Here is a 55,046-nt window from a genome sequence, read left to right as displayed (position 1 = left end):
GGTGCCGTCGACGCGGCAGGTCGCCCAAGAATTTCGTGTGGCGCTTGCCACAGCAGCGAAGGCGTTGGACGTGCTGCGCGCGGAGGGCCTGGTGATCACGCGGCCGCGCTCGGGCACGGTGGTCGCGCCGCGGCGCGGGGGCAGGGCCGGGGAGCCGGCCGCGGAACTCACCCGGGAGCGGGTCCTGGCCGAGGCGATCGCGATGGCCGATGCCGAAGGGCTGGAGTCGGTCTCGATGCGGGCGGTGGCGGGCCGGTGCGGGGTCGCGCCGATGTCGCTGTACCGGCACGTCGAGGACAAGCAGTCGCTGCTGCTGCTCATGGCCGACGGCGTCTACGGCTCAGCCGAGTTCGAAGTGGACGGCGCCGCGCCGTGGCGGTCGCAGGTGGAGTCGATCGCGCGGCGGCTGTGGCGGCTGCACCGCGCGCATCCGTGGCTCGGCGCGATCAGCCCGCTCACCCGGCCGCTGCCGCTGCGGAACCTGGTCGCCATGGGCGACAAGCTCCTCGGGGCGCTCGAAGCGCTGGCACTGCCGCCGCTGCTGCACTTCAATGTGCACGTGCTCATCTACAGCCACGTGGTGAGCCTGGCCTCGACCATCGACCACGAGGACGCGGCGGTCTCGGAGACCGGGCTGAGCGCCGACGAGTGGACCGACCTCCAGTGGATCCAGCACAGGGTGGACGAGCGGTTCATGGCCGAACTCCCGCATTTCGCGCGGCTCTTCGGGCGGCTCGGCGCGATGGCCGACGGCTACGACATGGACCTCGACGACCTCTTCGAGCTCGGCCTGGGGCTCATCCTCGACGGGGTCGAAGCCCTCGCGCAACGCACGGCGGGCAGTCCGGAGTTATATAGGGAGACCACACCCGAGACACCTCCAGGAGCACCCGTGTCAGACCTGCACGTCGTCCTCGGCGCCACCGGCGCCATCGGCAAGGCCGTCACCGCCGAGCTCATCGCGCGCGGCCGCGAGGTGCGCGCCGTGAGCCGGAGCGCCGAAGGCCCGCAAGGCTTCCGCGCGGACATCACCACCGCCGAGGGCGCCATCGCGGCCTGCGCGGGCGCGGCGGTCGTGTACCAGTGCGCGCAGCCGCCGTACGCCGAGTGGGCCCAGGAGTTCGTGGGCCTCACCGACACCGTCCTCACCGGGGTCGAGAAGGCCGAGGCGCGGCTCGTCATGGCAGACAACCTGTACATGTACGGCCCGGTCGACGCGCCCCTGACCGAAGACCTGCCGTACGCGGCCGACTTCCCGAAAGGCCGCGCCCGCGCGCGGGTCGCCGAGATGATCCTCAACGCCCACAAGGAGGGCCGCGTCCGCGCCAGCCTCGGCCGCGCCTCCGACTACTTCGGACCCGGCGGTGTCAGCACCGTCCTGGGGCCCCAGATCTTCGCCGCCGCCGCGGCCGGGAAGACCGCCCGCTGGGTCGGCGAGCCCGACGAGCCGCACACCGTCGCCTACCTCCCCGACCTCGCCGCCGGGCTCGTCGCCCTGGGCGAGCACCCTAAGGCCGACGGGTACGCGTGGCACCTGCCCGCCGGCCCGCCCGTGACCGGCGACGAGTTCCTCGCGCTCGTGTGGAAAGCCGCCGGCGGCAGACCCAGGAGCGCCTCGATCGGGCGCGGCGCGCAGCGGCTCATCGGCCTGTTCAACCCGGTCGTCAAGGAGCTGGGCGAGACCTGGTACCAGCGCGACCGCCCCTGGGTCGCCGATGACACCGCGTTCCGCGCCGCCTTCCCCGACCACGTCAAGGTCACGCCGCACGAGGAGGCCGTCGCCGCGACCCTCGCCTGGTTCAAGCAGCGGGTCTGATAACGCAGAAACGCCCCAGACCGCCCGAAACCCTCCGTAGACTGCGCAGACTCACCGTCTGCATTGGAGGCGTCATGACGCAGGACTACGGGCCGGGCGCGCCGGTCAGCGTGCCCCGCGAGATGAACGGCCTGGCGATCGCGTCCTTCGTGCTCGCGATCGTCGGGTTCTGCTCGCCCCTGGGCGTGCTCGCGCTGATCCTCGGGTACGTCGCGAAGAGCCAGATCAAGTCGCGCAACAACTCCGGCAGCGGCCTCGCCACCGCCGCGATCGTGCTCGGCTGGATCACGCTGCTCGCGCTCGCCGCCTTCGTCATCGCCCTCGTGCTCGGCGGTTGGGACACCTGGATGGACCGCTGGGACGAGTACAAGCGGGACAACGGCTACTAGAGCGCGACACGCGGGGAACCGGAGCTTCCACCTTGCAGACCACTGCCACCATCGCACTGACCACCACCGCACTGCTCACCACCGCGCTCGCCTGGGCGCCGCCCGCGGCCGCCGCCGAGACGCCGTCATACCGGTCCGACCAGATCGCCCAGCGCGAGACCGCCGACCTCGACCTCGCGCCCGGGCAGGCGCAGACGATCACGCACACCGAGGCGGCCTTCATCAAGATCCGCTTCGACGAAGTCGCGCTCGGGCCGCGCGACACGCTCACCGTCGCGAGCGCCGACGGCGGCGAATCCCATGTGTACGGCGCCGCCGACGTGACGGACGGCGGCCTGTGGTCGCTCTCGGTCGAAGGCGACAGCGCCGCCGTGGAGCTGCACGACGCCGCGGACGGCACGACCGCGACCGCGCACGTCGCCGAGTACTCCCGGGGCCTCACCGGACCGGAGCTCGCGAGCCGCCCGAGCGCGGTCCCCACCGAGAGCATCTGCGGACGGGACGACACCCGGAACGCCGTGTGCTACAGAGACTCCGACCCGGTCGCATACGGCGCGAGCCGGTCGGTCGCGCGCATCATCATCGAGGGCGAGTCGTTCTGCACCGCCTGGATCGCCGGCCCGGACCGGCTGCTCACCAACAACCACTGCTTCGAAACGAGCGCCGACGCGCGTGACACCGAGGTCCAGTTCGGGTACGAATGCGTCAGGTGCGCCGGCGGCCGGACCCGCGCGCCGCTCAAGGTGAGCGGCGCGAGGGTTTTGGCCACCGACTACAAGCTCGACTTCACGCTGTTCACCGTCGCCGACCCGGCCCTGATCGCGCACCTGCCGGCGCTGCCGCTCAGCGCCGAACCCGTCGAACTGCACGAGAAGATCTTCATACCGGAGCACCCGGGCGGACTGCCGCTGCGGATCGCCTCGGAGAGCTCCGCCGAACCCGGCGGGTACGGCTCGCGGTGCCTCGTCGGCGACGAGCGGCGGCGCGGGCGCGGCGTCGGCACCGACTTCGCGTACCTGTGCGACACCGAGGGCGGCTCGTCGGGATCGCCGGTGGTCAGCCGCGACACCGGCCGCGTGGTGGGCCTCCACCACTTCGGAGGGTGCCCCAACCAGGCCGTGCGGATGGACCTGGTGTACCCGCGGATCGCACCGTACCTGGACTGACGGGAGCGTCGCGTGAGCGAGACGGCGACTGAGGAGAGCGCGGAGCCGACCGCGCCGGAACGGGACCGCGGCGGCGCGCCGCGCGCGGTCCGCGCAGTCGCGGCGCTGCTCATGCGCCGCAAGCGATCGGAGACGTAGCGGCCGTCCCCCTCGCGTCGCAGGACGAGGAGGACGGCCGGGAGCGCGGAAGTGCTACGGGGCGGGGCTGCACTTCGGGGTGATGCCGAAGTTGTAGCCCTTCTCGATCAGCTGCGGCAGCGCGATCTCCAGCGCCGCGACGGTCTGCGAGCGGTCGCCGCCGCCGTCGTGCATCAGGACCACGTCACCCGGGGTGGCCCCGAGCAGGACGTTCACGATCGCGTCGACGCCGGGGCGGGCCCAGTCGCGGGTGTCCTCGTTCCACATCTGCCGCTTGAGGCCCGCGGCGGTGGTCGCCGCGTCGACGGTGCTGTTGTAGGCGCCGTACGGCGGGCGGAAGCAGTTGACTTCTGCGCCGTGGCTTTCGAGCAGGGCCTGGGAGCGGCCGATCTGCGAGTCCATCTGCGCGCGGGTCAGCGTGGTCATGTCCGGGTGGTCCCAGGTGTGGTTGCCGAGCGCGTGGCCGGCCTCCAGGACGGCCTCGACCCGCGCGGGGTCGCGCTGGGCGTTCTGGCCGATCATGAAGAACGTGGCCTTGGCGTTGTTGGCGGCCAGGACCTCGAGGATCCGGTCGGTGTTGGTGCCGCCGGGGCCGTCGTCGAAGGTGAGGAAGATGGTGCCGTTCCAGGGGTCGTCCGCCTGAACCGTCCCCTGGACGGTTTCCTGGGCGTTCGCCGGGGTGACGACGAGGAGGGAGCCGATGATCGCAGCAGCGACGGTCAGCATGAGACGAATATGTTTCACCCGGCCATGGTGGCCCGAGATCCCTTGTGGCGCAACGAGGGAGTTATCACCTCAATCCCGGGCAACCAGAGGGCGGCCCCAGGGCGTATCAGCCCCCGGGGAGCTCCCCGCCCCGCTCGGCCGCGGCGGCCACTGCCGCGCGGATCGCCTCGTCCACATTCGACCCGTCGAGCGATTCGAGCGCGGCCTCCGTGGTGCCGCCGGGCGTGGCGATCCGCTCCAGGAGTGCGGCGGGCGGCTCGTCCGAGTCCTGCAGGTGCAGGCACGCGCCGAGGAGCATCTGGTCGACCAGGACGCGGGCGGCGTCGGCCTCCATGCCGCCGTCGACGGCCGCGCCCGTCATCGCGTCCGCGAGGTAGTACAGGAACGCCGGACCCGAACCGGCGACGGCAGAGATGATATCCATCATGGACTCGTCGGCGGTCACGGTGACGCCGATGCGGTCGAACAGGTCCTCGATCTCGGTCAGGTCGGCGCCCTCGGTCGCGGCCAGCGCGGTGGCGGCGCGGCGGGCGCGGGCGGCGATGTTGGTCATGGCGCGGACGGCGGTGATGCCCTTGGGAAGTCGCTCGGCGAGCCTGGCGAGGGGGACGCCGGCGGCGAGGGAGACGACGATCGCGTCCGGTTCGAGGTGGGGCCCGATCGCGGCGAGGAGCGGCCCGACGGCGACGGGCGGGACGGCGACGATGACGACGTCGGCTTCGGCGACGGCGCTCTGGTTGTCGGTGCCGACCTCGACGCCGTAGGTCTCGGCGAGCTGGGCGGCCCGCTCGGCGGGCAGCGCGGTGGCCCAGATCTGGGCGGGGGGCAGGCCGGAGTCGATGAGTCCGGCGAGGACGGCCTCGCCGAGCTGGCCGACGCCGAGCAGCGCGATGTCCATGTCCTCACCTCCGTGTCAGCGCCCCACAGCCCGAAATCTACGGGCCGGGCCTTCAGGGTTCCGGCTTTCGGGGGAAATGCCGGTTATGTACGTACTGTGGTCAGGGGCGCGCGCAGGCGTCGCGCATGGCGTTCGCGAACCGGTCGGTAGCACGCGACTGCAAGAACCGGGCGACGGGCGCGCCGAGCCGCGCGGCGGCGGTGCCCGGCTCGGAGAAGGACCGCAGGGTGAAGCGGACGCGGCCGTCGACGGCTTCGAGCATGAACGCGGCCTCGCCGCGCTCGGGGTGGCCGGGCATGGTGCCGTAGCCGAAGCCGGCGAACTCGGGGCTCTCCTCGGCCCACACCACTTGGCAGGGTATGCGGAGGAGTCCGGCGAAGCGGAGCCGCACCTCGACGCCGGGGGCGGCGCGGTCGGCGGTGGCCTCGGGGTGCAGGCCGCAGCGCTCGTGCAGACGCCAGGTCATGAGAAAGTCGGCGGCTTCGGCGAGGGGCGCGTCGAGGTCGACGGTGCGCGTGAGGTGGCGGTACCCCGACGGGAGCGGGCCGGTGCGGGTGGCGCCGATTTCGGGGTAGTTGACCTTGGACGCCATGTCAGCCCCTCTCCGGGTTGAGGACCTGGAAGAGCAGGTGGTCCTGCCATCTCCCGGCGATCTTGAGGTAGCCGGGGGCCACGCCGATCGGCTCGAAGCCGTTGCGCTCCAGCACTTTCTGGGAGGCCTTGTTGTCGATGAGGGTCTCGGCCTGGATGCGGGAGAGGCCGAGTCCGCCGAAGGCGATGTCCTTCACGAGGCGCACGGCCTCGGTCGCGACGCCGCGCCCGGCCGCGGACTCGGCGACCCAGTAGCCGGTGCTGCATGAGCGGAAGTAGGGGCCGCGCACGATCGAGTTGAGGAAGATCTGGCCCACGAGCCGGCCGCCGTCCTCGATCGCGTAGGTGAGGCCGGTGCCGGCCTCGGCGCGGGCGAACGCGGCCTCGATCTCCCCGCGCACGCCCTCGGCGGTGAACGCGGCCTCGCCCCGGTCGGGCTCCCAGGGCGCGAGGTAGTCGCGGCCTTCGCGGCGCAGGGCGGCGATGGCCCCGGCGTCGTCGAGCGCGATGGGGCGGATGGTGATCATGCCTTGATTCTGCACGTTCGCGGTTCGGACGGGGGTACGGGTGCGGACATCGACCGCCCCCGATGGGAGCGTGGTTGCGGCATACTGTTCAGCATCCTTCCCGGACCGCCCTCCGACGACACTCCACAGCGACACGGCAACGGAGCCACCAGTGGCCGCACCAGCACCCGACCGGAACGACACGACCGAGGCAACTGAAGACGAGGCGTCCGCGCCGCCCGCAGGGGGGCCGGACCCGAAGGCCGTGCCTGCGCAGGCGGTGTACCTCGGCGGGGCGGCGATGACCATCGGCGGCCTGCTCGGGGCGCTGATCCAGCTGCTCATCGGCGCGGTGCCGCAGCCGTGGAGCACCGTGCTGATCGCCGTCGGGATCGTCATCATCATCGTCCAGCTCCTGTGGAGCCTCGTACCGGTCAAGGACGGCAGGCGCACCGCGAGGTCGACCGGCTTCGTCGTGATCGCCGTCGCGGTCGCCTGCGCCTTTCTCCTCGGCTTCATCCTGCACCCCATGGTGCTGCGCTTCTACCAGCAGTTCGGCTCCTGCGGCGATCCGGTGGAGCTCACCGTCCTCGTCCCCGAGGACGGGGCCGCCTGGTTCCAGGAGTCGATCACCGAGTTCAACCGCGAGTACGGCGAAGGCGAGTGCCGCGCGGCGAACGTGACCGCCTACAGCGCGCCGTGGCCCGAGGCCGAGAAGGCGATGGCCCAGGGCTGGCAGCCGCCGCCGGACGGCGAGGAGGACCGGCCCTTCGAGGCGCTGCGCGATGTCGGGCCGCGGCCCCACTTCTGGATCGCCGAGTCCCAGACCCAGGTCGAGCTCGCGGACGAGCTGCTGGGCGACCCGGCCTCGGGGGTCAACTACGAGGTCTTCGAGCCCAAGGACGCCGAGCCGATCGGCCGCACGCCGCTGGTCCTGGCCGTGCCGGAGGCCGTCTTCGACACGCAGGGGTTCAACGGCGGGTCCCCGACGACCGACCGGCCGCTGCACGAGCTCATCAACGAGCTCGACGACGCGTACGGCACCCCGGTGCTCAGGTCCGACCCGGCCGTGTCCACCACCGGGCTGCTGTTCTTCCGCGCCCTCTACGACCACGGCTCGGCCGCCCTCGCCGAGAGCCGGCTCGCCGACGCCGCCGCGTCGACCGGGATCGCCTTGTCCCCCAGCGACACCGGTCTGCTGTGCGAGGTCGCGCGCTCCCAAGGCGCGATCCCGTACGCGGCGGTGCTCACCACCGAGATGGCGCTGGCGCACTACAACACCGGCAAGGCCCTCGGCGACGACTGCCCGGGAGCCGACGACACGCGGTCGGGACTCGTGCCGGTGTACAGCACCGGCCTGGGCTCGCTCGACTACCGGGGCGTCCGCCTCGACTGGACCGGCGACCCCTGGGACGAGCGGCGGACGCGGGTGGCCGACGACCTGCAGTCCTGGCTCGCGGGCGAGAGCGGCGGGGCGAACCCGGAGTCCCTGGGCATGCGCAGCGAGGACTACGAACGCGACGCGCTGGCCGGCGACTACCGCTTCGACACGGCCTTCGACGCCGAGTCCGATCCGCTCAGCGCCGCCGAGTTCCACGCGTTGCAGGCGGACTACGGCCGCAGCCGCCTGGCGACGACCGTGCTGCTCGCCGTGGACCGCTCGGGGTCGATGAACGAGGAGGTGGGCGGCGGCCGGACCCGCTTCGAACTCGCGACCGACGGCGTGGTCACCGCCCTGGACTATCTCGGCGTGAACCCGCAGGACCAGGCGGCCCTGTGGACGTTCCCGGTCTCGGGGTCCGGCTCGCACGAACCGGTGTTCGACATGACCGCCGACCCACCCGAGGATGTGGCCGAGCGCTTGCGGGCCACGCCGACGAGCGAGGGCGTCGACCTCCACCAGACCGTGGTCGACGGCATCGCCGAGCTCGACGCCGCCGGTCTGGACGACGGCTCGAACGCGATGGTGGTCATCACCGACGGCGCCGACACCGACGGCTCCGGGACCACCGCGGGCGAAGTGCGGCAGCGGCTCGCCGAGTCCCAGGCGACGCTGTACCTGATCGCGGTCGGCGACGCCGCCTGCCGGTCGGCGACCTTCGCCGCGCTCGACGAGGACCCCCGGGTCACCTGCCTCGAAGCCGAGGAGGAGCAGATCTCGGCGACCTTCGACGGCCTGTTCAACCAGTTGTGGAGCGGACGATGACCAGGCGGTTCTGGCCGAAGCTCTCCCGGCGGACGCTCCTCGAAGCGGTCGGAGGCGCAGCGGCCGCGGGCGCGGTCGGCGGCGCCTACTGGCTCGGCCGCCGAGAGCCCGACCGGGACTGGGAAGACCTCGACGGGAGGCCGCTGCAGCTGCTCGCCTCCCGCGACGAGACCGCGAACGGCCAGCGCCGGCTCCTCATCGAGCAGTGGAACGAATGGCACCCCTCGCATCAAGTCGAGATGGTGGAGCTGCCGCCGATCGCCGACCTCCAGTACACCGCGATCCACGCGGCGCTGCAGTCCGAGGACCCGGGCGTCGACGTGGTGGAGCTCGACGTCCCCTGGGTGGCCGAGTTCGCGGCGGCGAAGCGCCTCGAACCGCTCGACGGGATCGACACCGGCGCTTTCCTGGAGCGGCCCGTGGAGGCCGGGCGGTTCGAGGACGAGCTGTACGCGCTGCCGTTCAACACGAACGTGGGCATGCTCTACTACCGCAAGCACATCGACACCAAGTCGAGTCCGGACTACCGCAGCGGCGTCTTGACTGAAAAGGAGGCGCAGGGGATCCGGACCTGGGGGGACCTGCGGCAGACCATCGGCTGGATCCTGGAGCAGGGCAACACGTTCACCGGCGGCATCGCGATGCAGCTCGCCCCGTACGAGGGGTTCACGGTGAACGTCTGGGAGTACCTGCTGGCCAACGGGGTCGACGTCGCCGAGGACAACGGCATGATCGACTTCGGCCCGCGGTCCGAGGCGGTCGGCCTGCTCGGGCACTTCTGGGACGACCTGTGGGAGCCGGTGGCGCCGGGCAAGTACACGGTGCTCCAGGCCGCGGTGCAGCACAACGAGGACGAGTCGCTGGCCGCGTTCCAGGCGGGCCTGACCCCGTTCCTGCGGCACTGGCCGCAGGCGATCCGGACGCTGGAGCAGTGCGAGGCGTTCGCGGCCGCCCCCGCCGTCGACGTGCCGTTCGAGGTCGGCGTGGTGCCGATGCCGGGCGGGGTGCTGGGCGGCGGGAGCCTCGCGGTGAGCGCGTACTCGAAGCGCAAGCACGTCTCCCGCGCGCTGATCGAGTTCCTCGCCGGCCCGACCAGCCAGCAGCTGCTGTTCGAGCGCGGCGGGTTCGCCGCGGCGCGGCCCGAACCGTACTTCGACGCGATGGCGCAGGTGGCGAACGAGGTGAAGGACGGCGGCTGCGAAGCGGTCGGCGGCCCGCGGCGCGAGGCCGAGGCGATGCACGAGGCGCTGACCGGCGAGGGGACGGGCCAGCGGCCCGAAGTGGAGCGGTACACGCAGTTCAGCTACGCGTTCCGCGACGAGCTGCACGGGAAGCTCGCGGACGGCGACGCCCCCGATTTCAGCGGCCTCGCCGAGCGGCTCGAGCGGGCCATCGAGGGGAAGTGAGTCAGGCCCGCAGGTCCAGGACGTGCCAGTCGAGGACCCGGCCGTCGGGTTCGCTGCGGCGCTGGAGGAACGTGAAACCGGCGCGGGCGGCGACCGCAGCTGAGCGGGTGTTCTCGGGTTCGCAGCGGATGACCGCCTCCGTGCAGCCGATCGTGGCCGCGTAGCCGCAGGCGAGGCGCACCGCGCGGGTGGCGAGGCCCCGGCCGCGCCAGGGCGGGTAGAGGCCGTAGGCGAGGTTGGCCTGGCGGTCGCGCAGGTAGTAGAGGCCGGTCTGGACGTCGAGGGTGCCGGCGAGGGGCAGGTCGGGGAGGACGCGGATGCCGAAGTTGTGGAAGGGCCCGCCCGCGCGCCACCAGCGGGCGCAGCAGTCGAGGTAGTCGCGCAGGCCCTCGGGGGTGGCGGGGTCGCCGCTGAGCCAGCGCACCATCTCCTCGTCCTCCCCCGCGTAGTGCGCCTCGAAGTCGGCGGGCCCGAGCGGGAGGAGCGTGACCGTGCCGTCGGTGAGCTCCGTGTCCATGCACCCAGCGTCGCGCAGTCTGCGCCCTCCCGCAACGGATTCAGCGGGTGCGGCGCAGCGCCCACCAGCCGAGGATGACGACGAGGAGCACGGCGGCGGTGTTGTGCCCGTACTTCGCGACCGGGTCCACGTCGCCGAGCGGCACCGCCAGGAAGCCGGTGACGGCCTGCGAGAGCAGCGCGCCGACCGCGAGCGCGGCGACCTGGCGGCGGCCCCACGCGGTCGAGCGCGCGAAGTACGCGATGCCGAAGCCTGAGGCGCACAGCAGGGCCAGGGAGAGGGCGACCCAGGTCCAGGTCTCGTACATGCCGAACGCGAACACCACGAGAGCCGACCCGGCGATGAGCGACCACAAGGGAGGGATGCGGCGCTCGACGCGATCGGCCTTCCTGCGCCCGAACAGGAACGCGCCCGCGATGAGGGCCAGCGCCACCGCGCCGGCGCCGATGAGCTGCCCGGCGGAGGCGTGGTCGGTCTCGGTCTCGTAGTGCCAGTCGAGGACCGTCCAGGCCCCGGCAAGGTAGAGCAGGGCCATGACGGCGAGGCCGAAGGGCCGCAGCCACGGCCGGTCAGCGGATCGCGCGCCAATGCCCTCGACGAGCGCGATCGGCGCGGCGAAGCTCATCACCATGTGCCCGAAGACGAATGTGAGGGTGGAGGACGCGGCGATGCCGAGCGCGGGGATCCAGGTCGGCCCGACCAGGTCCTGCCAGTAGTCGATGCCCCGGTAGTCAGTGGAGAACATCGACTGGTCGATGATCCCGGCCTGGACGACCCCGAGCGCGGCGGCGATCGCGAGGACGCCGCCCCAGCCGAGGCCGAAGCGGCGGGCGGCCTCGCGCAGGAGCACCGCGGGGGCGCCGTACAGCGGGACGAAGACGAGCAGGCCGGCGAGGAGCGCCAGGACGTTCCCGGTGGTGTCGTCGTAGCCGACCAGGCTTTCGGCCGCGATCGGCGAGAACACGAGGAGGGCGGCCGCGAGCGCGAGCCGGACCCGGCCGACGCGCGGCGGGGCCGCGAGGGAGGTGGTGGTTGCCATGCCTTCGACGCTATGGGCGCGGGCGGCGGCGGCGCATCGGTGCTCGGTCGCGATCGGCCCGCCGAAGGCATCGCGTCGCGGGCGCGCGGCGCGACCGAGGGAGCGCACGGGCCGACGAAAGTATCGGATCGGGCGGGGAGGCTCGCCGCGCGGGCGGGGGGGCGGATAGGTTCGGGCCCATGAGCGGCGGACGAGAGCGGCGCGGGGCGCGCGGCCTGGCGGTGGACCTGGGCGTGCTCGCGGTCGGCGTGTTCTTCTGGATGTACCTCGCCGGGGAACGCATGAACGCCGAGATGCCCTCGCCCCCTTGGCTGTTCGACGTGGACATGCTCACAGGGCTGCTCGCGCTGCCGCTGCTGTGGCTGCGGAGGCGCTGGCCGACGCAGGCGGCCGTGGCGCTCGTCGTCGCCTCCACGTACGCGGAGACGATCGCGTTCCCGCTGCTCGTGATGCTGTTCTCGGTGGTCGTGCGGCGGCCGCTGCGCACCGCGGCGTGCGTGTACGCGGGCGCGCTCGCCGCCGCGGTCGTGTACAGCCTCCTGCGGCCCGAGGAGCTGGGACTGCTCGGCGGCCTCGCGTTCGCGTTCGTCGTCTACGCGGCCGCCGCGGGCTGGGGCTTGTTCGTGCGGTACCGGCGCCAACTGGAGGCCCGTGCGGCCCAAGCGGAGCGGGACGAGCGGGAGCGGGCTCGGCAGCGGGCGCGCGACGAGCTCGCCAGGGAGCTGCACGACATGCTCGGGCACCGGCTGTCGCTGCTGAGCCTGCACGCGGGCGGCATGGAGTACCGGCCCGACGCGCCCGCCGAGGAGCTGACGCGCGCGGCGGGGGTCGTGCGGGAGCAGTCCCAGCTGGCGATGCGGGATCTGCGCGAGATCATCGCGATCCTGCGCGCCCCGATCGGCGAGCTGCCGCAGCCGACGATGGCGGACCTGCAGGCCCTCGTCGACGAGGCCCGCCCGGGGATGCGGATCGAGCTGACCGCCGACGTCGAGGGCGAGGTGCCCGAGCGGACCGGGCGCACGGCGTACCGGATCGTGCAGGAGGCGTTGACGAACGCGCGCAAGCACGCCGAGGACGCACCGGTCGAGGTCACTGTGGAGGGTCGGGCCGACGAGGGCCTGGCGGTGACCGTGCGCAGCGGACCGGGCCGGGACACCGGTCCCGGTTCGGGGCACGGCCTCATCGGGCTCGAGGAGCGGGCCGCGCTCGCGGGCGGGCGGCTGGAGTACGGGCCGGCGGCCGACGGCGGCTGGCGGGTGCACGCGTGGCTACCCTGGACCGCATGAGCGAGCCCGTGAAGATCCTGGTCGTGGACGACGATCCGCTGGTGCGCGCCGGACTGCGCCTGATCCTCGGCGGGGCCGGGGACCTCGACGTGGTCGGCGAGGCCGGCAGCGGCACGGACGTGCCCGGGCTCGTGGCGCGGCTGCGCCCCGACGTGGTGCTCATGGACCTGCACATGCCCGGGATCGACGGGCTGACCGCGACCGAGCGGCTGCGCGCGGCCCCGAACGCGCCGGAAGTCCTGGTGCTCACCGCGTTCGAGGCCGACGGGCACGTGCGGCGGGCGCTGCGCGCCGGGGCGGGCGGGTTCCTGCTCAAGGACACGCCGCCCGCCGGCATCGTCGCGGCCGTGCGCCGGGTCGCGGCGGGCGAGCCGGTGCTCTCGCCCGAGGTGACGCGGCGGCTCATCGGCATCGTCGCGGGCGGCGCGCCCGCGGACAAGCGCGGCGAGGCCAGGGAGCGCTTGGGCGCGTTGAACAACCGCGAGACCGAGGTCGCCGTCGAGGTGGGCCGCGGCAGCTCGAACGCGGAGATCGCGGCGGCCCTGCACCTCAGCGTGCCCACGGTGAAGACGCACGTCTCGGCCGCGCTGAGCAAGCTGGGGCTGAACAACCGCGTGCAGCTCGCGCTCCTCGTCCACGACGCCGGGCTCGCCGACTAAGGTCGGCGCAGCGCCACGGCGAGGAACGACGGCCGGGCGTTGAGCTTCGCGAACGCCTCCGCGTCGACGGCCTCCAGGGCGGGGACCGGGCGCGGTTCGGTCAGTCGCTCGAGGACGAAACCCGCTTCGAGCAGTTCGCCGATGAAGCCTTCGACCGTGTTGCGCTGGAAGTGGATCGGCGGCAGACCGGCACCGACGTGCAGGTCGACCCAGTCGTCGGCGAAGTAGGAGCCGCCGAAGTGCTTCCAGTCGGCGGCCGGGTGCGTGGTCGATACGAGGAAGCGCCCGCCCGGCCTGAGGACGCGGAAGACCTCGCCGAGCAGACCGGGGCGGTCTCGCAGGTGGTGGACGACGAGTGCGCTCAGCGCGAGGTCGAACGAGGCGTCGGGCGCGAAGTCGAGCGGCCGCTCCAGGTCGTGCAGCCGCAGCTCGGCCCGGTCGCCGACCTGCTCTTTCGCGGCGGCGAGGAGTTCGGCGCTGCCGTCGATCCCCACGACCTCGGCCCCGCGTTCGAGGAGCGCGGCGGCGTAATGGCCGGCGCCGCAGCCGACGTCGAGGAGCCGCTGCCCCGCGACGTCCCCGGCGAGCTCGAGCATCGCGGGCCGGTCGATGTAGGCGTTGTACGCCCCGGTCGCGGAGTGGGCGGCGAAAGCGACGCCGAGCGCGCCGTGATAGGCGGTGTCCTGAGGCATCGGGACAGTATCCGCGGACCGGGCGCGGCGGCGCCAGCGCTTTAGCACTGCGCCGCGGGCGCGCCCGGCACATCGTCCAAGGGGCGAAAAAAGGGTTTGGGAGCGGCATGGGCGGCCGGTAGCGTTCTTCGGCGCAGCCCCCATAGCGAAGGAACCTGCAGATGGCACGTTTCACTCCCCCGCGCGACCCCGGCGGGCCGCTCGCACACCCCCGACCCGCCGTCGCCGTCATCGGCTGGCTCTTCCGCTCGCAGTGGCGGATGCTCGCGATGAGCACGCTCGTCTCGTTCGCGTTCCTCGGCGGCCAGCAGTTCGTGCCCTATGTGGTCGGACGCGCGGTCGACGAAGGCCTCGTCGCGGGCGACCGCACCGCGCTCTACTGGTGGTCGGCAGGGCTCATGGCCTGCATCGCCGTCGCCACCGTGACGGGCGTGGCGAGCTTCTACCACATGATGTACACGGCCATGGACACCGACTTCCGGGTCCAGCGGCGGCTCGTTGACACGGTCGTCGCGGTCGGCTCCCGCATCAGGTCGCGGGCCGACGCGGGCGAGCTCGTGGCGATCTCCGCCGCCGACGCGCACGCGCTCAGCTCGGTCTCGATGATGTTCGGCCGCTTGGCCTCCGCGCTCCTCGCGTTCATCCTCGCCCTCTCGATCCTCGCGACGCTCTCGTGGTGGTTCGTGCTCGCCGCCGGGATCGGCGTCCCGGCCATGTTCATGCTCCTGCGGCCGCTGTTCCTGCGGCTCGAGGAGCGCGGCCGCGAGTTCCGCGCCCGCATCGGCGAGCAGACCGGCATCGGCACCGACGCGGTCGCGGGCCTGCGCGTGCTGCGCGGCATCGGCGGCGAGGCGCACTTCACCGACCGGTACAAGACCGCTTCGCAGGCGTCCCGCCGCGCCGGGGTGCGGGTGCGGCGCACCGCGGCCGGGCTCGAGTTCGCGCGCCTCGCGCTGCCGGGGACGCTGCTCGTGCTCGTCCTGTGGATGGGCGCGGAGATGACCTTGAACGGCACCATCACGGCCGGCGAGTTCGTGGCGCTCTTCGGGTACCTCGTGGCCCTCACGCGCCCGCTCGGGTACACGATCCAGGGCGTCGACGCCTTGACCCGGGCCATCGTCGCCTCGGGCCGGTTCCAGAAGCTCCAAGCCGAGCACCCCGAGCCCGAACCGGAGGACGGGACCCCTTGGCCCGCAGGCGAGGCCCTGCACGACCCGGCCAGCGGCGTCACCCTCGAACCGGGCCTCATCACCGGGATCGTCACCGGGGACGGCAAGGGCGCGACCGAACTCCTCGACCGGCTCAGCGGCTACAGCGAGACCGGCGAGAGCGCCCGCATCGGCTCGATCCCCTTGGACGCCTTCGGTACCGCGACCGTGCGGCGGCACCTCCACCTCCTCGAGGCCCGCGCGCAGCTCTTCAGCGGGCCGCTGCGCGAGCAGCTCGACGTGGACGGGACCCGCTCGGACGCCGAGATCATGCGGGCGCTGCACACCGCCTCGGCGGTCGACATCGTCGGCGTCGACCCCTCGCTCCTCGAGAGCGAGGAGGTGCCGACCTCCGGGTTCGACCTCGGCACCGTCGCGGGCGAACGGGGCCGGAACTTCTCCGGCGGCGAGCGCCAGCGCCTCATCCTCGCCCGCGCGCTCCTCGCCGACCCCGAGATCCTCGTCCTCGACGACCCGGCCAGCGCGTGCGACGCCCAGACCGAGGCCCGCATCGCCGCGCGCCTCGCCCGGCACCGGGCGGGCCGGACCACCGCGATCCTCACCAACTCACCGCAGCTGCTGGCGGTGTGCGACCGGGTCCAGTTCCTCGGGGGCGGACTCGTCTCCGGCACGCACGCGGACCTGCTGCTCCAAGCCGAGTACCGAGAGGCGGTCACCCGATGAGCCGCGCGACGCTCCCCATCGCGACCCCTGCCGAGACGCGCCGGTACCTGCGCGAGCTGATCGGCCGCCACCGCGCGCGGTTCGGCCTCATCGTGGCCCTGACGATCGGCGCGGCCCTCGCGGGCATGTCGACGCCGTACATCGTGGGCCTGATGACCGACGCGTTCGCGGCCTGGGCGCGCGGCGGCGCGGGCGACCCGGGCTCGGACCTGCGGTGGCAGCTGCCGCTGATCCTCGCCGCCGTGCTCGCGCAGGCGGGCCTGACGTGGGCCTCCTACCGGAACCTGGCGGTGCTCTCGGAGCAGATCGTGGCCGACGTGCGCGAGGAGTTCATGGAGCGCACGCTGGCCCTCCCGCCGGGCCAGGTCGAGGCGGCCGGGACCGGCGAGCTCTTGTCCCGCACCAGCCTCGACGTGAGCCAGGTGCAGCATTCCCTGGTGCAGGCCGCGCCGCAGTTCTTCACCGGGATGATCACGGTGCTCGTGTACGTGGCGGGCGCGTTCTGGGTCTCGCCGGTGCTCGGCGCGGCGATCCTGATCGCGGTGCCGCCGATGATCCTGGTGCTGCGCTGGTACTTCAAGCGGGCGTTCAACGTCTTCCACGACGTGCAGGCCGCGAAGGCCGAGCTGACCTCGGCGGTGGCCGAGACCATCGACGGCGTGAAGACGGTCGAGGCGCTCGGCTGGCAGTCGCGCCGCGTCGCGCACACCGACCGCGCGATCGACCGCCTGTTCGGCGCGCAGGTGCGGTCGATGCGGCTGCGCGGCACGCTGTTCCCGGTGCTGGACTTCTCGGCGTTCCTGCCGTGCTTCACCGCGCTGCTGCTCGGCGGCGTGCTCACTGCGAACGGGTACTTGACGATCGCGCAGACGACCACGGTCGTGCTCATCATGCAACTCGCGGTGGCCCCGGCGATCGAGATGATCCTCTCGCTCGAATGGGTGCAGAGCGGCATGGTGTCGCTGTCGCGGCTCATCGGCGTGCGCGGCGTCGAGTCCGCTGGCGGGGACGCGCGACCGCGCCGCGAGGCGGACGAGATCATCGAGCTCAAGGGCGCGACCTTCGGCTACACGCCCGGGAAGCCGGTCCTCAAGGACGTCGACTTCGCGCTGCGCCGCGGCGAGCGGCTGGCCCTGGTCGGCCCGACGGGCGCCGGGAAGTCCACATTGGCGCGTCTGATGGCGGGCGTCCACCAGCCCGACGAGGGCGCCGTCCGGGTCGGCGGCGCGGAGACGCGCGAGATCGACGAGACCCTGCTGCGGCGCTTCGTGATCCTGGCGACCCAGGAGTACCACCTCTTCAACGACACGCTGGGCTCGAACCTGCGCCTGGGCGCGCCCGGGGCGACCGACGACCAGTTGCGGGAGGCCCTCTCGGTGGTCGGCGCCGGGGACCTCGCGGACCGCCTCGACGACGGCCTGGACACCGTGGTCGGCGGCCGGGACCACGCCCTGACGCCGGCCGAGGTGCAGCAGGTCGCGCTCGCCCGCGTCATCCTCGCCGCGCCCGAGGTGATCGTCCTCGACGAGGCCACCTCGATGCTGAGCCCCAACGCCGCCAGCGACATCGAGCAGGGCCTCAACCGCATCCTCCAGGGCCGCACGGTCGTCAGCATCGCCCACCGCCTCAACACCGCCCACGACGCCGACCGCGTCGCCGTCGTCGAGCAGGGCCGCATCACCGAACTCGGCTCCCACGACGAACTCCTCGAGCAGGGCGGGGCCTACGCGGCCCTGTGGCGGCGCTGGCACGGCTGACGCTTCGGATGGTCGAACGAGGCGGGCCGGCCCATCCCCGGGGATGGGCCGGCCCTGGTGCACGTCACGCCGGCCAGTGCGGGCCGGCGCGGCGTAGTCTGCTCAGGATTCGCTGCTGTACCAGTCGGTGCAGTCCCATCCGTTGGCGGAGTCCCAGCAGAGGGACCACCTGAAGGTGTGGTTCTCGGGGAAGTCCTTGTTGCAGTAGGTCCAGGCCTTGGCCTGGCCGAGGTTGTCGATGCACTGGCCGGAGCGGGTGCCGTCCTGGTCGTACCAGCGGAGTTTGACGCTGTAGTTGTTGGCCACGTTGTCCTTGACCCACAGGTCGTCGCCGTTGGACTGGAAGCAGCCGTCGACGTTCGGGGTGGAGCGGCGGTCCGTGCAGGAACCGGTCCAGTCGGCGTCCACGGCGTAGTTGATCTCGTCGGCGGCCGCGGCCGGGGAGGCGATCCCCAGGACGGTCAGCAGGGAAAGGGAGAAGGCCGCCAGGACGGCGGCGATTCGCTTTCGCATCGTTGCGTTCCTTTCATTGGCTCAGGCTCCCACTCCAGTCGACTACGGAGCGGGTTGCCGCAGACACGCTGCGCGGCAGGGGGATCCGCGTCAAACGACGTTGCCGAACTGTGAACGCGCGAGGGCATGGGAGCGGTTGCATCGATCACCGATGTTTTTGGTATCGATCCCAAGATTGTCGGCCTGCGATGCGGCCCGGGGCCGCCGGACCCGGGGATCCGGCGGCCCCGGGGGGCATGGGCTACGTCGCCGAGGGCACCTCAGTGCCGTTGACGATCACGTCGAACTCCTCGATGGTGCCGAACGGCTCGTCCGATCCGTCGACCTCGAAGAGCTGCACCGGTTCCCGCAGCCGGTACATCTGGTCGACCGGCGGGAAGGCCTCGGCGCCCGGGTCCTGGATCTCGGTGAATTCGAGCGGCGCGGTCCGGAGCGTCACCGAGCCCTCCTCCTGGGCGCCGGGCAGGTGCTCGAACTCGAATTCGAGCACGCAGCCTTCGCCGTCCTTCTCGGCGACCGGGTCGGCCGAGCCGTCGGCCGAGTGGTGCCCGTTGACGCGGACCTCGCCGAAATCGCCTTCGAGGCCGACCTCGTTGTACATGGCTCCACCGGCGATCATCGCGTTGGCGGCGTTCGCGTCCACCAGGGCGTTGAGGCGGCCCTCGAGGGGACCGGTGCTGTAGGTCTCGCCGGCCTCCGTCGGGCTCGCCAGCGCGATGTGCGCGCCGTCGGAGTCGATCGGCACGCTCACCGGCGTCAGGCCCGCCGCGGGGTCCGGCAGTCCGGCGGGGGCGTCCGGAGCGCCGTCGGGAAGGGCCTGCGCGGGCGCCGCCGCCAGGACGGCGAGCATCCCGAGCGGCACCGCGGCCGCGATCGCGCTGCGGGACAGCGAGCGGCGGGTCTTGTGGAACCGGTTGTCGTGCTTGTCGTTCACGTTCATGTCGCTCCTTTGCCGGTCGTGGCGCAGCCACCGGTCAGCGGCCGCGAGCCGTGATTCCGCAAAGGACTATATGGGGACGCCGCGTCTGACGTGCCGGTTCGCCCGAATCGGGGTCAGTTCACCGAGCCGCGGCTGCCTTCCCCGATCGACCCGACCTTGCCTGAGGAACCGGCGCCCGCGGCGCCGGTCTGGAGCTTGCCGTAGTTGATGACGCCGTTGTTGACGATGGTGTTGGCGCGCTCGTCGAGTTCGCTCACATCGACGTTGTTCGCGCGCAGGTAGTCCAGGAGGGCGTCGAGGATCTGGCGTTCCAGGATCTCGATGTACTTGACCGAGTCGCGGTACTGGAAGTAGTTGTGCCCGATGCCGTCGGTGCCGAACTCGCGGACGCCCGCGATCGCGCCGTGGTCCCCCGCGCCGACCTTCGAGTCGCCTCGCGTCGCCGCGGAGGCGCGGCGCGCGAGCTCGCGGACGGTGTCGAACGGGCTGCGCAGCAGTTCGTACGGGAGCGCGGCGATGCCGCGCACGACGCCCAGGAAGACCGCGTGCTCCTTGGAGACGCCGTTGCCGAACACGTGGTACCGCTCCGGCGTCGGCGGGAGCACGCAACTGGTGAACTCGACGTACAGGGTCTCGCCCTGCAGGGCGCAGTGGAGGAACACGGTGGTGATGAGCTCGCCGCCCCACGAGTCGATCGTGCAGCGCAGGTAGTGCCGCACGGGGGTCGTGGGGTCGGACTGGACCTCCTCGACGGTCTCGAAGGGATAGCCGGACCGGCGCAGTTCGTTGGGGTAGGACACCAGTGTGGCGGTGTCCCGGCCGGAGACGTAGACGTGATCGGTCAGGGCGAGGCCGGGCAGGCGCTTCGTGATCGGGGAGTCCGCGCCCAGCTGCTCGATCCGGGATTTGACGCTGCGGTTGAGGCCGACCGGGTCGACGGTCATCGCCGTCCCGCCTTCGGCTGCGGCGTCCGCCGGGTGCAGGGTCATCGCGAGCTGCCAGGTGGCGAGCGGGAAGCCGGAGCCGACGAACGGCACCCGGCTGGAGTGGTAGGTGACCACGGGCGAATGCTGCGCCATACCGATGAACAGGGTCCTGGCGTCCACCGTCCCGGCCGGTTCGAGCTCCTCCGGAATGGACATGAGGCGGTGGGCGCGCATCCCGCCGCAGACGGCGGGAACGGAGGCGAGGGCGAGCAGGAAGAAGATGAGCACGCCGACCGGGGCGGTGCTCCTTGCGGTCGCGGCGACCGACGCGCTGCCCGCCTGGCCGGTCTCCTGGACGGCGAGGCCGCCGAACTGCTCGCCGACGAGCATGCCCGCCAGGATCATCGGCAAAAGCGCGGTGACGAGGAACAGGACGGCCAGGACCGCCACGGCGACGAGGGCGACGCGCACCCAGTTGAACGTGGTCACCACCGACGCCGCGATGGTGCCGGTGGGCATGGTCGACCGGGCCTCGGCGAGGAGCACGGGGAGTCCGATCAGCGCCCAGACGCACAACGTGGCGGCCAGGAAGAACGAGGCCGCGAAGAACAGGCAGAGCAGGAGCAGGAAGAGCACCGCGAGGATGCCCTGCTGGGCGAGGTCGATCGAGCGGGCGCTGCCGATGTGCCGCAGGATCGGCACCGCGTCGGTGCCCGGGTTCGGGGCGATCGCCCGGTCGTGGCGGTCGACCACTTCGTCGACGATGCCGTTGCGGAAGTCCCGGTCGAGGTAGGCGGCCGCGCAGAGGTGCTGGGTCGCGGAGTTCTTGCGATGGCGCGGCACGGACGCCGGCGGGAATCCCGGCGGGGCCGCGACGGGTGGCGCGGGCGGCCGGGTCGACGCGAACGGGGTCGGGGACTGGGGAGACGGCGGGGTCGACATGGGGGTGTCGCCTTTCTCATGTGGAGCGGGGCGGAATCACTTCCTGTAATCGATGCGGATGCGGCCGCGGGCGCGGTCGCCCATGGCGGCGATGTTGGCGTTGGCGCCGTTGCCGACGGCGCCTATGTAGGTGTTGCTCTTGCCGCCGGCGAGGGGCCGGATCTCGGCCTGCGCGGGCTTGGAGCGGGCGATGAGGGCGAGGGCGAAGGCGGCCGCGTTGCGGGCGGCCAGGGGCTGGCGGTGCTTGTCCGCTTCTTTGGTCTTGTCGCCCAGGAGGTCGGAGACGCCGCGGACGGCGATCGCCTCGACGCTGCGCCGGCGGTCGGCGGCGGTCATGGCGCCGAAGCTCTCGGTGTCGACGGCTTGGGCGTCGCCGGAGTGGCGCTTGATGTGCTCGGCGGAGGCGGCGGCGTTGCCGGTGATGACCTTCGAACCTGAGGCGATCGGGCGGTGGAAGACCCGCGGGGCGGCCTCGAGGCCCTCGGCCCAGGCGGCGTCGTCCGCGATCAGCTGGGCGCGCTGGTGGAGCGGGAACGAGGTGGAGACGGAGGCGGGGCGCGGGAGGAGGCCGGTGTCGGTGTCCTGGCCGGCCTCGTAGCCGTAGACGTGGGTGGCGGCGACGACGTCGCCGACGCGGGCGTCGCGGAGGCCTCCGGCGATGCCGCAGAGGACGAGGATCTGGGGGCGCCAGGTGGCGACGGCGTGCTCGACCGCGGCGGCGGCGCGCTCGTTGCCGCGTCCGGTCATGGCGAGGACGAGCCGCCAGACGCCTTGGGGGCCTTCGTACTCGGTCTCGCGGTAGACGACGCCGCCGATCTCGTGGTCGGTGAACTCGTGCCCGGGGAGGAGGTCGAGCACCGCGCGGCGCTCGATGTCGATCGGGGTGGCGAGGACGGCGGTCGGCAGGTCGGTCATGGCGCCTCCAATTGCGGGTGGGGGCCGCGTGCGGTGTTCGCAGCCGCGCTCGGATCAGTTATTGTTGATTCAACAACAAGAACGAGCGTATATCGCGCCGCCGATAATTGTCAAGATGTCAAAAAGGGGATTCACCATGAGCGACAGCATGAACCCGCACAGCTTCGTCGCGGCCGACGTGGCGATCCTGACGATCCGCGACGGCGCCCTCTCGGTCCTGCTCATCAGGCGCGCCAACCCGCCGTTCAAAGGGCAGTTGGCCCTGCCGGGCGGGTTCGTCGAACCGGACGAGACCGTCGAGCGCGCGGCCGCGAGGGAGCTGTTCGAGGAGACCGGGATCCCGAAGTCCGCGTCGAGGCTCGACAGCATCGGGGTCTACTCCGAGCCCGACCGGGACCCGCGCCGGAGGGTCGTCAGCGTCGCCTTCACCGCGCTCGTGCCGAACCCCGGCGAGTCGCGCGCGGGCGGCGACGCGGCCTCCACCCAGTGGCTGCCCGTGGACCGGGCCCTCAAGGAGCCCTTGGCGTTCGACCACGTCGAGATCCTCGAGCACGCGGTCGAGCACGCGCGGCGCCAGCTCGAGTACACCACGGCCGCGACCGCGTTCTGCCGCGAGGAGTTCACCATCGCCGAACTGCGGCGCGTCTACGAGATCGTCTGGGAGACCAAACTGGACCCCGGGAACTTCCACCGCAAGGTCACCCGCATCGAGGACTTCCTGCGGCCCACCGGCGAGACCACCGCGCGCGACGGCGGGCGGCCCGCCGCGCTGTTCACGGCGGGGAGCCTCAAGCGGCTCCCGCTGCCGCTCTCGCCGGGCCGCTAGCTCACTTGCGGGGCAAGGACTCCGCGTACGCCAGGCCGCGCTCGACCCACGGGCGCAGCGAGTCCGCGGAAGCGCACAGGTCGGCGTCGAGGCGGATCCAGCCGCGCATCGGGCGGTCCTTCATGACCATCGCCTCCACGCCGGGCTCCTGGAGCAGGTCGTCGTACTCGTCCTTGTCGACCCGCACCATCGCGCCGCCGCCGCCCAGCGCGGCGGCGGCCATGTTGCCGTGCGCGAGCCAGCCCAGCCCGCCGAACATCCGCATCTCGGTGACGTACGGCCGGTTGTCCATGATCTCGCGCACCCGGTCGGCCAGCGCCTCGTCGTAAGCCATGCGGCCAGGCTGCCACACGGCACCGACAAGGCGCCGGCGAACCGGTAGGGCCTGTCCGGTGAACCGGGGCGAGTCGGTATCCGAGTCCGTTCGTTCGCTCGGAAGGCGGAGGGGCCTCTGCATACCGGTGTTGTATGCAGAGGCCCCGACAACGCAGCGAGCGGGCGAACGGGCCGGATAACGGCCGCACTGGTTCACCGGACATCACACCTAGGGCGTCTCGCGGACCCAGACGGCCATGGTGCCCTTGCCGCGGTTCGCCCACGCGAAGTACGGCACGGTGCGGATCGCGGTGGGCTCGGCCGCGGGGGCCTCGGTGCTGTAGAGGCCGTCCGGGGCGGGGCCGTCGACCAGGCCTTCGGCGATGATCGCGTCCTGGCCCTCGGCGTGCTCGGTGCGGAGTTCCCCGCTGCGGGAGACGATCAGGCGCGGCACGGCGGCGGCGTTGTCGACCTCCTCGACGCAGTGGACGATCGGGCCGCGCTGGAACGCGACCTTGCCCGCGGCGGAGCGCACGCGGGGGTCGGCGCGGACCAGGGTCGGGTCCATGGGGAGGTGGAGCTCGACGCGGTCGCCGGCGGCCCAGGTGCGGTCGAGGACCGCGTAGCCCCTGTCGGCGGCATACGGCAGGACGGTGCCGTTGACGCTGATCCGCGCGGCGCCGTTGGCCCATGCGGGCAGGCGCAGGCGCAGCGTCATGGGAAGGGGCGCTTCGGCTTCGGTGACGGTGAACGCGATGCCGCCGTCCCAGGGGTAGCCGCTCTCCTGGGCGACGGTGACGCGCTGCCCGGCGTGGGCGAAGCGGGCCGAGCCGGTGACGAAGAGGTTGACCCACAGGCCTTCGGCGTCGGCGGTGTAGACGTACTGCTCCAGGGAGGTGAGGAGCCGGGCGAGGTTGGGCGGGCAGCAGGCGCAGTCGAACCAGTCGCTGCGTTCGACGGTGCCGTCGCTGGCGAGCGGGTTGCCGTAGAAGTACTTGGTGCCGTCGGCGGAGGCCCCGGAGAGGACGCCGTTGTAGAGGGCGCGCTCGAGGACGTCGACGTACTTGGCCTCGCCGGTCAGGATCATCATGCGCTGCGCCCAGAAGACGAGTCCGATCGCGGCGCAGGTCTCGGCGTAGCCGGTGTGGTCGGGAAGGTCGTAGGGCTTGCCGAAGCCTTCGATGGAGGGGTCGGAGCCGATGCCGCCGGTGACGTAGAGCTTGGTGGCGACCAGGTCGTCCCAGAGGCGCTCGCAGGCCTCGCGCAGGCCGTCGTCGCCGAGTTCGAGGGCGAGGTCGGCCATGGCGGAGTACTGGTACATGGCGCGCACCGCGTGGCCGACGACGGCGTCCTGCTCGCGCACCGGCGCGTGGGACTGGGCGTACTCGCGGCCGCGCTGGTCGCGCGGGGTGAAGGGGCGGTCCTCGCGGCCGGCGAAGTAGCCGGCGCGGCCGCGGCGCTCGCCTTCGACGTCGAAGTAGAACGGCTTGGTGCCGCGGTTGTCGATGAAGCGCAGGGAGAGGTCGAGGTAGCGGCGTTCGCCGGTGGCGCGGTAGAGCTTGACGAGGGCGAGTTCGATCTCCTGGTGGCCGTCGTAGCCGCCTTCGCAGGAGCCGCCGGGGCCGAACTCGCGGTCGATGAGGTCGGCGTAGCGGCGGACGATGTCGAGCAGGCCGGTCTTGCCGGTGGCCTCGTAGTGGGCGACGCCGGCTTCGATGAGGTGCCCGGCGCAGTAGAGCTCGTGCGCGTCGCCGAGATCGGTGAAGCGCTGCCCGGGCTTGACGGCGGTGAAGTAGTTGTTGAGGTAGCCGTCCTCTTGCTGCGCGCCTTCGAGGAGGGCGATCGCCTTGTCGACGGCCGCGTCGAGTTCGGGGTCGGCCTGCGAGGCGAGGGCGTAGCTGGCGGCCTCGATCCACTTGGCGACGTCGGAGTCCCAGAAGATCGGGAAGCGCTCGCGGTCGTCGTCGTCGTGGCTGCGGGGCTTGAGGAGGAGCGCGTCGAACATGCCGCCGTCGCGCAGGCGGGCCTCCTGGTGGGGGATGGTCCGGGTGCGGACGGTCTCGCGGCGCGGGGACCAGAACTCGTCGGCGATCACCACGTCGGCGATGGGGAGGGAAGTCCGGTGCGGAGCGGGCATGGCGGTTCCTTCTGGCGTGACGGAGAGGACGGGACGGAAAAGGTTTTCGGTCAGGCTACCTCCCGGATCGATTTACCGATATACGGGTCTCATGCTGCGGAACGCCGCCTCGCCGCGACGAGACCGAAAGCATTTCCGAAAACCGGTGGGCGATGCGCAATCCGAGAGCGCCCCTTCACCTTTTGTTCACTTACGGTTGGCGAACGGGGTACCCGCGGCGCATAGCCTCCGGAATCGGAACGCGCCGTCGCCGCCCCGACCCGCGCATCGGCGATCCTGTTCCGGACGTACTGCCATAGGAGTCCCAAATGAATCCGCGTGCCAACCGGCGCAAGCTGCCGCTGCTCTCCGACCACATCGGCGGCCGCTCGCAGCTCACCTGTCTCTACCGCTGCGGCGACGCCTGCAGCCACCCCGTCCCGAACACCTCGGACAACCCCTACATGGGCGACCTCATCGCCTCCGCCGTCTCCCGCCGCGGTCTGTTCAAGGCCGGCGCCACGGTGACCGCGGGCGTCGGCGCCGCGGGGGCGCTCGGCAACGCCGCGTTCGCCTCCGAGGCCGACGCTCAGACCTCGGCGTTCTGGGGCTCGGTCCCGCGCGGCCTGCGCTTCGACGCCATCGAGCCGAACACCGAGGACGCCGTCACCATCCCCGACGGGTACGAGCAGCAGGTCGTGATCCGCTGGGGCGACCCGATCCTGGACGACGTCAACGACTTCGACCCCGAGGCGCAGACCCCCGAGGACGCCGCCGGCCAGTTCGGCTACAACTGCGACTTCCTCGCCCTGCTCGACCTCCCCGGTGAGCGGCGCCGCAAGGTGCTCGTGGCCAACCACGAGTACACCAGCGAAGAGATGATGCACTTCGGCTACGACTCGGCCGCCCCCACCCGCGAGCAGGTCGAGATCGGCTGGGCGTCGCACGGCCTCTCCGTCGTGGTCCTGGACGAGGACAAGCACACCGGCGACCTCACCCCGGTCGTCGGCCACGAGCTCAACCGCCGCGTCACCGCCACCTCCGAGTTCGTCCTCTCCGGGCCGGCGGCGGGCAGCGACCTCCTCAAGACCACCGCGGACGCCGAAGGGGCGCTCGCGCTCGGCACCCTCAACAACTGCGCCGGCGGCGTCACCCCGTGGGGCACCATCCTCTCCGGCGAGGAGAACTTCAACCAGTACTTCGCGAACGCCGGCCAGGTCGCCGACCCGACCGCGAAGGCCCGCCTCGCCCGCTACGGCCTCTCCGGGAACGCCAGCGAGCGCAAGTGGGAGCAGTACGACGCGCGCTTCGACGTGCTCCAGGAGCCCAACGAGCCCAACCGCTTCGGCTGGATCGTCGAGCTCGACCCGTACGACCCCGACTGGACCCCGCGCAAGCGCACCGCCCTGGGCCGCTTCAAGCACGAGGGCGCCGGGCCGCGCGTGGACCGCTACGGCCGCGTGGTCGTGTACATGGGCGACGACGAGCGCTTCGACTACATGTACAAGTTCGTCTCCAAGCACAAGATGAAGTCCGGCTCGGGCCGCGCCGCCCGCGAACACAACCGCAAGCTCCTCGACGAGGGCACCCTCTACGTCGCCAGGTTCACCGGCGACAGCCCCGGCGAGATCGACGGCACCGGCGCGCTCCCCGAGGACGGCGCGTTCGACGGCACCGGCGAGTGGATCAAGCTCGCCAGCGGCGACGAGTCCTTCGTGGACGGCATGACCGCCGAAGAGGTGTACGTGTTCACCCGCCTCGCGGGCGACAAGGTCGGCGCGACCAAGATGGACCGCCCCGAGGACGTCGAGGTCAACCCCAAGACCGGCAAGGTCTACGCGGCCCTCACCAACAACTCCCAGCGCGGCGCCGCCGGCAAGGCCGCGGCCGACGAGGCCAACCCGCGCAACAGCAACAAGCACGGCCACGTGCTCGAGCTGGAGGAGCGCCAGAACGACGTCGCGGCCACCGCGTTCGGCTGGCGGCTGCTGCTCGTCTGCGGCGACCCCGAGGACCCGAGCACGTACTTCTCGGGCTACCCCAAGGAGAAGGTCAGCCCCATCTCCTGCCCCGACAACGTCGCGTTCGACCCGCAGGGCAACCTGTGGATCTCCACCGACGGCAACGCCCTGGGCGCCAACGACGGCCTGTTCGGCGTCTCGCTCACCGGCCCGACCCGCGGCCTCACCAAGCAGTTCCTGACCGTGCCGCTCGGCGCGGAGACCTGCGGCCCGGTCGTCCAGGACCGCCACATCCTGGTGGCCGTGCAGCACCCCGGCGAGGTCGACGGCGCGACCGCCGAGACCCCGGCCTCGCAGTGGCCCGACGGTCCTGAGGGGGCGCTCCCCCGCCCGTCCGTGGTGAACGTGGTCAAGGAGCGCTTCGGCAGCATCGGCTGCTAAGCGGCGCAAGGCGAAACGGGGCGACCATCGCTGGTCGCCCCGTTGTTCGTGTCGGACTATGAGCCGCTGCGGCCGTGGACGACGAGCGCCCAGGCCAGGGCGAGCAGCGACAGGAGCGAGGCGACGCCCCGCACGGTGTTCCAGGCGATCCAGCGCGATTCGATGCTCGCGCGGAGCGCGGCGGGGTCGGCGATCGCGGCCGGGTCGCCCGCGGCTTCGAGGCGGTCGTTCATCGGCACGTTGACCGCGATGGTGCCGATGAACATGACCAGGGCCAGGACGAGGGCGAGCAGCAGCCACGGGGACGCGGCGCGGTCGCCGGAGAACCAGTTCAGTGCGAGCGCGGCGGCCGTGAAGAGCACCGAGCCGAGGAACGCCGTCATGAACCAGCCGTTGAGGATCACGCGGTTGATGCTCTGCATCCCGGCGATCCAGCCGCGGTCGTCGAGGATCTTGAGGCCGGGCATCACCGCGTACGAGAACCCGGTGAAGAGCCCCGCCACGAGGCCGACGCTGAGCACGGACGCGAGGAGCGAGAGGAGCTGGAGGAGTCGCAAGGGGCTATGCCTTCCGGTAGGTCTGGACGACCGCCCCCGAGTCGAAGGCGCGGTTTTCAACGAGCGTAAAGCCCAGCGGCGCGTAGTCACCCGCGAACATGGGGATGCCCGCGCCGAAGAGCACCGGGTAGCGCTTGACGACGATCCGGTCGATCTCCGCCGCCAGGGAGGCGGCGAGGCGGCCCCCGCCGCACAGCCAGATGCCCAGGCCCGCTTCGGCTTTGAGACCGCGGACGAATGCGGCCGGAGCGGCGGCGACCGCCGTGACGTCCGGGGAGTCCACTTCGCCCGCGGCGGTGAACACGTACTGCCGCAGGTGGGCGTACGGGCTGGGGGTGCGGCCGGCCCGATAGGTGGCCGCGCCCATGAGCACGGTGTCGAACTCCCGGTTCGGCGCGCCGGCGAGGCCGGCGGCCTCGCGGAATGCGGTCGGGACCGTCTCCGGCCGCAGCCCGTTCATCGCGGCCGCCACGTCGAGTTCCATGGGCAGGCCGTCGAACTCCCCGCGCGGCCCGGCGATGTAGCCGTCCAATGAGGATCCGACATAGTAGGTGAGTTCGCGCATAGGCTACGCCTTCCGGTAGGTCTGGATCGACGCCCCGGATTCGAGGGAGCGGTTCGATTCGAGGGTGAACGCCGTCGGCCGGTACGAACCGGCGAACATGGGGATGCCGCCCCCGATGAGGACGCGGTAGCGCTTGACGACGATCTCGTCGATCTCGTCGATGAGCGCGGCGGCGAGCTTGCCGCCCCCCGCGAGCCAGATCCCGCCGCCCTCTTGGGCTTTGAGGTCGCGCACGAAGGCGAGCGGGTCGGTGCCGACGAAGGTGACGCCGGGGTCGGTGTCCGCGCCGAGCGTGGTGGTCACGACGTACTGGTCCAGGTGGGCGTACGGGCTGGTGATGCCGAGCTTGAGGCCCGGGTCGTAGGTGCCCCGGCCCATGATGACGGCGTCGAAGCTGCGGTTCGGGGCGTCGGCGACGCCGAGCGGCTCGCGCACGTGGGTCGGGATGGTCTCGGGCCAGTGCTCCTTGATGGCGCCGAGGAGGTCGGGGTCGAGCGGGAAGTCCTCGACCTGGTCGTCCGGGCCGGCGATGTAGCCGTCGATCGTGGCGCCGATGTAGTAGGTGAGCTTGCGGTTCTGCTCGCGCATACACACTCCGTTTGAAGTACTATGAATGAAGTGGTTTGAACTTACCACTACATTCGGAGTGGTGTCAACCGGAGGGTGGAGACGATGCGGCAGAATCCCGAGCGACGGACGGCCCTGATCGACGCGGCCATCGAAGTGCTCGCAGGCCAGGGGGCGCGCGGACTGACGTTCCGGGCCGTCGACAACCAGGCGGGAGTGCCGATCGGCACCGCCTCGAACTACTTCGCGAACCGCGATGCGCTACTGGTGCAAGCGGGTCGGCGGGTGTTCCAGCGGCTCGACCCCGGGGCCGCGGTGATCGGCGAAGCGCTCGCGCTGCCGCGCACGCGGGCTTCGGTGGAGCGGCTCATGCACGAGATGGTCGAGCGGATCACCGGCTTCGGCTCGGGGTTCCTGGCGATGCTCGAACTGCGGCTCGAGGCCACGCGCCGCCCCGAGCTGCGGAAGGTCCTCACCGCGCAGATCCGGGAGAACCTCCAGGCCAACATCGACTTCCACCTCGAGACGGGCATGCCCGGGGACGCCCGGTCGGTCGAAATGCTCTACCTGGCGCTGAACTGGCTCATCACCGAGCAGCTGACGCTCCCGGAGGTGTTCGGGGAGGGGCGCACCAGAGAGCTGGTCACCGTGGCGGTCGACATGATCGTGCCGCCGCGGTGAAGCCGGGGGCGGGGAGTCGGCCGATCACCTCGGTGCCCCCGCCCCGCGGCCACTACGCGTAGGGGTCCTCTTCCTCGTCCTCGGGTCCACCGCCCCAGACGTCCTCGTCCTCGGCGATCCAGAACTGGCGCTCCATCTCCTTGTCGTCCTCCGGGCGCTGCCCGCCGCCGCCGACGGGGCCGCCCATCATGCCGCCGCCCGCGCCGGTGCCGCGTCCGCCCGCACCCGCACCCGCGCCGGCGGCACCGGCCGCGCCCATGGCGCCGCCCATGCCGCGCCCACCGGCGCCCGAACCGAGGCTGCCGCCACGGGTGGAACCGGGGGCCGAACCGCCGCCGGAGCCGCCACCGGAGAGGCCGGACGTGCGTCCGGAGTCGAGCTTGCGCGGACCCGAGCCCGAACCGGAACCCGGACCTGCGCCGAGGCCGGTGCTGCGACCGGAGTCGAGTTTGCGGGGGCCGGACGAGCGCGGCGGGGTGATGCCGCGCGTGCCGCTCGGCTGCGTGACGATCGGGGGCGGCAGGTGGCTGCTGCCCGGGCCGAGGGTGCTGCCGCCGACGCCGGTGGGCGGCAGCGTGGTCGTGCCGCCGCTGGCGAGACCGCCGCTCACGTCGTCGGGGTCGGCGCTGGCGTTCCAAGGGTTGTCGTCGAGCCCGTTCAGGCCGCCCGCGCCCGTGTAGTCGGTCGGCGGCGCGCCGCCGTTCGGCCCGAGGCCGGTGCCGCCCAGCGAGTCCAGGCCCGCGCCGTTGTAGCTCCCGGGCGGGTTCCCGCCGTTGCCGGTGAGGTCGTCGGGGTTGTAGTTGGACGCGAACGGGTTCTCGTCGTTCAGTCCATTGAGGCCGCCGCTGCCGTTCACGTCGCCCGGAAGGTTGCCGCCGTTGTAGCCGGTGCCGTTGAGGCCGTTGGCGTTGAGGCCGCTCGTGTCCGGGTTGCCGCCCAGGCCCTTCAGGTCGGTGGGCGGGGTGATGGAGTCCATGCCGCCGCCGAGGTCGGGCATGCCGCCGCCCCCGCCCGCGTCCAGTTCCGGGGGGTCGAACTTGTCGGTCTCGCCGTCGTTGAAGGCGGTCGGCTCGGCCTTGCGCACGTCGGGCGCGATCTCCTGGACGTGGGCCTCCACGTTCGCGTGCCGCTCGGTCACCTCTTCGTTGACGCGGGCGGACTCCTCCTCGAGCTGCTCGGAGCCCTCCGCCCCCAAGGCGATCAGCTGCTCGTCGGCGTACTCGTCGGCCTTCTTGCGGGCCAGCTCCTCGCCCTTGAGTCCGTCCACTTCGTACTCGGGGTTGGCGTTGACGTACTCGAGCCACCGGTTGTACGTGGTCTCGCGGCCCTCCTGGACCTCGTCGATCACCGTCGGGTCGAACCCGGCGAGCTCGACCGCCTTCTTGATCTCGTCGTTCTTGTGGATCTCGCAGTTCTTGAAGAACGGCGGCCGGATGTGGATCTGGTGCGAGCCGCAGCTGGTGCCCTGCATGTAGAACTTCGGCGCCGGGTAGACGCAGGAGGTGCCGCCCTGCTGGTCGTAGATCTCGGACTGCTTGTCGTCCAAGAGCTTCACGACGCCGCCCTTGCCGTCCTCGCCGGCGATGTCGCCGCTCACCGTCTTGCAGTTCTTGAGGACGGTCTCGGCCTGCTCCTCGAAGGCGTCGAAGTCGTCGCCCTTCCAGAAGCCCGAGAGGGTCGACAGGCCCTCCTTGAGCTTCGGGGCGATCGCCGCGAACGCCTCCTGGAACTCGATCCACTCGTCGCGGATGGTGTCGAGGGCGTAGTCCGCCTCGGGCTGGGGCCGGATCGAGGCGACCATGCTCTTGATGGTCTGGCCCTCGGGGAGCATCATCGTGCCCTCGCGCGCGGCCTTGATGGAGTCGATCTGGTCGGCCCTGGGCACGGCCGACATGAGCTTGACCCAGGCGGGCTCGGCCGGGTCCTCAGTGGCGTTCGTGCACTCGTCGTGGCTGCACTGCGGGCTCACCCGCAGCGAGTTCTGGGCGGTCGTGTAGGAGGCGCCGCTCAGCCCCTCGGCGAGCTTGCCGTAGTCGGTGCGCTCGAACTTTTCCTCTTCGGACATCGGTGGCTACTCGCTCTCGACCTCGAGGTGAACGGTGTGGTGGGGGCGCGGCCGGTCAGAGGAGCGAGTCATAGCCGTCCATCTCGTCCGCGGCGGTCTGGTCCGACTCCTCGGCGAGGTCGGCGGAGTCGTTGAGGGTCTTGATCATCCCGTGCAGGGCCTCGCGGAGGTCCTGCAGATTGTCCCAAGTGGTCTGATGGAACGTCTCGTAGTTCGTGCGGGCGGTCGCGGAGGCGTCGAGCTGCCCGAAGGCGGGCAGGAGGCCCAGCCGCTGGCCGTTCTCCATGCGCGGGATGAGGGATTCGAGGAGGTCGAGCTGCTCGCGGACGACGGTCCGGTACTCCTCGAGCGCTTCGGTGTCGATGACGCGTTCGGCCATTGAGGTCGCCTATCCGTTGATGATGCGCGCTCCCACGCCTGCGCCGGTGCTGTCTCGGCGCACGCCGGTGAGCGCTCTCTGGGTGGCGCGCCCGCGAAGGGTTGGATTCGCTGGCGCGCGCAAGAGCGGAGATGGCGCCAATGATAAGCACACCTTTCCGAATCCCGCGGTTCGGCACCCCTCGCCCCGAATATCCGTAATCGCTTGGACACCAAGGCGTTTCCAAGCTCTCGGCGGGGTTGAGCAGCGCGGACGCGAAACCGCCGCCCGCGCGGGCGCGGGCGGCGGCCTCCGGATCCGAAGGAGTGCTTACGGATTCGTTATGAGAACTTCATATTCGAACGCGTTCCGCATCCCGGTGGTTCACTGCTTCACCGCCCCCGCGACGAGACCGGACTGCCAGTACCGCTGCAGGAACAGGAACGCGATCACCAGCGGGATGATCGACAGCAGCGAACCGGTGATCACCAGCGGGACGAGGTCGCCGCTCGAGCCGCCCGCCGCGGCGGCCTGGCCCTGCCAGCGCGCCAGCCCCACGGTGATCGGGTACAGCTCGGGGTCGTTGAGCATGATGAGCGGCAGGAAGTAGTTGTTCCAGGTGTGCACCAGGGCGAACAGCAGGACCGTCGCGAAGCCGGGCGCGAGGAGGCGCAGCACGACTTGGAAGAAGATCCGGAACTCGCTCGCGCCATCGATGCGGGCGGCCTCGAGCAGGCTGTCGGGCACCGAGGCCTCGACGTAGACGCGCATGAGGAGCAGCCCGAACGGGTTGACGAGCGAGGGCAGGATGATCGCCCAGGGCGTGTCGGCGAGGCCGATCTCGCTGAACACCAGGTAGGTCGGGATCGCGAGTGCGGTCGTGGGGACCATGACCGCGCCGAGGACGACCATGAACATGGTGCGGTCGCCTTTGAAGCGGTACTTGGAGAAGCCGTATCCGGCGAGGGCGGCCAGGAGCGCGCCGCCGCCCGCGGCGGTGACCGCGTACAGGAGGGTGTTCCACAGCCACCGGAGGAAGACGCCGTCGTCCTGGGTGAGCGTGAGGCTGATGTTCTCGATCAGGTGGAAGTCGCCGGAGAACCAGAGTCCGAAGGTGGAGAACAGGTCCTCGCTGGTCTTGCTGGAGGCGACGACGAGCCAGAACAGCGGGAGCAGGAAGTAGGCCGCGGCGGCGAGCATGCCGATGGTGAGGACGGTGCTGCGCTTCGGCTTGCGGGGGCGCGGCTTGCTGATCGTGGTCATCGCCGGCTCCTGCGGTCGGTGGCGAACATGAACGCGTACGAGCCGGCCAGGATGACCAGGCCGAGCACGAACGAGACGGCGGCGGCGTAGTTGTACTCCTGGCCCACGAACGCGAGGTTGTAGGCGTAGAGGTTGGGCGTGTAGGCCTCGTCGATCACGGTGGGCGCCAGGGACTGCATGAGCTGCGGTTCGTTGAACAGCTGGAGGCTGCCGATGATGGAGAAGATCATGCAGACGGCGAGCGCGCCTTTGAGGGCGGGGATCTTGATGCTCCAGGCGATGCGCCACTGCCCCGCGCCGTCGACGGCGGCGGCCTCGTAGATGTCGGCGGAGACCGAGCGGAGCGCGGCGTAGAGGATCACCATGTTGTACCCGGTGAACTCCCAGAACACGATGTTGGCGAGGGAGCCGAGCATGAGGCGCTCGCTGAGGAAGTCGGGCGCGCTGAGACCGACGGCCGCGGTGAGTTGCGCGAAGGGCCCGAAGTCGGGTCCGTAGAGGAAGCCCCACATGAGGGTCGCGATGACGCCGGGGACGGCGTACGGGACGAAGATGCCGAGCCGGGTGGTCCGCTTGAGGCGGGTGAGGCCGGTGTCGAGCGCGAGCGCGAAGGCGAGCGCGGCGACGAGCATGATCGGGACCTGGATGAGGAAGAAGAGGCAGACGCGGGCGATGCCGGTCCACAGCTGCTCGTCGCCGAACGCGCGGGTGTAGTTCTCGAGGCCGACGAAGACGTTGCCGCCCACGAGCTGTTCGCGGAAGAGGCTGAAGTAGGCGGCGTAGAGGAGCGGGAGGGCGAACATCGCGAGGAACACGATCATGAACGGGGCCACGAACATGTACCCGGCCAGGCCCCTGCGGCCTCGGCGGAGCCTGCGAGCCGTGAACGGGCGCGGTGCGCCCGGCCGGCGGGTGCGGGTGTCGGTCATGGCTGCCTCACCGTGAATCCCTGGTATTCGGCGTACTCTGCGATGCGCTGCTGCCACGCCTCCATGGCGGCGACGGCGTCGGTCTTCTCGGCGACGGCCGTGCCGACGGTGGCGGTGAAGTCGGCGTAGACCTTGTCCTGGAACGGGGCCCATTGGAAGCCGGGGTCGACGGTCTCGCCGATCTGGGCGAAGAGGCCGTTGACCTCCTGGCCGCCGTAGAAATCGAGCCGCTGGCCGGTGAAGGCGGGGTCGTCGAGGATCGCCTTGGTGGGCGGGTAGAGGAACTGCTCGTTCGCCATGGTCGCGGTCGACTCCGGGTCGGTGTTGACGAACTGGGCGAAGACGGCGGCGGCGATCGGGTTGCGGGTGGTGGCCATGACGGCGGAGGTGGAGCCGCCCCAGTTGGACGAGACCTGCTGCCCCGCTTCCCATTGCGGGAGCGGTGCGACGCGCCAGCGGCCGGCCGTGGAGGCGGCGGCGGACTGGAGGAAGGTCGGAGCCCAGGCGGGGGCGACCCAGGTGGCGTACTTGCCTTTGTTGAGGGCCTGGTACCACTGGTCGTTGAAGTCGGCGTCGACCGAGATGAGGTCCTGTTCGGACAGGTCGCCCCAGTAGCGGGCGACCTTCTCGGCCTCGGGCGAGGTGAGGTCGACGTTGAGGTCGGGGCCTTCGGAGCCGCCGAACGGGTCGGCGCCGGCCTGCCAGAGCATGGCGGCGAAGAACGCGCCTTGGGAGGGCGCGAAGTTCGTCAGGTAGACCTCGGGGTCGGCCGCGCGCAGTGCGGCTGCGGCGGCGGCGAAGTCGTCCCAGGTGGCGGGCACGTCGATGCCGTGGGCCTGGAAGAGGTCCTCGCGGTAGAGCATGCCCATGGGGCCGGTGTCCTGCGGGATGGCCCAGACCTCGCCGTTCGCGCCGGACACCTGGGACCAGGCGAACTCGACGAACTGGTCGCCGATGTCATTGGCGCCGTATGGGGCGAGGTCGAGCAGGTCGTCGGTGATGACGAAGGACGGGATCATCTGGTATTCGAGCTGGGCGATGTCGGGGGCGCCGTTCCCGGCGCGCAGCGCGGTGCGGAGCTTGGCGTAGTGCGGGTTGCCCTGGCCGGCGTTGACGACGTCCACTTTGACCTTCGGGTAGACCTGGTGGAAGCGCTCGACCTCTTTCTCGATGCCGGGCACCCAGGTCCAGAAGTTCAGCTCGGTGGGCGTGTCCATGGCCTCGTCGATCTGCGCCCGGGTGACGTTCGCGGGCGGGTCGACGGTGTGCCTGCCGCAGGCCGCGAGCGCCAACGGGCTCGCGAGGGCGGCCGCGAGGCCGCTCCTGCGACTGAAACGGGGATGCATCCGACATCGGTCCTTCCTGTTGCGCGCCAGTGCGGTTCAGGATTCGCCAGCTGGCACTACTCGGTGAGGGGCGGTGCGGTGGAGGCGCGGACGACGAGGCGCCGGCGCGGTGCGGCCGGCGTCGCCTCCTGCGGCGCGGCCCCGGGCAGGAGCCGCAGGAGATGCTCGAGGGCGTGGGTCGCGTCGCCTTCGAAGTCCTGCTGGACGGTGGTCAGCGGCGGGGTGAGGTAGGCGGCGGCGGGGATGTCGTCGAAGCCGACGAGGGAGACGTCCTCGGGGACGCGCCGCCCGGCTTCGTGGAGCGCGCGGGCGAGCCCGATCGCGGTGTCGTCGTTGGCGCAGAACACGGCCGTGGCCTCGGGCGGCAGGAGGCGCCCGGCGGCGTACCCGCCCGCGGGGGTCCAGTCGCCCTGCAGGGGCGGGGGCGGTTCGATGCCGCGCGCCCGGTGGGCCTCGGCCCAGCCCTCGCGGCGCTCGCGCCCTTCCCACCAGTCCTGGGGCGCGGCGATGTGCCACACCTGCCGGTGGCCGAGGTCGAGCAGGTGCTCGACGGCCTCGCGGCAGGACGCGGCGGTGCGGCCGCGGGTGAGGGCCACGTGCTCGGCGGGGAGGCCGGCCGCCTCGCCGAGGCTCACGATCGGCACGCCGGCGTCGGGGCGCAGATGCTGGCCCTCGTCCTTGGGCTCGGAGAGGATGATGCCGTCGACCCCTTGGGCGAGCAGCCAGTCGACGGACTCCTGGACCGCCTCCGGCCGGCCCTCGGTGGTGTTGGCGACCATGAAGGAGAGCCCGGCGGCGCGGGTGGCGCGCTCCAGTGCCACGAGCATCGAGGCGGGGCCGTAGAGGGCGGAGCCGAGGGAGACGACGCCGATGCGCTTGAAGCGGCCCGTGATGAGCGCGCGGGCGGCGGTGTTGGGGCGGAAGCCGAGCTCGGCGGCGGCGCGGAGGACCTTCTCGCGCAGCTCCTCGCTCACGTACCGCTCGTTGTTGACGACGCGGGAGACGGTCTTCTGCGAGACCCCGGCCAGCCGTGCCACGTCGGTCATGCCGGGCGGCCTGCGCCGGGCGTCGTCGACGCCCTCGGGCGTGATCGGGGGGGTCATAGGGCTCCAAAACGGGTCTGACTACGCTGTCAGGCGCAACCTACGCCACGTTTCGGAGCCCTGTCAAGTTCCGCCGCCTAGTGCCCGTCCGGTGCATCAGGGAGCGGCGGAAGTCCGTTGTCCGCTCGCAAGGCGGAAGACGCTCCCGATACCGGGGTGGTATCGGGAGGCCCGACAACGCGGCGGGCGGGCGAACGGGCCGGACAGCGACCGGTCTGATTCGCAGGACCGGCCCTAGATCGCGCCGACCAGTTCCGGCAGAGCCCCGTCGCGCGCGAACACCGGGATCACCTCGATCGGGGCCTCGGCGTCGATCCACTGCCCGCCCTCGTGCACCGCACCGGAATGGAGGTCGGTCCAGGACGCGCCCTGCGGGAGGTAGACGCGGCGCGCGGTCGCGTCCGCCTCGACCACCGGGGCCACGAGCAGATCGGGGCCGAACATGAACTGGTCGGCCAGGTCCCAGCAGACCGGGTCGGCCGGGAACTCGTGGAACACGCCGCGCATGACCGGCTGCCCCGCCTCGTGCGCCTCGGCCATGAGCCGCCGCGTGTACGGCCGCATCGCCTCGCGCAGCCGCACGTACCGCACCAGGATCTCGTACACGTCCTCGCCGAAGCTCCACAGCTCGTTCGGCGCGCCCGTGCCGCAGCGGTCCGAACCGTCCGCGGCCTTGACCTGCTCGCCGGGCTGGCGGTCGCCGTGCATCCGCATCACCGGGCAGAACGCGCCGAACTGGAACCAGCGCACGAGCAGTTCGAGGAACGCCGGCTCGTTGACGTTCCCGCCCCAGAACCCGCCGATGTCCGTGGTGAACCACGGGATGCCCGCCACGCCCATGTGGATCCCCGCGGTGATCTGCCGGCGGAAGTCCTCGAAGGACGATTGGATGTCGCCCGACCACACCAGGGCGCCGTAGCGCTGGCTGCCCGCCCAGGCGCAGCGCACGAGGTTCACGACCTCCTCCTGGCCGGCGGCCCGCTGGCCTTCGTAGAACATGCGGGAGAACGCCTGCGGGTAGACGTTGCCGACCTCGACGTTCGGGCCGGCGTGGTAGCGGTAGTTGTCGAAGTCGTAGACCCCGTACTCGGGTTCGGCCTCGTCGAGCCAGAAGACCTTGATGCCCAGGTCGAAGTAGTTGCGCTTGAGGATCTCCCAGGCCCGCTCGCGGGCGCGGGGGTTGGTGGCGTCGAGGAACATGCTCGGGCCGAGGAAGCCCATCTGCACGTCGAGGCCGCGTTCGGTGCGCACGAGCAGGTTGCCCTGCTTGAACTCGTTGAAGTTCTCCGACTCCAGCGAGACCTGCGGCCACACCGAGACCATGAGCTCGACGCCCATCTCCTTGAGCTCGGCCACCATCGCGGCCGGGTCCGGCCAGAACTCCTCCTCGAAGCGGAAGTCCCCCATCTTGGGCCAGTGGAAGAAGTCCGCCACGATCACGTCGAGCGGCAGGCCGCGCCGCCGGTACTCGCGGGCCACCTCGAGGAGCTGCTCCTGGTTCCAGTACCGCAGCTTGCACTGCCAGTAGCCCAGGCCGTACTCGGGCATCATCGGCGCGTGCCCGGTCGCGTCGGCGTACGCGGCGCTGATCCGGGCGGGGGTCGGGCCCGCCGTGATCCAGTAGTCGAGCTGCTGCGTGGCCTCGGCGATCCACTCGGTCCGGTTGGCCGCGAACGAGGCCGAGCCGATCGCGGGATTGTGCCACAGGAAGCCGTACCCCGCGCTGGAGACCACGAACGGCACACTCGCCTGCGAGTTGCGGTGCGCCAGTTCGAAGGTGGAGCCCTTCACGTCCAGGATCGCCTGCTGGTACTGGCCCATGCCGTACAGCTTCTCGCCCTCGACCGGCTCGAACGCGGCCCGCAGGCGGTGCGCGCCGCCGGGCAGCGGCCGGAACTCGCGGGCGGCGAGCTTGAGCGAGCCGCCGCTGCCGAGTTCGCGCAGCAGCGTCTCGCCAGCGGCGTCGCGGAACTCGACCGTGCAGTAGAAGCGCTCGTAGCCGGTCTGCCAGTCGCGGCCGCTGTGCGCGGTCATGACGACCGTGATCGCGCCGTTCGCGAGCGTCGCCGTGTCGCCGTCCACAGTGATCTCGACGTCCACGGGTTCGGGTTCGAGGAGGGCGAAGTCGGTGTCCAGCACCTCGCCCGCGCGGGTGCTCCGGACCCGCAGCGAGTCGCGGCCCCAGGCCTGCACGACGAGCGTCTCGCCGTCCCCGCGCCAGGTGATGGCGTCCTTCGCCGTCTCGAAAAGCTGCATAGGGGTCTCTCTCCTTAGTGCGGGCGACTCGCGCCGCGAACCGGTTCGCGGGGAATCATGCCAAGAGTTCCGGCCGCCGTCAAGCAAGGGTTCAGTCGGCGGGAGCGACGCTCGACCGCCGGTCGAGGCGGGGCGTGACGAGGCGCTTCACGGCGGGCGAACCGGGCGCCGCGATGCGCTCGCACAGCACGTCGACGGCCGCCTCGGCCACGGCCGTCGGGTCCGACTCGACCGCCGTGTACGAGAGCACGTAGAGCCGCGCCAGCTCCGCCGAGTGCAGCGAGACCACGCTCCGGTCGGCGGGCACCGCGAGGCCGAGGTCGCCGAGCACGAACGGCAGCATGGCGACGGCGGCGTCGTTGTGGATCAGGAGGGTCCGCGGCAGCGCCGGGTCCTGGAGCGCCGCGCGCAGCGTCTCGCGCACCTGCTCGGGGCCGACCGGGACCGGCACCTGCACCAGGCGCAGGCCCCGCTCGGCCGCGCGGCGCAGCGCCGCCCGCTCGAACCGGGTCGCATAGGTCGAGCCGCCGGTGTACAGCTCCTCGGGCCAGCGCACGAACATCGCCTCCCGGTGCCCGGCGTCGGCGAGGTGGTCCACGAGCAGGCGCGCGGCGGCCGCGAAGTCGAGGTCGACGGCGTCGGTCCCGCGCGCGTCCCCGGGGTTGCCCACGAGCACGGCCGGGTAGCCGGAGCGGCTGATCGGCTCCAGGCGCGGGTCGTCGTCGAGCACGTTGAGGAGGATGAGGCCGTCCACCCGGCGGCCCGCGATGGCCTGGCGGACCGCTTCGGCCCCATCGGCTTCGGTGAGGAGCATGACGGCGTAGCCGCGCTCGCGCGCGGCGTCGGAGAAGGCCACGAGGTAGGTCGCCAGCGCGGGGCTGAACTCGGCCTCGTGGAAGCGGACGACGACGCCGAAGGTCATGGTGCGGGAGGTCGCGAGGGCTCGGGCACCGGTGTTCACCGTGTAGTCGAGTTTGGCGATGGCCGCTTCGATGCGGGCGCGCGTCTCGGGGGTGACGAACTTGCGCCCGGTGAGCACGGACGAGACGGTGCTGCGCGAGACGCCGGCCTCGCGCGCCACGTCGCCGATCGTCGCCACGCTCGCTCTCCCTTCGGGGGTCGGTCCGGGCGAGTGTATCGCCTGGTGGCGGCCGGGATCCCGGGCGCCTCCGCCAGCCGGTCGGACAGCGGGTCGAAGTCGGTGCCGGTGCGCATGCCGCCGGCGTTGCGGTCCCCTGAGGTGCGGCGCCCCGAGCGGCGGATATCGACATGGCGCGCTCGACCGCCCGGAGCCGATCGGGGCTCCGGGCGGTCGCGGGGGTCAGGTCAGGCGGAACGTGGCGTCCGTGCGGTCCTGCGCCGTGGCGGTCGTTTGGAGGTTGGCCAATCCTCCCGAGGCGCGGATGTACCGGCCCGGGAAGTTGAACGATTCGAAGGAGACCGCGCCCGCGTCGGCGAGCCCGCTCCGCTGGAAGAAGCTCGCGTCCGAGTCGTACACCGAAGAGCCGTCGTCGGCCTCGATCCACAGCTCGTAGTTCTTGTGGCGCACATAGCGGCCGGGGAAGTTCGCCGACTCGAGCGAGACCGTCCCCGAACCGGCCAGGCCCGGCACGATCCGGAACTGCGAATCGGCCAGCATGGCGACGGCGGTGCCCGCCCGGACCCGGTAGTCGTAGTGGTTCAGGTAGGCGCCGGCCTGCCCGTACAGGGCGAACCGGTACGGCGTGGCGCCCGCGGCGACCGGGATGCCGAAGTCCGGCGTGCCGTCCGCGCGCCAGTAGACCTTCTGGACCCTGGTGTGCCGGTTGGGATCGTAGAGCGGATCGCCGCTGATGGCCTTGTAGGGCCGGGCGTGGTAGACGAGGATGTCGCTCTGCCCGTCCTCGGAGACCGTCCAGGAGTTGTGGCCCGGACCGTACTGGCCCGTCGCGTCGCTGCTGCGCAGCACCGGCTGCGCGCTCTTCGTCCACGAGGCGGCGTCGAGGAGGTTCGCGCCCGACGAGGCGCTCAGGAGCCCGACCGCGTAGTTCGCGTCGGTGGCGCTGGCGGAGAAGGTCATGAAGATCCGGCCGTTCCGCGTCACGACCGACGGGCCTTCGTTCACCTTGACCCCGACCGTCTCCCACGCGTGGGTCGGCTTGCTGATGCGCACCGGCGTGCCGGTGATGGTCCACGGGCTCGTCATCGCGGCCAGGTACAGGCTGGTGCCCGAGCCGAGTTCGGGGTCGCTCTGGGCCCAGCAGAGGTAGCGGGTCGAGCCCTGGGTGAACGTGGTCGCGTCGAGCGAGAACGAGTCGCGCGGCGTGACGATGCGGCCCTTCTCGGTCCAGGTGCCGCTCATCGGGTTCGCGCTGGCGTTCTCGAGCACGTACATGCGGATGGCCCACTTGTCCTCGGCGCGCCCGGCCGCGAAGTAGATGTACCACTTGCCGTTCACGTGGTGGATCTCCGGCGCCCAGATGTGCGCGCCCATTTCGCCGGTGGCGTGCTTGGTCCAGATCGTGGCCTCGGCGGCGGTCGCGAGCCCCTGCAGGGTGGTCGCGCGCCGCAGGATGATGCGGTCGTAGGCGGGGACGCTCGCGGTGAAGTAGTAGTACCCGTCGGTGTGCCGCCAGATGTGGGGGTCGGCGCGCTGCTCGATGAGCGGGTTGACGTACCGGACGGCGGGGGTGTCGGCGGCCTGGGCGGTGCCGGGGGCGAAGGCGATGCCGGCGGTGGAGGCGGCGGCCACTCCGGCGGCCTGGAAGAGCCGGCGGCGGCTGAGCGGCGGATGCTGCATGAGGGGCTCCTTGGGGATCTTGGTTTGTGACCGGTAACAAATGTGCGGTCAGACTAACCGGGCCTCCCCCAAAAGTCAACGATATCGATCCGTCGATATCAACGGCCGCGGAGACCTGGCGCCTCCGGGGAGGCGCCAGGAGCGGCTACCAGCGGTCGTGGACCTGGGCGCGGATCTTCGCGTCGTAGAGGTCGCGCACGGCGGCGAGCGTCGATTCGGGCAGCGGCGCGAGGTCGGCGGCGGCGGCGTTCGCCCGCGCCTGCTCGGGGTTGCGGGCGCCGGGGATCACGGTGGAGACACCGGGCTGCTGGATGAGCCAGCGCAGCGCGGTCTGCGCCGGGCTCGCGCCTTCCGGTGCGAGCGCGGCGAACTCGACGGCGGCTTCCACGCCGGTGGCGTAGTCGACGCCGGAGAAGGTCTCGCCCTGGTCGAAGGCCTCGCCGTGGCGGTTGTAGGTGCGGTGGTCGTTCGCGGCGAACTCGGTGTCCTTCGTGTACTTGCCCGAGAGCAGGCCCGAGGCGAGCGGCACGCGCGCGATGATCCCGACGCCGGCCGCCTCGGCGGCGGGCAGGACGGCCTCGAGCGGCTTGAGCCGGAACGGGTTGAGGATGATCTGGACGCTGGCGGTGCCGGGCCGCGCGATCGCGGTCAGGGCCTCGTCGCAGGTCTCGACGCTGACGCCGTATGCGGCGATGCGGCCCTCGTCCACGAGGGTGTCGAGCGCGTCGAAGACGGCGTCGGAGCTGTAGACCGCAGTGGGCGGGCAGTGGAGCTGGACCAGGTCGAGGCGGTCGACGCCGAGGTTGGCGCGGGACCGGTCGGTCCAGGCCCGGAAGTTGCCGAGCGTGTAGAGGGCCGGGTCGAGGGCGACGCGGCGGCCCATCTTGGTGGCGACCAGGACCTCGGCGTCGGGGCGCTCCTTGAGGAAGCGGCCGATCAGCTGCTCGGAGCGGCCGTCGCCGTAGACGTCGGCGGTGTCGAAGAAGGTGACGCCGGCCGCGACGGCCGCCTCCAGGACGGCGAGCGCGTCCGCTTCCCGCACCTCGCCCCAGTCGGCGCCGAGCTGCCAGGTGCCGAGGCCGACCACTGACACCGTCTGGCCGCTCCGGCCGAATGCGCGCTGCTCCACTGTTCCCCCCGAGTCGTCGTGCTTGCGGGGCCAGTCTAGGGCTCGGCGAGCGGGGCCGGTGAGGGTCCGGGCCACGTCGTCGGGGGCGCCGGTTCGCGGGCGCGGCGGCGTATAGTCGCCGTCGTGCGCTACTACGTTCAGTTTCCTGCGGGAACAGGCGAATTGGTCGCGGCGTCGATCGGTTCGCACGTAGATCGGCCCGAGATCGTCTACGCCGACGACAGCTCGCTGATCTTCGAGTCGGACAGCGGCTACGAGCAGGTGGTGCGGATCCCGTTCGTGAAGAACTCGTTCTCGGTGATCGCGGACGTGGAGCGGCGCGACCTCGACCGGGGCGTCATGGAGCTGGCCGAGAGCCTGCGCTACGACGGGCTCGCCGCCCGGGCCGACACGTTCCGGGTGATGTTCCATGTGGACGGCGAGCTGATCGCCGTGGGCTCCAGGGCGAAGCGCGCGCTCGAGACCGAGATCGCGTACGCCTCGGGGCAGCGCATGGTCGGGCGCGGCTCGGGCGAGGAGTACTGGGTGGTGGGCCGGACCGACTTCGACTACCTGATGCTGTGCCGCCGCCACATCCGGCCGAAGCGCTCGTCGAAGGCGGCGGGGGCGATCTCCCACGAGCTGTCGTCGTTGCTCGTGGCCGCGTCGGAGCCGCGGGCCGACGACGTGTTCCTCGACCCGTTCGCGGGTTCGGGCTCGTTCCCGCTCGCCCGGATGTCGTTCCCGGCGCGGCGGATCGTGTATTCGGACGCGAACCTCGAACGGCTGCAGGGGGATTTCCCGGCGGGGATCCGCGACGGGATCGAGTTCCTGGACGAGGACGCCTTGGCGTTGCCGTCCTTTCAGGATGGTGAAGTGGACGTGATCGTCACCGATCCGCCGTGGGGCGAGTACGAGGACCTGCCGCTGGCGCTGCCGGAGTTCCTGGGCGCGATGGCGCGCTCCTTCGACCGGGTGCTCGACGCGCGCACCGGGCGGTTCGTGCTGCTCATCGCGCGGATGGCGGCCGAGGAGGCCGATCGGGCGCTGCGGGCGAACCGCATCGCGATCGCGTCGGAGCACGAGGTGCTGGTGAACGGCCACCCGGCGACGGTCTTCGTGGGCGGCCGCGAGGCATGACGGGCTGCCCGTCGTCCACCGCGCCGAAGAACGCGGCGTGGTCCCGGCGGTGCAGACGGGCTGGAAGACTGCCGGTGCTCCTTGAAGAAGGTCCGGTTCGCGGCTCCGGCGGTCTGCCGGAGCCGCTCGGTGATCAGCGGGTCGCCCCAGGCGGTCTCGCCGCCCGGCGCGTCGAGGTGTCGCCGATGTTCCAGCCGGGCAGCATGGCCTGGTCCATGGCCGGAGCCGACCCGGTGGGCGGCTCGCTCGTGGGCGGGGTGGTGGGCTCGCCGACGCTGCCGTCGCAGACCCTCCCGTTGAGACGGAACTCGGCGGGATGGGTGTTGACTCCGGCCCAGTAGCCGTTGAACCCGAACGAGGTGGAGGCGCCGGTGGCGATCTCGGCGTTGTAACCCAGGTTCTCGGCGACCACGGTCTCGCCCGTAGTCGTGTACTTCGCGTTCCACATCTGCGTCACGTGCTGGCCTTCGAGCCAGACCCATTCGAGGTCCCAGCCGTCGATCGGCTCGCCGAGGTTGATCACCTTCACGTCGGCGGTGAAGCCGCCCGGCCACTGGCCGGTGACGTTGTACTCGACCTCGCAGCCTTGGGCGGCTTGGGCGCTGACGGCCCCGAGGAGGCCGGCGGTCAGGACGGCGGCGGCCGACGCCGCGATCGCGCCGAGGCGCAGCCGTCGTCTACGCACAGTGGTCGGACTCATGTGGAGTCTCCTTGCCGGGGAGCGGGATTCTCGAAGGGGGGCGGCGAAGTCGCTGGGGAATCGGGGTCGATCGCTGCCACCACAGACTAAGTTCGCAGTCCACAGTGTGTCAATCGATCGATCTGCTCTTCGCTATCGCCAGGAGTCGAGGCGTTCGCGGACGGCGTGCGGCGAGGCCGCGTGGGCGTCCATGCCGGACCAGGGGTCGGCCTTGCGGGCGAGGCGGCGGCGAATGGAGGCGATCGTGAACGTGTCCGGGCCGGTGCGGCCCAGTTCGCTCCAGTCGAGGGGCGTGGCGACGGTGGCGCCGGGGCGGGCGCGCAGGGAGTAGGGCGCGATGAAGGTCTGGGAGCGGCCGTTGCGGTTGACGTCGAGGAAGATGCGGTCGCCGCGGCGGTGCTTGCGCTGGGCGGTGGTGAGCCGGTCGGGGTCGTCGGCGGCGAGCCGGTCGGCGAGGTCCCCGGCGAGGTCGCGCACGAACCGGTAGTCACCGCCGCGGTCGAGCGGGGCGACGACGTGGAAGCCGCGCCCGCCCGTGGCCTGCAGGTACGGGGTGAGCCCGGCGTCGGTGAAGAGGTCGCGGGCGCGGCGGGCGACCGACCGCAGCTCGGCCACCGTGACGCCGTCGGGCGGGTCGAGGTCCATGACGAGCCGGTCGGGGCGGTCGAGGTCGACGGTGGTGGCCGTCCAGATGTGGAACTCGATCGTGCCCAGGTTCGCCAGGTAGAGCAGGGACGCCGCGTCGTCGCAGACGACGTACTGGATGCTGCCCTCGCTGCGGCGGTGCGGGACGTCGACCGTCTCGATCCACTCCGGGAAGTGGCCGGAGGTGTCCTTCTGGAAGAACCCCTCGGTCGCGATCCCGTGCGGGTAGCGGCGCATCGTCAGCGGCCGCCCGTGCAGGTGCGGGAGCATCGACTCGGCGACCGCGAGGTAGTGGACGAGCATGTCGCCCTTGGTCACACCGTTGTCCGGGTAGAGCACCTTGTCGAGAGTGGACACCTTGATGTCCTGCCCGGCCACGTGGATCTGCGCCATCAGACGGTCTCCTTGACGACGTCCTCGGCGGACTTGTCCGTCCGCTCGCCCTGATAGCGCGGGTGGCGCAGCATCCCGTCGGGCGTCCACTCGGTGAACCCCACCTGCACCACCAGCTCCGGCTCGATCCAGTGCGCCCCCTTCTCGCGCACCCGGCCCTCGAACGGGCTCGAGTCCCGCTCCAGACTGTCCATCCGCGCCCGCAGCGCCCGCAAGGTGCGCTCGTCGTAGCCGGTGCCGACCTTGCCCGCGTAGCGGAGCGACCCGCGACCCTCGTGGTAGCCCACGAGCAGCGCCCCGAACCCGGCCCGAGAACCCTGCGGCTCGGTGAAGCCGCCGACCACGAACTCCTGGTCGCGCACGCACTTGAACTTGAGCCAGTCCTTCGAGCGGCCCCCGCGGTAGCGCGAGGCCGCGCGCTTGGCGATGACGCCCTCCCAGCCGCGCCCGCACGCGTCCTCGAAGTACTCCCGCCCGACCGTGTTGCGGTGCGCCGAGTACCGCAGCGGATCGCGGAAGTCGAACGCGCGCTTGAGGAGTCGCTTGCGGTCCCGCAGCGGGAAGCGCGTCAGGTCCTCGCCGCCGAGGGAGAGCAGGTCGAACACGTAGTAGTAGACGTCGACGCCCGTCGCGGCGATCCGCGCGGCGCCGGTGAGATGCATGCGCGCCTGGAGGCGGGCGAAACTCGTCTGCCTGCCGTCGAACGCGACGATCTCGCCGTCCACCGCGAAGTCCGGGCCGCCCAGCTCCGCGAGCGCCTCCACCAGCTCGGGGAAGCTCGCGTCGGCCCGCCGCTCGTTGCGCGACCACAGCTGCACCGCGCCGCCGCCCTCGCGCACCGCCAGCGCGCGCATCCCGTCGAACTTCCGCTCGAAGATCCAGTCGCCGCTGGAGAAGCGGCGCTCGGTGAGCGTCGCGAGCATGAGCGGTTGGAAGCCGGTCACGCGAGGTCCCGGTTGGTGCGGCCGGTGAGCACCGATTCGAGCTGGGTCCTGGCGGGTTTGCGGCGGCGGTCGACGCCTTCGTCGTCGACCTTGACGAGCAGCCAGTTGTCCTCGTCGTCGCCCATGCGGGACAGGGCGAACCCGCCCATGATCTTCTCGCCGGCGAGCCAGACCTTGATGTGGCCGTGCTCGAGGGCCTCCTCGATCGGGACCTCCTTGCCGCGCTTCTCGGTGATGTTCACGTACCGGCCGGTGTCCCAGACGATCACGGTCCCGGCGCCGTACTCGCCGTCGGGGATGCGGCCCTCGTAGTCGGCGTATTCGAGGGGGTGGTCCTCGGTGCGGACGGCGAGGCGCTTGTCGGCGGGGTCGAGCGACGGGCCCTTCGGGACGGCCCAGGAGACGAGCACGTCGTCGATCTGGAGGCGGAAGTCGAAGTGCAGGCGGGTGGCGTCGTGGCGCTGGATGACGAAGAGCTCGCCCACGTCGCTGGCGGCGCGGCGCGCCGCGCGGCCGCCGGCGGGTTCGCTGGACTTGGAGAAGTCGCGTTTCCGGCGGTAGTCGGCGAGCTTGCCACCTCGTGCCATGAGCGCAAGATACCCGAGGGGCGGCCGTGACAAACGAGGAATGATTACGTATCGCACGCGACCCGCCACTCACGGTGGCATGCTGTGGTCATGCCAGGGTCTGTCTGGGACGGGGTCATCGCATTCGGGTTGGTCAGCATCCCGATCCGGCTCCGCGCGGCCACGGGCAGCCACGACCTCTCGCTGCACCAGTACCACGTGTCCGACGGCGGCCGCATCCGCTATGAGAAGGTCTGCGAGCTCGACGGCGAGGCGGTCGAGCCCGACGACATCGTGAAGGGCACCGAGTCCGACGACGGCGACATCGTGCTCCTCGACGACGACGACTTCGCCGACCTGCCCGTGAGCACCTCCAGGACCATCGAGGTCATCGGGTTCATCCCCGCCGAGAAGATCGACCCGATCTTCTACGAGCGGTCCTACTACGCCGAGCCCGGCAAGGCCGCCGCGCGGCCGTACGCGCTCCTGCGCGAGTCGCTCGTCGACGCCGGCCGGATCGCGGTCGTCCGAGTCACCCTGCGGCGGCGCGAGAGCCTGGCCGCGCTCCTCCCCCGTGACGACGTGCTGGTCCTGCACACGATGGTCTGGCCCGACGAGATCCGCGAGCCCGAGGACGCCGGCCTGGGCGGCGAGGCCAAGGCCGCCGAGCTGAAGATGGCGACCGCGCTCATCGACTCGATGGCCATGGACGAGTTCCACCCCGAGGACTACACCGACGACTACCAGGAGGCCCTGTACGACCTCATCGAGGCCAAGTCGCACGGCCGCACCCTCAAGGCGAAGGCCAAGGCGGAGCCGAAGGCGAAGGTCATCGACCTGATGGAGGCGCTGGCCAAGAGCGTCGACCAGGCCAAGTCCGGGTCGGGGCGGCCGGCCAAGCAGGCGGCGAAGCAGACCGCGAAGCAGGCGGCCAAGAAGACGACCGCCAAGAAGACGGCCAAGAAGTCCGCCGCGCGCAAGAAGACCGCGAAGAAGGCCCCCGCGGCAAAGCGCAAGAGCGCGTGACCGACGATGGCCCGCGCCGCCTCACTGGACGCCCGTTACCCGCTGCCGGACTGGACGGTCGACACGGGCTTCAAGCGCGACCTGACGCTCGCGGTCGCCGCGGCCGTCCGCAACGCGGTCCAGGATTGGCCGGACCTCGAAGGGCCGCAAGCGCAGTCGGTCCACGCCGCGCGCGTCACGGCGGCCGCGCGGGCCGCGATCGCGCCGCTGCTGACCTGGCTCGAGGAGAGCCCCGGCGACGGCGTCGGCTACCCCGGCGACCCGCTCGTCTCCTACATCGGGCAGCTCGCCCTGACCCGGCCCGGCGAGGCCCCCGATCCCGGGCACTACCGCGAACTGCTCCGCGACTACAGCCGCCACCTCACTGAGCAGGCCGGGCGCTTCAGCCCCACCCGCACCGATTAATCCGACCTCTGCACCGCCCATTCGCGCGGTTTCGGCACTGAAACGAAGATTCTCCGGCGACTTCCAGGCGTGACGACATCGATACATCTGACTTTAATTTGTTTAATTATCCGATTAAACATTGACTTCCGGAGGTTTTATATCGCAACATGTCAATATCACTATTTCGAACCGAGGGAGGGATTCGATGACCGTCAGCAGCATGCCGGCCCGCTTGGGCCGCCTCGCCCTGATCGTCGCCGTGATCGCCGGGTTCCTGAGCTTCGCCTCGCCGGCGCAGGCCCAGGTCTACTACACCTGCGAGCGGTGGAACAGCTACACCCAGGGATCCTGGACGATCTACAACAACATCTGGGGCGACAACCACGGCTCCCAGTGCCTCACGGTGAACAGCATCAAGTCCTGGTACGTCGACGCCAACCACAGCGGCGGCGGCATCAAGTCCTACCCGAACACCTCGACCAGGCTCCAGACCCCGCTGTCGCAGCTGAACTCGGCGGGCTTCTGGTTCAGCACCAGCTCGGCCGCCGTCGGCGGCAGCGACCACTGGAACTGGACGAGCGACCTCTGGTCGACCAACAACCAGGACGAGATCATGGTCTTCACCGACTGGGCCGGAGGCCCGGCGGGCGGCTGGGGCCGGCAGATCGCCTCCAACGTCACGATCGGCGGCGTCCTCTACGCCTCGGTCTGGCAGGCCGACCCCGGCTGGAACGTCCTGCAGCTCATCCCCGCCGAGAAGCGGACCTCCGGGACCGTCGACGCGGCGGCCGTCTGGCGCTGGGCGGCCTCCCAGAACCTCCTGCGCAACACCACCTTCGACACGATGCAGTTCGGCCTCGAGATCACCTCGACCAGCGGCACCCAGAAGCGCTACTCGCTGAACGCGTACAGCGCCTGGTGGAGCAACACCTCCGGCGGCGGCTCGAGCATCTGACCCCGCTGCAGACGCGCAACGGCCGGCGGCCCATCCGGGCCGCCGGCCGTTTCCCTTGCGTCAGTTCGCCCCGGCCGACTCCACCGCGCGCCTCGCGGTGAACCCGGCCGCCCGCATCAGGTCGAGTTCGCGTTCGGGATTGCGGATCTTCGGACCTTCAGCGGTCACCGGTTCGGGGCGGCGGTGCGACGAGCGCCATGAGGGACGCCGATCCCGAGGAGGCTTTCAAGCGGTATTGAAGACCGCCGGTACGGCCGGCCTTGCGTTTCGCGGTGAACAGGTCGGGGAAGTCGATATCGTCGGTCCATGCTCGCCAGGCCTCGGGACCGGGGAGGCAGGGCCGAAGCACCGGCGGAACCGTCGACACCGCCCCGCCTCAGGGCCGGTACCAGCAGATACCGCCGATGAACGGAGGAAGCGATGCAGGCGATGCAGAAGGTCCGCCATCGTCAAGTCGAGGTTGGCGGCCTGGAGGTGCTCTTCCGCGAGGCCGGTCGCCCCGGTGATCCGACCGTCCTACTGCTACATGGATTTCCGAGTTCATCGCATACCTTCCGCGAGGTCATGCCTGGATTGGCTGATGTCGCCTACGTGATCGCGCCGGATCTCCCCGGATTCGGCATGTCCTCGTCGCCAACCGTCGACAGCTTCGACTACACCTTCGCGAACCTCGCCAAGACGATCGAGAGCCTGCTCGATCGCCTCGGGGTCGACCGCTTTTTCGTCTACTTGCACGACTTCGGTGCGCCTGTGGGCTATCACCTGGCCACCCGCGCCCCCGAACGCATCCGCGGTCTCATCGTCCAGAACGGCAACGCGCACGAGGACGGCCTCGGCGAACAGTGGAACACCGCCAAGGCCTATTGGGCCGACCCGACCGACGAAAAGCGCTCCGAGCTTCCGGACTGGCTGAACTTCGAAGGCACCCGTGACCAGTACCTTTCGGGGCTGCCTGAGCGTCTGCGCGTGCTGCATGCACCCGAGCCGTGGCACCTCGACTGGGAGCGCATGCGACGGCCGGGCAACATCGAGGTGCAATTCGCGCTGTTCGCCGACTACGCCGGCCACGTCGACCGGTTCATGGAACTCGCCGAGTATCACCGGGCCCATCAGCCGCCGGCGCTCGTGCTTTGGGGTTGGCGTGATCCGTTCTTCGATGTCGCTGAGGTTCTCGCCTATCTCCGCGCCCTCGATCGCGTCGATGCGCACGTATACGACGGCGGACACTTGCTGCTGGAAACACATACGCCGGAGTGCGTTGCGATCATGCGGGCGTTCGTGCTCGACAACCTCTACTGATTCGGCACGGAGTGCTCCTGCTTCCCTTGAAGGAATCGGGTTTCCTGCCTATGTGGTCTGTTCGCGGGTGGTGCGGAGTGTGCGTCGGCGTATGCGGCCGATCCGGACCTACCATGGGTCTTCAACCGCAACGTCCCAGAGGAGAACGATGAAGCTCCGGAGGCTCCTGCCGCTCACGCTGGCCACGGTAATCGGCGCCGCATCGACCGCCTGCAGCCCCTCGGAGCCGGTGCCACCAGCCGAGGAGTCGACACCGGCGTCGCCGTCTTCACCCGCGACGTCCGCGGCCGACCCGGTCGCTGTACTGCCGACGGGCGAACCGCAGGTCATCGCGATGAATCTGGACGTTCCGTGGTCGGTGGCGTTCGTCGGCGAGACCGCCCTCATCAGCAGCCGCAATGACGGCGACGTCCTCGAGCTCCTTCCGGATGGCGCCACACGCGTGATCGGCACTGTCGATGGCGTCGTCCACGAAGGTGAGGACGGCCTGCTCGGCCTCGCGGTCGACGACCAGGACCGGCTCTACGCCTACTCGACCGGCGAGGACGGCAACCGGATCGAGCGGTACGGCCTCACTGGTGAACCCGGCTCCCTCGCTCTCGGCGAAGCCGAGATCCTTCTCGAGGGCATCCCTGCCGCGCCCTTCCACGACGGCGGCCGCATCGGGATCGGCCCCGACGGAATGCTCTACGCCACCACGGGCGACGCCGGGAACCGCGAGGACGCTCAGGACCTCGACAGCCTGAGCGGGAAGATCCTGCGCATGACCCTCGACGGTGGCGTCCCCGAGGACAACCCGTTCCCGGGCTCGCTCGTCTACAGCTACGGCCACCGCAATCCGCAGGGCATCGCCTGGGCCGCGGATGGGACCATGTTCGCCGCCGAGTTCGGTCAGGACACCTGGGACGAGCTGAACATCATCGAGCCGGGTGGCAACTACGGTTGGCCCGCAGTCGAAGGGATCGCCGAGCACGAGGACTACATCGACCCCGTCCAGCAGTGGAGCCCTGAAGAGGCCAGCCCCAGCGGCATCGCAGTCGTCGAGGGCACGCTCTTCATAGCCAACCTCCGCGGCGCGGTCCTGCGCGCCGTCCCCGTCGCCGACCCGGGCACCTCGACCGAGCACTACGAAGGCGAGTTCGGGCGTCTCCGCGCGGTCACCGCCTCGCCCGCCGGCGACCTGTGGTTCACCACCAGCAATACCGACGGCCGAGGCGAACCGAGCGGGGACGACGACCGCCTCATCAGCGTCACGGTCGAATAAGGCAAGGCGCGGTCGGGCAAGGCACCCCTTGGTGAGGCGATCCAATCCAGTCTGATCGGTCGAGGCCCGGTCGCTGTGGGCGCGGGATCAGGCAGATTGGCATCGACCTTTATGACTAAATCTCGGGGAGGAACTTCCAGTCCTCAATGAGCTTGTTTCAACGTGCCTGAGGCCTGTTGCAGTGCAACAGATGTCGTGAGGACATGGCAGGTCCTGGCCCAAGACAGCAGGAGAGCCCCTGGTAGAACAGCAGGTGCTGAAATCCGTTGTCTACCAGGAGCTCTCGTGCTTTTCTACCCTGCCGCACTGCCCCTGTCCACCTCGACCCTCAACCGCGTGGCCGGCCTCATCCGCACCCACCGCAAGACCATCGGCTCCCGTTGGCGAGTCCTCGACCCCGGCACCCAGGCACTGCTCACCCTCGCCTACCTGCGTAAAGGCGAAGCACTGCGGAGCCTTGCCGCCGGGTTCGGCATCTCGGCAGCGACCGTATGGCGAGCACCCGCGAGACCATCCTCCTGCTCGCCGCCCGCGCCCCGGGGATCCGCGACGCCCTGCAGCACGCGAACCGCTCCGGTGCGGCGTTCGCGATCCTCGACGGCACCCTGGTCCACACCGACCGCAACCAGATCGACCAGCCCTTCTACTCCGGGAAACACAAGCGGCACGGGATGAATCTCCAGGCCATCGCCGGCCTGTTTTAGTGCCCAATCTCGGTTTGAGTCCTCATTGGACGCAATTAGCTTTGAAACACTCATAAGAGCGCGCTCGTGGTAGCGCCTCTTCTCAATGAGATGGAGGCAGGGTCGCCCCAAGGGGGCGATCACGCTCATAGCCCGGACCTCCACGCAATCCGACGAGCCCAAAACCGCCATGGCCAACCGGATAAACGCGATACAACACGGCCAGATGCCGGGCAAAGGTTAGAACTTCCGATATCATGATCAAGCGGTGCCTCGAAATCCGAAGGCTCGAATGGCTCAAGACACTAGGTGCGCCACGTCCCGACAACGCGTCCAAACCCTGTCGCCGACCTCCGATTACGCCATGAACCCCGACCCTGATCAACAGCACCTGCTCTGGGCCCGCGGGTACCTCTACGCTCGCGAAAGATCGGAGCCGCTCCACCCCTGGTGGCGCTCCCATGAGCTCGGCAGCCGCAAACCCCCCTGCAGCAAGCGCCAGGATGAACAGGTTTGCGCAGGTCAGCTAGAGGTTCGACCTTGAGCTGCATCTGCAACAGCGGCAATACCTGGCGGCGTTTTGAGTTAGTAGTGCTGTACGCTGGCTGAGGCCGCTTTGCGGTGATGTTCGGGACGTGGCGCAGCTTGGTAGCGCACCCGCTTTGGGAGCGGGGGGTCGCAGGTTCAAATCCTGTCGTCCCGACTCTGTGGTGTCTCAAGACATCGGAAACCCTCCGAACCTGCAAAGGTCCGGCCTGTTTTGCTATGCAGGTCTGGTGGGGCCTTTGGGTCGGCCGGTGGGTTGGTAGTCGCGGGCCGGGTCGAGGGTGAGGGCTCTGAGAAGTTCGCCGGTCACCGCGTTGAGGACGCGGATGTCGAGGCCTTCGACGATCAAGAGGACGCGGGTGCCTTCGTGGATGCGGCCGATGCCGATGTGGTGGAGTTTCCCGTTGTGGCGCAGGGTGACCGACCCGGCTTTGTCGATGGTGTCGGTGCGGACGCGGCCAGGAGTGGTGTTGGGGAGGTCGCCGGGGGCGGCTTTGGGTCTGGTGGTGTAGACCGCGGCGGGGGTGGCGCGGTGCGGGAGCGACCGGTGGGGGCGGCGCTCGTTGTATTCCGCGGTGAAGGCGTCGATGAGTGCCTGGAGCTGGTCGAGCGTGGCCGGTTGCGGGACTTGCGCGGCGAGGTGTTTCTTCATGGTCTGCTGGAATCGTTCGACTTTTCCGCAGGTGGTGGGCCGGTTCGGGCGGGAGTTCTTCTGGGTGATGCCGAGGCGGGCGAGTTCGTGTTCGAGGGCGTTCTTGCCGCCTTTGTGGTGGGCGAGGCGGGTGGTGAAGACCAGGCCGTTGTCGGTGAGGGTCGAGGCCGGGATGCCGTGCGCGGCGCAGGCGGCGGTGAAGGTGTCGCGGACGGCCGGGCCGGTGACGCGGTGGTGGGCGGTGACGGAGAGGGCGTAGCGGGCGTGGTCGTCGAGCCAGGTGAGGATCTCGGCGTCGGCGCCTGTGGCGAGGCGGTAGTGGGTGAAGTCGGCCTGCCAGCATTCGTTGGGCATGGCCGCTTCGAAGCGGATGTAGGAGGAGCGCGGGCGCTTCTTCGGCTGCGGTTCGACCAGGCCGGCTCGGGTGAGGTAGCGGCTGATGGTGGCGGGCGAGACGGTGGTCTTGTGGTGCTGGGCGAGGTGCCAGGCGATGGTTTCGGGTCCGGCGTCGAGTCCGGCCTCGGTGAGCTTCTTCCGCAGTTCGCCGATCAGCTCGACTGTCTCGGGCCGGGTCTGGTTCGGCGAGGTCTTGGGACGCCGTGAGCGGGGTTCGAATGCTGCGGCGCCTTCGGCGCGGTAGCGGGCGACGAGCTTGGACACCCAGCCTTTCGAGACGCCGTAGGCGAGGGC

Annotated in this window: 50 protein-coding genes, 1 tRNA gene and 1 pseudogene (1 of these 52 running past the window's edge); 21 read left to right on the top strand and 31 right to left on the bottom strand. The window is 70.9% G+C overall.

Annotated features, from left to right (window positions below):
- The 4 genes from AB0K52_RS18615 to AB0K52_RS18600 all read left to right on the top strand — a co-directional run.
- Window positions 1-1,816 carry the 3' portion of a GntR family transcriptional regulator gene (locus AB0K52_RS18615; protein ID WP_363533616.1) on the top strand. It extends 89 nt beyond the left edge of the window, so only the last 1,816 of its 1,905 coding nucleotides appear in the window; the start codon falls outside the window, past its left edge; its stop codon occupies window positions 1,814-1,816.
- Window positions 1,817-1,890: 74 nt separating this feature from the next.
- The gene (locus AB0K52_RS18610) at window positions 1,891-2,205 is read left to right on the top strand and encodes a DUF4190 domain-containing protein (protein WP_363533613.1); all 315 of its coding nucleotides are present in this window, start codon (window positions 1,891-1,893) and stop codon (window positions 2,203-2,205) included.
- A 32-nt stretch (window positions 2,206-2,237) separates the two neighbouring features.
- A complete protein-coding gene (locus tag AB0K52_RS18605) occupies window positions 2,238-3,371 on the top strand; it encodes a serine protease (protein WP_363533610.1) in 1,134 nt (377 codons plus the stop codon).
- 12 nt (window positions 3,372-3,383) lie between these two features.
- Window positions 3,384-3,509, top strand: a complete 126-nt coding sequence (locus AB0K52_RS18600; protein ID WP_363533607.1) for a hypothetical protein — start codon at window positions 3,384-3,386, stop codon at window positions 3,507-3,509.
- A gap of 54 nt (window positions 3,510-3,563) precedes the next feature.
- Here AB0K52_RS18600 and AB0K52_RS18595 read toward each other — a convergent pair whose 3' ends face one another.
- The 4 genes from AB0K52_RS18595 to AB0K52_RS18580 all read right to left on the bottom strand — a co-directional run bounded on the left by AB0K52_RS18595 (window position 3,564) and on the right by AB0K52_RS18580 (window position 6,251).
- Window positions 3,564-4,235, bottom strand: coding sequence for a polysaccharide deacetylase family protein (locus tag AB0K52_RS18595; RefSeq protein WP_363533604.1), 672 nt, complete (start codon window positions 4,233-4,235; stop codon window positions 3,564-3,566).
- A gap of 106 nt (window positions 4,236-4,341) precedes the next feature.
- Window positions 4,342-5,133: a pyrroline-5-carboxylate reductase gene (proC, locus tag AB0K52_RS18590; RefSeq protein ID WP_363533601.1), complete on the bottom strand. Its 792-nt coding sequence runs from the start codon at window positions 5,131-5,133 to the stop codon at window positions 4,342-4,344.
- Window positions 5,134-5,233: 100 nt separating this feature from the next.
- Window positions 5,234-5,725 (bottom strand): DUF1990 domain-containing protein, encoded by a 492-nt coding sequence (locus AB0K52_RS18585; RefSeq protein ID WP_363533598.1) that lies wholly within the window; start codon window positions 5,723-5,725, stop codon window positions 5,234-5,236.
- Window position 5,726: 1 nt separating this feature from the next.
- On the bottom strand, window positions 5,727-6,251 hold the full coding sequence (locus AB0K52_RS18580) for a GNAT family protein (protein ID WP_363533595.1): 525 nt from the start codon (window positions 6,249-6,251) through the stop codon (window positions 5,727-5,729).
- A gap of 151 nt (window positions 6,252-6,402) precedes the next feature.
- Between AB0K52_RS18580 and AB0K52_RS18575 the strand changes: the two genes are divergently transcribed.
- A complete protein-coding gene (locus AB0K52_RS18575; protein WP_363533592.1) occupies window positions 6,403-8,436 on the top strand; it encodes a vWA domain-containing protein in 2,034 nt (677 codons plus the stop codon).
- Window positions 8,433-9,842, top strand: a complete 1,410-nt coding sequence (locus tag AB0K52_RS18570) for an extracellular solute-binding protein (RefSeq protein WP_363533589.1) — start codon at window positions 8,433-8,435, stop codon at window positions 9,840-9,842. The genes AB0K52_RS18575 and AB0K52_RS18570 overlap by 4 nt, the downstream gene beginning before the upstream one ends.
- 1 nt (window position 9,843) lies before the next feature.
- Here AB0K52_RS18570 and AB0K52_RS18565 read toward each other — a convergent pair whose 3' ends face one another.
- The gene (locus AB0K52_RS18565) at window positions 9,844-10,359 is read right to left on the bottom strand and encodes a GNAT family N-acetyltransferase (RefSeq protein ID WP_363533586.1); all 516 of its coding nucleotides are present in this window, start codon (window positions 10,357-10,359) and stop codon (window positions 9,844-9,846) included.
- 40 nt (window positions 10,360-10,399) lie between these two features.
- Window positions 10,400-11,398, bottom strand: coding sequence for a hypothetical protein (locus tag AB0K52_RS18560; protein ID WP_363533583.1), 999 nt, complete (start codon window positions 11,396-11,398; stop codon window positions 10,400-10,402).
- A gap of 179 nt (window positions 11,399-11,577) precedes the next feature.
- On the opposite strand from AB0K52_RS18560, the gene AB0K52_RS18555 reads away from it, so the two are divergent.
- Both AB0K52_RS18555 and AB0K52_RS18550 read left to right on the top strand, forming a co-directional pair.
- On the top strand, window positions 11,578-12,684 hold the full coding sequence (locus tag AB0K52_RS18555) for a histidine kinase (RefSeq protein WP_363533580.1): 1,107 nt from the start codon (window positions 11,578-11,580) through the stop codon (window positions 12,682-12,684).
- On the top strand, window positions 12,681-13,343 hold the full coding sequence (locus AB0K52_RS18550) for a response regulator transcription factor (protein ID WP_363533577.1): 663 nt from the start codon (window positions 12,681-12,683) through the stop codon (window positions 13,341-13,343). Before AB0K52_RS18555 ends, AB0K52_RS18550 begins: the two co-directional genes overlap by 4 nt.
- On the opposite strand, the gene AB0K52_RS18545 is transcribed toward AB0K52_RS18550, so the two are convergent.
- A complete protein-coding gene (locus tag AB0K52_RS18545; protein ID WP_363533574.1) occupies window positions 13,340-14,035 on the bottom strand; it encodes a class I SAM-dependent methyltransferase in 696 nt (231 codons plus the stop codon). The genes AB0K52_RS18550 and AB0K52_RS18545 overlap by 4 nt on opposite strands.
- 161 nt (window positions 14,036-14,196) lie before the next feature.
- Here AB0K52_RS18545 and AB0K52_RS18540 point away from each other — a divergent pair, with 161 nt between their 5' ends.
- Together AB0K52_RS18540 and AB0K52_RS18535 are read left to right on the top strand one after the other, a co-directional pair.
- Window positions 14,197-15,927 carry an ABC transporter ATP-binding protein gene (locus AB0K52_RS18540; RefSeq protein ID WP_363533572.1) on the top strand — a complete coding sequence of 577 codons (1,731 nt, stop codon included), beginning with the start codon at window positions 14,197-14,199 and terminating at the stop codon, window positions 15,925-15,927.
- Window positions 15,924-17,684 carry an ABC transporter ATP-binding protein gene (locus AB0K52_RS18535; protein WP_363533569.1) on the top strand — a complete coding sequence of 587 codons (1,761 nt, stop codon included), beginning with the start codon at window positions 15,924-15,926 and terminating at the stop codon, window positions 17,682-17,684. Before AB0K52_RS18540 ends, AB0K52_RS18535 begins: the two co-directional genes overlap by 4 nt.
- 102 nt (window positions 17,685-17,786) lie before the next feature.
- Here the strand turns inward: AB0K52_RS18535 and AB0K52_RS18530 are convergent, their stop codons facing one another.
- The 4 genes from AB0K52_RS18530 to AB0K52_RS18515 form a co-directional block, all read right to left on the bottom strand.
- Window positions 17,787-18,197: a hypothetical protein gene (locus AB0K52_RS18530; protein ID WP_363533566.1), complete on the bottom strand. Its 411-nt coding sequence runs from the start codon at window positions 18,195-18,197 to the stop codon at window positions 17,787-17,789.
- Between the two features lie 241 nt (window positions 18,198-18,438).
- The gene (locus tag AB0K52_RS18525; RefSeq protein ID WP_363533563.1) at window positions 18,439-19,137 is read right to left on the bottom strand and encodes a hypothetical protein; all 699 of its coding nucleotides are present in this window, start codon (window positions 19,135-19,137) and stop codon (window positions 18,439-18,441) included.
- Between the two features lie 113 nt (window positions 19,138-19,250).
- Entirely contained in the window at window positions 19,251-21,005 is a 1,755-nt protein-coding gene (locus AB0K52_RS18520) for a hypothetical protein (protein ID WP_363533560.1), read from the bottom strand.
- Window positions 21,006-21,041: 36 nt separating this feature from the next.
- Entirely contained in the window at window positions 21,042-21,920 is an 879-nt protein-coding gene (locus AB0K52_RS18515) for a phosphorylase (protein WP_363533557.1), read from the bottom strand.
- A gap of 136 nt (window positions 21,921-22,056) precedes the next feature.
- Between AB0K52_RS18515 and AB0K52_RS18510 the strand changes: the two genes are divergently transcribed.
- Complete coding sequence (locus tag AB0K52_RS18510; protein ID WP_363533554.1) at window positions 22,057-22,746, top strand: NUDIX domain-containing protein; 690 nt, start codon at window positions 22,057-22,059, stop codon at window positions 22,744-22,746.
- 1 nt (window position 22,747) lies between these two features.
- Here AB0K52_RS18510 and AB0K52_RS18505 read toward each other — a convergent pair whose 3' ends face one another.
- Together AB0K52_RS18505 and AB0K52_RS18500 are read right to left on the bottom strand one after the other, a co-directional pair.
- Complete coding sequence (locus AB0K52_RS18505) at window positions 22,748-23,080, bottom strand: TfoX/Sxy family protein (RefSeq protein WP_363533551.1); 333 nt, start codon at window positions 23,078-23,080, stop codon at window positions 22,748-22,750.
- Between the two features lie 210 nt (window positions 23,081-23,290).
- Window positions 23,291-25,198: a beta-L-arabinofuranosidase domain-containing protein gene (locus tag AB0K52_RS18500; protein WP_363533549.1), complete on the bottom strand. Its 1,908-nt coding sequence runs from the start codon at window positions 25,196-25,198 to the stop codon at window positions 23,291-23,293.
- 308 nt (window positions 25,199-25,506) lie between these two features.
- Between AB0K52_RS18500 and AB0K52_RS18495 the strand changes: the two genes are divergently transcribed.
- The gene (locus tag AB0K52_RS18495) at window positions 25,507-27,579 is read left to right on the top strand and encodes a PhoX family phosphatase (RefSeq protein WP_363533546.1); all 2,073 of its coding nucleotides are present in this window, start codon (window positions 25,507-25,509) and stop codon (window positions 27,577-27,579) included.
- 56 nt (window positions 27,580-27,635) lie between these two features.
- On the opposite strand, the gene AB0K52_RS18490 is transcribed toward AB0K52_RS18495, so the two are convergent.
- Genes AB0K52_RS18490 through AB0K52_RS18480 form a run of 3 tightly spaced genes read right to left on the bottom strand, consistent with a single transcriptional unit; the run spans window position 27,636 to window position 29,289 of the window.
- Window positions 27,636-28,136: an anthrone oxygenase family protein gene (locus AB0K52_RS18490; RefSeq protein WP_363533544.1), complete on the bottom strand. Its 501-nt coding sequence runs from the start codon at window positions 28,134-28,136 to the stop codon at window positions 27,636-27,638.
- 4 nt (window positions 28,137-28,140) lie between these two features.
- A complete protein-coding gene (locus AB0K52_RS18485) occupies window positions 28,141-28,701 on the bottom strand; it encodes a dihydrofolate reductase family protein (RefSeq protein ID WP_363533541.1) in 561 nt (186 codons plus the stop codon).
- A 3-nt stretch (window positions 28,702-28,704) separates the two neighbouring features.
- Entirely contained in the window at window positions 28,705-29,289 is a 585-nt protein-coding gene (locus AB0K52_RS18480; protein WP_363533538.1) for a dihydrofolate reductase family protein, read from the bottom strand.
- Window positions 29,290-29,373: 84 nt separating this feature from the next.
- On the opposite strand from AB0K52_RS18480, the gene AB0K52_RS18475 reads away from it, so the two are divergent.
- The gene (locus AB0K52_RS18475; protein WP_363533535.1) at window positions 29,374-29,949 is read left to right on the top strand and encodes a TetR family transcriptional regulator; all 576 of its coding nucleotides are present in this window, start codon (window positions 29,374-29,376) and stop codon (window positions 29,947-29,949) included.
- Window positions 29,950-30,001: 52 nt separating this feature from the next.
- Here AB0K52_RS18475 and AB0K52_RS18470 read toward each other — a convergent pair whose 3' ends face one another.
- The 10 genes from AB0K52_RS18470 to AB0K52_RS18425 form a co-directional block, all read right to left on the bottom strand.
- Window positions 30,002-32,014 (bottom strand): hypothetical protein, encoded by a 2,013-nt coding sequence (locus AB0K52_RS18470; RefSeq protein WP_363533532.1) that lies wholly within the window; start codon window positions 32,012-32,014, stop codon window positions 30,002-30,004.
- A gap of 55 nt (window positions 32,015-32,069) precedes the next feature.
- Window positions 32,070-32,393, bottom strand: a complete 324-nt coding sequence (locus AB0K52_RS18465) for a hypothetical protein (RefSeq protein WP_363533530.1) — start codon at window positions 32,391-32,393, stop codon at window positions 32,070-32,072.
- 363 nt (window positions 32,394-32,756) lie between these two features.
- Window positions 32,757-33,635, bottom strand: coding sequence for a carbohydrate ABC transporter permease (locus AB0K52_RS18460; RefSeq protein WP_363533527.1), 879 nt, complete (start codon window positions 33,633-33,635; stop codon window positions 32,757-32,759).
- The gene (locus tag AB0K52_RS18455; RefSeq protein WP_363533928.1) at window positions 33,632-34,474 is read right to left on the bottom strand and encodes a sugar ABC transporter permease; all 843 of its coding nucleotides are present in this window, start codon (window positions 34,472-34,474) and stop codon (window positions 33,632-33,634) included. Before AB0K52_RS18455 ends, AB0K52_RS18460 begins: the two co-directional genes overlap by 4 nt.
- Window positions 34,475-34,560: 86 nt before the next feature.
- Window positions 34,561-35,910, bottom strand: coding sequence for an extracellular solute-binding protein (locus AB0K52_RS18450; RefSeq protein WP_363533524.1), 1,350 nt, complete (start codon window positions 35,908-35,910; stop codon window positions 34,561-34,563).
- A gap of 56 nt (window positions 35,911-35,966) precedes the next feature.
- Window positions 35,967-37,013 carry a LacI family DNA-binding transcriptional regulator gene (locus tag AB0K52_RS18445; protein ID WP_363533521.1) on the bottom strand — a complete coding sequence of 349 codons (1,047 nt, stop codon included), beginning with the start codon at window positions 37,011-37,013 and terminating at the stop codon, window positions 35,967-35,969.
- 234 nt (window positions 37,014-37,247) lie between these two features.
- Window positions 37,248-39,269: a TIM-barrel domain-containing protein gene (locus AB0K52_RS18440; RefSeq protein ID WP_363533518.1), complete on the bottom strand. Its 2,022-nt coding sequence runs from the start codon at window positions 39,267-39,269 to the stop codon at window positions 37,248-37,250.
- A gap of 91 nt (window positions 39,270-39,360) precedes the next feature.
- Window positions 39,361-40,368: a LacI family DNA-binding transcriptional regulator gene (locus tag AB0K52_RS18435; RefSeq protein WP_363533515.1), complete on the bottom strand. Its 1,008-nt coding sequence runs from the start codon at window positions 40,366-40,368 to the stop codon at window positions 39,361-39,363.
- Window positions 40,369-40,590: 222 nt separating this feature from the next.
- The gene (locus tag AB0K52_RS18430) at window positions 40,591-42,048 is read right to left on the bottom strand and encodes a family 43 glycosylhydrolase (RefSeq protein ID WP_363533512.1); all 1,458 of its coding nucleotides are present in this window, start codon (window positions 42,046-42,048) and stop codon (window positions 40,591-40,593) included.
- A 145-nt stretch (window positions 42,049-42,193) separates the two neighbouring features.
- Window positions 42,194-43,177 carry an aldo/keto reductase gene (locus AB0K52_RS18425; RefSeq protein WP_363533509.1) on the bottom strand — a complete coding sequence of 328 codons (984 nt, stop codon included), beginning with the start codon at window positions 43,175-43,177 and terminating at the stop codon, window positions 42,194-42,196.
- Window positions 43,178-43,300: 123 nt separating this feature from the next.
- Here AB0K52_RS18425 and AB0K52_RS18420 point away from each other — a divergent pair, with 123 nt between their 5' ends.
- Window positions 43,301-44,296: a hypothetical protein gene (locus AB0K52_RS18420; protein WP_363533506.1), complete on the top strand. Its 996-nt coding sequence runs from the start codon at window positions 43,301-43,303 to the stop codon at window positions 44,294-44,296.
- 133 nt (window positions 44,297-44,429) lie between these two features.
- On the opposite strand, the gene AB0K52_RS18415 is transcribed toward AB0K52_RS18420, so the two are convergent.
- From AB0K52_RS18415 to AB0K52_RS18400, 4 genes are all read right to left on the bottom strand, one after another.
- Complete coding sequence (locus AB0K52_RS18415; RefSeq protein WP_363533503.1) at window positions 44,430-44,996, bottom strand: cellulose-binding domain-containing protein; 567 nt, start codon at window positions 44,994-44,996, stop codon at window positions 44,430-44,432.
- A 132-nt stretch (window positions 44,997-45,128) separates the two neighbouring features.
- Window positions 45,129-46,034: a non-homologous end-joining DNA ligase gene (gene ligD / locus AB0K52_RS18410; protein ID WP_363533500.1), complete on the bottom strand. Its 906-nt coding sequence runs from the start codon at window positions 46,032-46,034 to the stop codon at window positions 45,129-45,131.
- Window positions 46,034-46,957 (bottom strand): non-homologous end-joining DNA ligase, encoded by a 924-nt coding sequence (gene ligD / locus AB0K52_RS18405; RefSeq protein ID WP_363533925.1) that lies wholly within the window; start codon window positions 46,955-46,957, stop codon window positions 46,034-46,036. Before ligD (AB0K52_RS18405) ends, ligD (AB0K52_RS18410) begins: the two co-directional genes overlap by 1 nt.
- 17 nt (window positions 46,958-46,974) lie before the next feature.
- Entirely contained in the window at window positions 46,975-47,565 is a 591-nt protein-coding gene (locus AB0K52_RS18400) for a DNA polymerase ligase N-terminal domain-containing protein (protein WP_363533497.1), read from the bottom strand.
- A gap of 90 nt (window positions 47,566-47,655) precedes the next feature.
- On the opposite strand from AB0K52_RS18400, the gene AB0K52_RS18395 reads away from it, so the two are divergent.
- The 7 genes and pseudogenes from AB0K52_RS18395 to AB0K52_RS18365 all read left to right on the top strand — a co-directional run bounded on the left by AB0K52_RS18395 (window position 47,656) and on the right by AB0K52_RS18365 (window position 53,861).
- Window positions 47,656-48,570, top strand: a complete 915-nt coding sequence (locus tag AB0K52_RS18395; protein ID WP_363533494.1) for a Ku protein — start codon at window positions 47,656-47,658, stop codon at window positions 48,568-48,570.
- A 6-nt stretch (window positions 48,571-48,576) separates the two neighbouring features.
- Window positions 48,577-48,975: a hypothetical protein gene (locus AB0K52_RS18390; protein WP_363533491.1), complete on the top strand. Its 399-nt coding sequence runs from the start codon at window positions 48,577-48,579 to the stop codon at window positions 48,973-48,975.
- A 187-nt stretch (window positions 48,976-49,162) separates the two neighbouring features.
- A complete protein-coding gene (locus AB0K52_RS18385; protein ID WP_363533488.1) occupies window positions 49,163-49,912 on the top strand; it encodes a hypothetical protein in 750 nt (249 codons plus the stop codon).
- 420 nt (window positions 49,913-50,332) lie between these two features.
- On the top strand, window positions 50,333-51,211 hold the full coding sequence (locus AB0K52_RS18380; RefSeq protein WP_363533485.1) for an alpha/beta hydrolase: 879 nt from the start codon (window positions 50,333-50,335) through the stop codon (window positions 51,209-51,211).
- Window positions 51,212-51,359: 148 nt separating this feature from the next.
- Window positions 51,360-52,475, top strand: coding sequence for a PQQ-dependent sugar dehydrogenase (locus tag AB0K52_RS18375; RefSeq protein WP_363533482.1), 1,116 nt, complete (start codon window positions 51,360-51,362; stop codon window positions 52,473-52,475).
- A 285-nt stretch (window positions 52,476-52,760) separates the two neighbouring features.
- A pseudogene (locus tag AB0K52_RS18370) lies at window positions 52,761-53,167 on the top strand (transposase family protein); the annotation flags it as partial.
- 620 nt (window positions 53,168-53,787) lie between these two features.
- Window positions 53,788-53,861: transfer RNA gene (locus AB0K52_RS18365), tRNA-Pro, on the top strand.
- A gap of 60 nt (window positions 53,862-53,921) precedes the next feature.
- Here AB0K52_RS18365 and AB0K52_RS18360 read toward each other — a convergent pair.
- The coding region (locus AB0K52_RS18360) for an IS481 family transposase (RefSeq protein WP_363533479.1) at window positions 53,922-55,046 on the bottom strand (1,125 nt) is incomplete at its 5' end.

Origin of the sequence: Glycomyces sp. NPDC049804 (assembly GCF_040674615.1) — a bacterium.
GTDB lineage: Bacteria > Actinomycetota > Actinomycetes > Mycobacteriales > Micromonosporaceae > Glycomyces > Glycomyces niveus.
Note: the sequence above shows the minus strand (reverse complement) of the source record. Positions and strands in the feature narration are given on the sequence as shown.

Excerpts from the sequence above, each read along its gene's own strand:
- AB0K52_RS18610 (WP_363533613.1), top strand. The coding sequence starts at position 1,891 with ATGACGCAGGACTACGGGCCGGGCGCGCCGGTCAGCGTGCCCCGCGAG.
- AB0K52_RS18595 (WP_363533604.1), bottom strand. The coding sequence starts at position 4,235 with ATGCTGACCGTCGCTGCTGCGATCATCGGCTCCCTCCTCGTCGTCACC.
- proC (WP_363533601.1), bottom strand. The coding sequence starts at position 5,133 with ATGGACATCGCGCTGCTCGGCGTCGGCCAGCTCGGCGAGGCCGTCCTC.
- AB0K52_RS18585 (WP_363533598.1), bottom strand. The coding sequence starts at position 5,725 with ATGGCGTCCAAGGTCAACTACCCCGAAATCGGCGCCACCCGCACCGGC.
- AB0K52_RS18580 (WP_363533595.1), bottom strand. The coding sequence starts at position 6,251 with ATGATCACCATCCGCCCCATCGCGCTCGACGACGCCGGGGCCATCGCC.
- AB0K52_RS18570 (WP_363533589.1), top strand. The coding sequence starts at position 8,433 with ATGACCAGGCGGTTCTGGCCGAAGCTCTCCCGGCGGACGCTCCTCGAA.
- AB0K52_RS18565 (WP_363533586.1), bottom strand. The coding sequence starts at position 10,359 with ATGGACACGGAGCTCACCGACGGCACGGTCACGCTCCTCCCGCTCGGG.
- AB0K52_RS18560 (WP_363533583.1), bottom strand. The coding sequence starts at position 11,398 with ATGGCAACCACCACCTCCCTCGCGGCCCCGCCGCGCGTCGGCCGGGTC.
- AB0K52_RS18555 (WP_363533580.1), top strand. The coding sequence starts at position 11,578 with ATGAGCGGCGGACGAGAGCGGCGCGGGGCGCGCGGCCTGGCGGTGGAC.
- AB0K52_RS18550 (WP_363533577.1), top strand. The coding sequence starts at position 12,681 with ATGAGCGAGCCCGTGAAGATCCTGGTCGTGGACGACGATCCGCTGGTG.
- AB0K52_RS18545 (WP_363533574.1), bottom strand. The coding sequence starts at position 14,035 with ATGCCTCAGGACACCGCCTATCACGGCGCGCTCGGCGTCGCTTTCGCC.
- AB0K52_RS18540 (WP_363533572.1), top strand. The coding sequence starts at position 14,197 with ATGGCACGTTTCACTCCCCCGCGCGACCCCGGCGGGCCGCTCGCACAC.
- AB0K52_RS18535 (WP_363533569.1), top strand. The coding sequence starts at position 15,924 with ATGAGCCGCGCGACGCTCCCCATCGCGACCCCTGCCGAGACGCGCCGG.
- AB0K52_RS18530 (WP_363533566.1), bottom strand. The coding sequence starts at position 18,197 with ATGCGAAAGCGAATCGCCGCCGTCCTGGCGGCCTTCTCCCTTTCCCTG.
- AB0K52_RS18525 (WP_363533563.1), bottom strand. The coding sequence starts at position 19,137 with ATGAACGTGAACGACAAGCACGACAACCGGTTCCACAAGACCCGCCGC.
- AB0K52_RS18520 (WP_363533560.1), bottom strand. The coding sequence starts at position 21,005 with ATGTCGACCCCGCCGTCTCCCCAGTCCCCGACCCCGTTCGCGTCGACC.
- AB0K52_RS18515 (WP_363533557.1), bottom strand. The coding sequence starts at position 21,920 with ATGACCGACCTGCCGACCGCCGTCCTCGCCACCCCGATCGACATCGAG.
- AB0K52_RS18510 (WP_363533554.1), top strand. The coding sequence starts at position 22,057 with ATGAGCGACAGCATGAACCCGCACAGCTTCGTCGCGGCCGACGTGGCG.
- AB0K52_RS18505 (WP_363533551.1), bottom strand. The coding sequence starts at position 23,080 with ATGGCTTACGACGAGGCGCTGGCCGACCGGGTGCGCGAGATCATGGAC.
- AB0K52_RS18500 (WP_363533549.1), bottom strand. The coding sequence starts at position 25,198 with ATGCCCGCTCCGCACCGGACTTCCCTCCCCATCGCCGACGTGGTGATC.
- AB0K52_RS18495 (WP_363533546.1), top strand. The coding sequence starts at position 25,507 with ATGAATCCGCGTGCCAACCGGCGCAAGCTGCCGCTGCTCTCCGACCAC.
- AB0K52_RS18485 (WP_363533541.1), bottom strand. The coding sequence starts at position 28,701 with ATGCGCGAACTCACCTACTATGTCGGATCCTCATTGGACGGCTACATC.
- AB0K52_RS18480 (WP_363533538.1), bottom strand. The coding sequence starts at position 29,289 with ATGCGCGAGCAGAACCGCAAGCTCACCTACTACATCGGCGCCACGATC.
- AB0K52_RS18475 (WP_363533535.1), top strand. The coding sequence starts at position 29,374 with ATGCGGCAGAATCCCGAGCGACGGACGGCCCTGATCGACGCGGCCATC.
- AB0K52_RS18470 (WP_363533532.1), bottom strand. The coding sequence starts at position 32,014 with ATGTCCGAAGAGGAAAAGTTCGAGCGCACCGACTACGGCAAGCTCGCC.
- AB0K52_RS18465 (WP_363533530.1), bottom strand. The coding sequence starts at position 32,393 with ATGGCCGAACGCGTCATCGACACCGAAGCGCTCGAGGAGTACCGGACC.
- AB0K52_RS18460 (WP_363533527.1), bottom strand. The coding sequence starts at position 33,635 with ATGACCACGATCAGCAAGCCGCGCCCCCGCAAGCCGAAGCGCAGCACC.
- AB0K52_RS18455 (WP_363533928.1), bottom strand. The coding sequence starts at position 34,474 with ATGTTCGTGGCCCCGTTCATGATCGTGTTCCTCGCGATGTTCGCCCTC.
- AB0K52_RS18450 (WP_363533524.1), bottom strand. The coding sequence starts at position 35,910 with ATGCATCCCCGTTTCAGTCGCAGGAGCGGCCTCGCGGCCGCCCTCGCG.
- AB0K52_RS18445 (WP_363533521.1), bottom strand. The coding sequence starts at position 37,013 with ATGACCCCCCCGATCACGCCCGAGGGCGTCGACGACGCCCGGCGCAGG.
- AB0K52_RS18440 (WP_363533518.1), bottom strand. The coding sequence starts at position 39,269 with ATGCAGCTTTTCGAGACGGCGAAGGACGCCATCACCTGGCGCGGGGAC.
- AB0K52_RS18430 (WP_363533512.1), bottom strand. The coding sequence starts at position 42,048 with ATGCAGCATCCGCCGCTCAGCCGCCGCCGGCTCTTCCAGGCCGCCGGA.
- AB0K52_RS18415 (WP_363533503.1), bottom strand. The coding sequence starts at position 44,996 with ATGAGTCCGACCACTGTGCGTAGACGACGGCTGCGCCTCGGCGCGATC.
- ligD (WP_363533500.1), bottom strand. The coding sequence starts at position 46,034 with ATGGCGCAGATCCACGTGGCCGGGCAGGACATCAAGGTGTCCACTCTC.
- ligD (WP_363533925.1), bottom strand. The coding sequence starts at position 46,957 with ATGCTCGCGACGCTCACCGAGCGCCGCTTCTCCAGCGGCGACTGGATC.
- AB0K52_RS18400 (WP_363533497.1), bottom strand. The coding sequence starts at position 47,565 with ATGGCACGAGGTGGCAAGCTCGCCGACTACCGCCGGAAACGCGACTTC.
- AB0K52_RS18395 (WP_363533494.1), top strand. The coding sequence starts at position 47,656 with ATGCCAGGGTCTGTCTGGGACGGGGTCATCGCATTCGGGTTGGTCAGC.
- AB0K52_RS18390 (WP_363533491.1), top strand. The coding sequence starts at position 48,577 with ATGGCCCGCGCCGCCTCACTGGACGCCCGTTACCCGCTGCCGGACTGG.
- AB0K52_RS18385 (WP_363533488.1), top strand. The coding sequence starts at position 49,163 with ATGACCGTCAGCAGCATGCCGGCCCGCTTGGGCCGCCTCGCCCTGATC.
- AB0K52_RS18380 (WP_363533485.1), top strand. The coding sequence starts at position 50,333 with ATGCAGGCGATGCAGAAGGTCCGCCATCGTCAAGTCGAGGTTGGCGGC.
- AB0K52_RS18375 (WP_363533482.1), top strand. The coding sequence starts at position 51,360 with ATGAAGCTCCGGAGGCTCCTGCCGCTCACGCTGGCCACGGTAATCGGC.